This window comes from Pseudorhizobium xiangyangii (genome assembly GCF_020531965.1).
Classification (GTDB): Bacteria; Pseudomonadota; Alphaproteobacteria; order Rhizobiales; family Rhizobiaceae; genus Neorhizobium; species Neorhizobium xiangyangii.
In genome coordinates, this window is the sequence record NZ_JAJAWH010000003.1 from 167,859 (window position 1) to 223,998 (window position 56,140).

General features: G+C 61.5%; 55 protein-coding genes and 1 tRNA gene (2 of these 56 only partly in view). 24 read left to right on the forward strand and 32 right to left on the reverse strand.

All coding sequences use genetic code 11. The annotated features are described in order from the left end of the window. Window positions 1-770 carry the 3' portion of a TRAP transporter substrate-binding protein gene (locus LH464_RS03630; RefSeq protein WP_226785005.1) on the forward strand. Its footprint begins 337 nt before the window's first position, so the window shows 770 of its 1,107 coding nt (coding positions 338-1,107); the start codon falls outside the window, past its left edge; the stop codon is at window positions 768-770. 52 nt (window positions 771-822) lie between these two features. On the opposite strand, the gene LH464_RS03635 is transcribed toward LH464_RS03630, so the two are convergent. Beyond that, complete coding sequence (locus LH464_RS03635; RefSeq protein ID WP_226785006.1) at window positions 823-1,731, reverse strand: AraC family transcriptional regulator; 909 nt, start codon at window positions 1,729-1,731, stop codon at window positions 823-825. Between the two features lie 151 nt (window positions 1,732-1,882). On the opposite strand from LH464_RS03635, the gene LH464_RS03640 reads away from it, so the two are divergent. From LH464_RS03640 to LH464_RS03650, 3 genes are all read left to right on the forward strand, one after another. Then, on the forward strand, window positions 1,883-2,611 hold the full coding sequence (locus tag LH464_RS03640; protein ID WP_226785007.1) for an SDR family oxidoreductase: 729 nt from the start codon (window positions 1,883-1,885) through the stop codon (window positions 2,609-2,611). 123 nt (window positions 2,612-2,734) lie between these two features. After that, window positions 2,735-3,838, forward strand: a complete 1,104-nt coding sequence (locus LH464_RS03645) for a TRAP transporter substrate-binding protein (RefSeq protein WP_226785008.1) — start codon at window positions 2,735-2,737, stop codon at window positions 3,836-3,838. A gap of 143 nt (window positions 3,839-3,981) precedes the next feature. Further along, the gene (locus tag LH464_RS03650; RefSeq protein WP_226785009.1) at window positions 3,982-4,161 is read left to right on the forward strand and encodes a hypothetical protein; all 180 of its coding nucleotides are present in this window, start codon (window positions 3,982-3,984) and stop codon (window positions 4,159-4,161) included. Window positions 4,162-4,192: 31 nt separating this feature from the next. Here LH464_RS03650 and LH464_RS03655 read toward each other — a convergent pair whose 3' ends face one another. The 4 genes from LH464_RS03655 to LH464_RS03670 all read right to left on the reverse strand — a co-directional run bounded on the left by LH464_RS03655 (window position 4,193) and on the right by LH464_RS03670 (window position 6,174). Next, window positions 4,193-4,369, reverse strand: a complete 177-nt coding sequence (locus LH464_RS03655; RefSeq protein ID WP_226785010.1) for a hypothetical protein — start codon at window positions 4,367-4,369, stop codon at window positions 4,193-4,195. Between the two features lie 214 nt (window positions 4,370-4,583). Beyond that, complete coding sequence (locus tag LH464_RS03660; protein WP_226785086.1) at window positions 4,584-5,105, reverse strand: GNAT family N-acetyltransferase; 522 nt, start codon at window positions 5,103-5,105, stop codon at window positions 4,584-4,586. 20 nt (window positions 5,106-5,125) lie between these two features. Continuing rightward, window positions 5,126-5,701 (reverse strand): helix-turn-helix domain-containing protein, encoded by a 576-nt coding sequence (locus tag LH464_RS03665; protein WP_226785011.1) that lies wholly within the window; start codon window positions 5,699-5,701, stop codon window positions 5,126-5,128. Window positions 5,702-5,772: 71 nt separating this feature from the next. After that, entirely contained in the window at window positions 5,773-6,174 is a 402-nt protein-coding gene (locus LH464_RS03670; RefSeq protein ID WP_226785012.1) for a ketosteroid isomerase-related protein, read from the reverse strand. Between the two features lie 81 nt (window positions 6,175-6,255). Between LH464_RS03670 and LH464_RS03675 the strand changes: the two genes are divergently transcribed. From LH464_RS03675 to lepA, 3 genes are all read left to right on the forward strand, one after another. Then, window positions 6,256-6,849, forward strand: a complete 594-nt coding sequence (locus LH464_RS03675) for a GNAT family N-acetyltransferase (protein WP_226785013.1) — start codon at window positions 6,256-6,258, stop codon at window positions 6,847-6,849. Next, window positions 6,846-7,715: a carbon-nitrogen hydrolase family protein gene (locus tag LH464_RS03680; protein WP_226785014.1), complete on the forward strand. Its 870-nt coding sequence runs from the start codon at window positions 6,846-6,848 to the stop codon at window positions 7,713-7,715. Before LH464_RS03675 ends, LH464_RS03680 begins: the two co-directional genes overlap by 4 nt. Before the next feature lie 95 nt (window positions 7,716-7,810). Then, a complete protein-coding gene (gene lepA, locus LH464_RS03685) occupies window positions 7,811-9,637 on the forward strand; it encodes a translation elongation factor 4 (protein WP_226785015.1) in 1,827 nt (608 codons plus the stop codon). 163 nt (window positions 9,638-9,800) lie between these two features. On the opposite strand, the gene LH464_RS03690 is transcribed toward lepA, so the two are convergent. The 4 genes from LH464_RS03690 to choX all read right to left on the reverse strand — a co-directional run bounded on the left by LH464_RS03690 (window position 9,801) and on the right by choX (window position 13,998). Beyond that, window positions 9,801-10,127 (reverse strand): GYD domain-containing protein, encoded by a 327-nt coding sequence (locus LH464_RS03690; protein ID WP_226785016.1) that lies wholly within the window; start codon window positions 10,125-10,127, stop codon window positions 9,801-9,803. Between the two features lie 950 nt (window positions 10,128-11,077). After that, window positions 11,078-11,410 (reverse strand): hypothetical protein, encoded by a 333-nt coding sequence (locus LH464_RS03695; RefSeq protein ID WP_226785017.1) that lies wholly within the window; start codon window positions 11,408-11,410, stop codon window positions 11,078-11,080. A gap of 95 nt (window positions 11,411-11,505) precedes the next feature. Next, on the reverse strand, window positions 11,506-12,993 hold the full coding sequence (gene betC / locus LH464_RS03700) for a choline-sulfatase (protein ID WP_255648262.1): 1,488 nt from the start codon (window positions 12,991-12,993) through the stop codon (window positions 11,506-11,508). A 42-nt stretch (window positions 12,994-13,035) separates the two neighbouring features. Next, on the reverse strand, window positions 13,036-13,998 hold the full coding sequence (choX, locus tag LH464_RS03705) for a choline ABC transporter substrate-binding protein (RefSeq protein WP_226785019.1): 963 nt from the start codon (window positions 13,996-13,998) through the stop codon (window positions 13,036-13,038). Window positions 13,999-14,115: 117 nt separating this feature from the next. On the opposite strand from choX, the gene LH464_RS03710 reads away from it, so the two are divergent. Beyond that, complete coding sequence (locus tag LH464_RS03710; RefSeq protein ID WP_226785087.1) at window positions 14,116-15,012, forward strand: choline sulfate utilization transcriptional regulator; 897 nt, start codon at window positions 14,116-14,118, stop codon at window positions 15,010-15,012. Between the two features lie 13 nt (window positions 15,013-15,025). On the opposite strand, the gene LH464_RS03715 is transcribed toward LH464_RS03710, so the two are convergent. Further along, window positions 15,026-16,054, reverse strand: a complete 1,029-nt coding sequence (locus LH464_RS03715; RefSeq protein ID WP_226785020.1) for a glycoside hydrolase family 25 protein — start codon at window positions 16,052-16,054, stop codon at window positions 15,026-15,028. 298 nt (window positions 16,055-16,352) lie between these two features. Here LH464_RS03715 and LH464_RS03720 point away from each other — a divergent pair, with 298 nt between their 5' ends. The 7 genes from LH464_RS03720 (at window position 16,353) to LH464_RS03750 (ending at window position 23,121) form a co-directional block, all read left to right on the forward strand. Next, window positions 16,353-17,039, forward strand: a complete 687-nt coding sequence (locus LH464_RS03720) for a nutrient deprivation-induced protein (RefSeq protein WP_315859576.1) — start codon at window positions 16,353-16,355, stop codon at window positions 17,037-17,039. After that, the gene (locus LH464_RS03725) at window positions 17,032-17,448 is read left to right on the forward strand and encodes a phage holin family protein (RefSeq protein WP_226785021.1); all 417 of its coding nucleotides are present in this window, start codon (window positions 17,032-17,034) and stop codon (window positions 17,446-17,448) included. The genes LH464_RS03720 and LH464_RS03725 overlap by 8 nt, the downstream gene beginning before the upstream one ends. Continuing rightward, the gene (locus LH464_RS03730; protein WP_226785022.1) at window positions 17,448-18,461 is read left to right on the forward strand and encodes a DUF3618 domain-containing protein; all 1,014 of its coding nucleotides are present in this window, start codon (window positions 17,448-17,450) and stop codon (window positions 18,459-18,461) included. Before LH464_RS03725 ends, LH464_RS03730 begins: the two co-directional genes overlap by 1 nt. Before the next feature lie 169 nt (window positions 18,462-18,630). Further along, the gene (locus LH464_RS03735; RefSeq protein WP_226785023.1) at window positions 18,631-18,930 is read left to right on the forward strand and encodes a SelT/SelW/SelH family protein; all 300 of its coding nucleotides are present in this window, start codon (window positions 18,631-18,633) and stop codon (window positions 18,928-18,930) included. A 104-nt stretch (window positions 18,931-19,034) separates the two neighbouring features. Next, window positions 19,035-19,121, forward strand: a tRNA-Leu gene (locus LH464_RS03740). Between the two features lie 327 nt (window positions 19,122-19,448). Continuing rightward, window positions 19,449-21,740 carry a FepA family TonB-dependent siderophore receptor gene (locus tag LH464_RS03745; RefSeq protein ID WP_226785024.1) on the forward strand — a complete coding sequence of 764 codons (2,292 nt, stop codon included), beginning with the start codon at window positions 19,449-19,451 and terminating at the stop codon, window positions 21,738-21,740. A gap of 76 nt (window positions 21,741-21,816) precedes the next feature. Then, entirely contained in the window at window positions 21,817-23,121 is a 1,305-nt protein-coding gene (locus LH464_RS03750; protein ID WP_226785025.1) for a class I SAM-dependent methyltransferase, read from the forward strand. 14 nt (window positions 23,122-23,135) lie between these two features. Here the strand turns inward: LH464_RS03750 and LH464_RS03755 are convergent, their stop codons facing one another. Further along, complete coding sequence (locus tag LH464_RS03755) at window positions 23,136-24,614, reverse strand: glycosyl transferase family protein (protein WP_226785026.1); 1,479 nt, start codon at window positions 24,612-24,614, stop codon at window positions 23,136-23,138. A 279-nt stretch (window positions 24,615-24,893) separates the two neighbouring features. Between LH464_RS03755 and LH464_RS03760 the strand changes: the two genes are divergently transcribed. From LH464_RS03760 to LH464_RS03780, 5 genes are all read left to right on the forward strand, one after another. Continuing rightward, entirely contained in the window at window positions 24,894-25,817 is a 924-nt protein-coding gene (locus LH464_RS03760; protein WP_226785027.1) for a siderophore ABC transporter substrate-binding protein, read from the forward strand. A gap of 113 nt (window positions 25,818-25,930) precedes the next feature. Further along, window positions 25,931-26,854 (forward strand): ABC transporter permease, encoded by a 924-nt coding sequence (locus tag LH464_RS03765; RefSeq protein WP_226785089.1) that lies wholly within the window; start codon window positions 25,931-25,933, stop codon window positions 26,852-26,854. Window positions 26,855-26,912: 58 nt separating this feature from the next. After that, a complete protein-coding gene (locus tag LH464_RS03770; protein ID WP_226785090.1) occupies window positions 26,913-27,809 on the forward strand; it encodes an iron chelate uptake ABC transporter family permease subunit in 897 nt (298 codons plus the stop codon). Beyond that, window positions 27,806-28,564, forward strand: a complete 759-nt coding sequence (locus LH464_RS03775; protein ID WP_226785028.1) for an iron ABC transporter ATP-binding protein — start codon at window positions 27,806-27,808, stop codon at window positions 28,562-28,564. The genes LH464_RS03770 and LH464_RS03775 overlap by 4 nt, the downstream gene beginning before the upstream one ends. A gap of 70 nt (window positions 28,565-28,634) precedes the next feature. Beyond that, entirely contained in the window at window positions 28,635-28,943 is a 309-nt protein-coding gene (locus tag LH464_RS03780) for a DUF2218 domain-containing protein (RefSeq protein ID WP_226785029.1), read from the forward strand. A gap of 72 nt (window positions 28,944-29,015) precedes the next feature. On the opposite strand, the gene LH464_RS03785 is transcribed toward LH464_RS03780, so the two are convergent. The 3 genes from LH464_RS03785 to LH464_RS03795 all read right to left on the reverse strand — a co-directional run bounded on the left by LH464_RS03785 (window position 29,016) and on the right by LH464_RS03795 (window position 34,346). Beyond that, window positions 29,016-32,198, reverse strand: coding sequence for an efflux RND transporter permease subunit (locus LH464_RS03785; RefSeq protein WP_226785030.1), 3,183 nt, complete (start codon window positions 32,196-32,198; stop codon window positions 29,016-29,018). Between the two features lie 118 nt (window positions 32,199-32,316). Continuing rightward, the gene (locus tag LH464_RS03790; RefSeq protein WP_226785031.1) at window positions 32,317-33,495 is read right to left on the reverse strand and encodes an efflux RND transporter periplasmic adaptor subunit; all 1,179 of its coding nucleotides are present in this window, start codon (window positions 33,493-33,495) and stop codon (window positions 32,317-32,319) included. Window positions 33,496-33,548: 53 nt separating this feature from the next. Next, on the reverse strand, window positions 33,549-34,346 hold the full coding sequence (locus tag LH464_RS03795; RefSeq protein ID WP_390624914.1) for an alpha/beta hydrolase: 798 nt from the start codon (window positions 34,344-34,346) through the stop codon (window positions 33,549-33,551). Between the two features lie 153 nt (window positions 34,347-34,499). Between LH464_RS03795 and LH464_RS03800 the strand changes: the two genes are divergently transcribed. Continuing rightward, window positions 34,500-35,477, forward strand: coding sequence for a LysR family transcriptional regulator (locus LH464_RS03800; RefSeq protein WP_226785032.1), 978 nt, complete (start codon window positions 34,500-34,502; stop codon window positions 35,475-35,477). Between the two features lie 59 nt (window positions 35,478-35,536). Here LH464_RS03800 and LH464_RS03805 read toward each other — a convergent pair whose 3' ends face one another. The 9 genes from LH464_RS03805 to LH464_RS03845 form a co-directional block, all read right to left on the reverse strand. Continuing rightward, the gene (locus LH464_RS03805) at window positions 35,537-36,331 is read right to left on the reverse strand and encodes an enoyl-CoA hydratase-related protein (RefSeq protein WP_226785033.1); all 795 of its coding nucleotides are present in this window, start codon (window positions 36,329-36,331) and stop codon (window positions 35,537-35,539) included. Then, the gene (locus tag LH464_RS03810; protein ID WP_226785034.1) at window positions 36,328-37,188 is read right to left on the reverse strand and encodes a hydroxymethylglutaryl-CoA lyase; all 861 of its coding nucleotides are present in this window, start codon (window positions 37,186-37,188) and stop codon (window positions 36,328-36,330) included. Before LH464_RS03810 ends, LH464_RS03805 begins: the two co-directional genes overlap by 4 nt. Continuing rightward, entirely contained in the window at window positions 37,181-39,163 is a 1,983-nt protein-coding gene (locus LH464_RS03815; RefSeq protein WP_226785035.1) for an acetyl-CoA carboxylase biotin carboxylase subunit, read from the reverse strand. The genes LH464_RS03810 and LH464_RS03815 overlap by 8 nt, the downstream gene beginning before the upstream one ends. Window positions 39,164-39,171: 8 nt before the next feature. After that, window positions 39,172-40,779: a carboxyl transferase domain-containing protein gene (locus LH464_RS03820; protein ID WP_226785036.1), complete on the reverse strand. Its 1,608-nt coding sequence runs from the start codon at window positions 40,777-40,779 to the stop codon at window positions 39,172-39,174. After that, the gene (locus LH464_RS03825) at window positions 40,779-41,927 is read right to left on the reverse strand and encodes an isovaleryl-CoA dehydrogenase (RefSeq protein WP_255648265.1); all 1,149 of its coding nucleotides are present in this window, start codon (window positions 41,925-41,927) and stop codon (window positions 40,779-40,781) included. Before LH464_RS03825 ends, LH464_RS03820 begins: the two co-directional genes overlap by 1 nt. 140 nt (window positions 41,928-42,067) lie before the next feature. Then, a complete protein-coding gene (locus LH464_RS03830) occupies window positions 42,068-42,421 on the reverse strand; it encodes a hypothetical protein (RefSeq protein ID WP_226785038.1) in 354 nt (117 codons plus the stop codon). Between the two features lie 92 nt (window positions 42,422-42,513). Continuing rightward, window positions 42,514-43,362, reverse strand: a complete 849-nt coding sequence (locus tag LH464_RS03835; protein ID WP_226785039.1) for a C40 family peptidase — start codon at window positions 43,360-43,362, stop codon at window positions 42,514-42,516. Next, complete coding sequence (locus tag LH464_RS03840; protein ID WP_226785040.1) at window positions 43,362-43,715, reverse strand: MarR family winged helix-turn-helix transcriptional regulator; 354 nt, start codon at window positions 43,713-43,715, stop codon at window positions 43,362-43,364. The genes LH464_RS03835 and LH464_RS03840 overlap by 1 nt, the downstream gene beginning before the upstream one ends. A gap of 59 nt (window positions 43,716-43,774) precedes the next feature. Next, entirely contained in the window at window positions 43,775-45,166 is a 1,392-nt protein-coding gene (locus LH464_RS03845; RefSeq protein WP_226785041.1) for a leucyl aminopeptidase family protein, read from the reverse strand. A 142-nt stretch (window positions 45,167-45,308) separates the two neighbouring features. On the opposite strand from LH464_RS03845, the gene LH464_RS03850 reads away from it, so the two are divergent. Continuing rightward, on the forward strand, window positions 45,309-46,136 hold the full coding sequence (locus LH464_RS03850; RefSeq protein ID WP_226785042.1) for a tetratricopeptide repeat protein: 828 nt from the start codon (window positions 45,309-45,311) through the stop codon (window positions 46,134-46,136). A 61-nt stretch (window positions 46,137-46,197) separates the two neighbouring features. Here the strand turns inward: LH464_RS03850 and LH464_RS03855 are convergent, their stop codons facing one another. The 9 genes from LH464_RS03855 to LH464_RS03895 all read right to left on the reverse strand — a co-directional run bounded on the left by LH464_RS03855 (window position 46,198) and on the right by LH464_RS03895 (window position 55,006). Continuing rightward, window positions 46,198-47,178 carry a type II secretion system F family protein gene (locus LH464_RS03855; protein ID WP_226785043.1) on the reverse strand — a complete coding sequence of 327 codons (981 nt, stop codon included), beginning with the start codon at window positions 47,176-47,178 and terminating at the stop codon, window positions 46,198-46,200. Between the two features lie 5 nt (window positions 47,179-47,183). Beyond that, entirely contained in the window at window positions 47,184-48,197 is a 1,014-nt protein-coding gene (locus LH464_RS03860; RefSeq protein WP_226785044.1) for a type II secretion system F family protein, read from the reverse strand. Between the two features lie 10 nt (window positions 48,198-48,207). Continuing rightward, a complete protein-coding gene (locus LH464_RS03865) occupies window positions 48,208-49,692 on the reverse strand; it encodes a CpaF family protein (RefSeq protein WP_226785045.1) in 1,485 nt (494 codons plus the stop codon). 31 nt (window positions 49,693-49,723) lie between these two features. Next, entirely contained in the window at window positions 49,724-51,016 is a 1,293-nt protein-coding gene (locus LH464_RS03870; RefSeq protein WP_226785046.1) for an AAA family ATPase, read from the reverse strand. Between the two features lie 31 nt (window positions 51,017-51,047). Beyond that, a complete protein-coding gene (locus tag LH464_RS03875) occupies window positions 51,048-51,698 on the reverse strand; it encodes a CpaD family pilus assembly protein (RefSeq protein ID WP_226785092.1) in 651 nt (216 codons plus the stop codon). A gap of 101 nt (window positions 51,699-51,799) precedes the next feature. Beyond that, entirely contained in the window at window positions 51,800-53,233 is a 1,434-nt protein-coding gene (locus LH464_RS03880; RefSeq protein WP_226785093.1) for a type II and III secretion system protein family protein, read from the reverse strand. Window positions 53,234-53,303: 70 nt separating this feature from the next. Further along, window positions 53,304-54,113 carry a Flp pilus assembly protein CpaB gene (gene cpaB, locus LH464_RS03885; protein WP_226785047.1) on the reverse strand — a complete coding sequence of 270 codons (810 nt, stop codon included), beginning with the start codon at window positions 54,111-54,113 and terminating at the stop codon, window positions 53,304-53,306. A 106-nt stretch (window positions 54,114-54,219) separates the two neighbouring features. Beyond that, window positions 54,220-54,732 carry an A24 family peptidase gene (locus LH464_RS03890; protein ID WP_226785048.1) on the reverse strand — a complete coding sequence of 171 codons (513 nt, stop codon included), beginning with the start codon at window positions 54,730-54,732 and terminating at the stop codon, window positions 54,220-54,222. 88 nt (window positions 54,733-54,820) lie between these two features. Continuing rightward, window positions 54,821-55,006 carry a Flp family type IVb pilin gene (locus LH464_RS03895; RefSeq protein WP_226785049.1) on the reverse strand — a complete coding sequence of 62 codons (186 nt, stop codon included), beginning with the start codon at window positions 55,004-55,006 and terminating at the stop codon, window positions 54,821-54,823. Window positions 55,007-55,399: 393 nt separating this feature from the next. Here LH464_RS03895 and LH464_RS03900 point away from each other — a divergent pair, with 393 nt between their 5' ends. Both LH464_RS03900 and LH464_RS03905 read left to right on the forward strand, forming a co-directional pair. Further along, window positions 55,400-55,744 (forward strand): pilus assembly protein N-terminal domain-containing protein, encoded by a 345-nt coding sequence (locus tag LH464_RS03900; protein WP_226785094.1) that lies wholly within the window; start codon window positions 55,400-55,402, stop codon window positions 55,742-55,744. Window positions 55,745-55,850: 106 nt separating this feature from the next. Next, on the forward strand, window positions 55,851-56,140 hold the start of the coding sequence (locus LH464_RS03905) for a TadE/TadG family type IV pilus assembly protein (RefSeq protein WP_226785050.1). It continues 316 nt past the right edge of the window; the window shows 290 of its 606 coding nt (coding positions 1-290); its start codon is at window positions 55,851-55,853; its stop codon lies off the right edge, out of view.

The following is a 56,140-nucleotide window of genomic DNA, read 5'->3' on the forward strand; positions in this document are numbered from 1 at the left end:
TGGGCACCTCTATCCCCTTCGGTCTCAATGCCCGCCAGACCAATGCATGGTTCAATCAGGCAGGCGGCAACGAACTTCTGAACGAGTTCCTGGCCGGCCATAACATCTACTCCATCCTGCTGGGCAATACCGGTGCCCAGATGGGCGGCTGGTTCCGCAAGGAAATCAACACGATCGATGACCTTAAGGGTCTGAAGATGCGCATTGCCGGCCTCACTGGCCAGGTCATGGAGAAGGTCGGCGTCACGCCGCAGCAGATCGCCGGCGGCGACGTCTACGCAGCGCTGGAAAAAGGCACGATCGACGCCACCGAGTTCGTCGGCCCCTATGACGACCAGAAGCTCGGCTTCCACAAGGTCGCGAAATATTACTACTACCCCGCGTGGTGGGAAGGCGGCCCGGCCGTTCATGCCTTTGTCAATCTCGACAAGTTCAACGGTCTGCCGGAAAACTACAAGCGCATGCTGAAGGATGCCTGCGCTGCCGGAAGCGCCAGCATGCTGGAGCGCTACGACGCCAAGAATGCGACCGCACTGAAGCAACTCGTTGCCGAAGGCGCCATCCTTCGCCCGTTCAGCCAGGACATCCTCGATACCTGCTACGCTGCAGCGCTGGAGACCTATGCCGAGATTTCGGCAAGCAACCCGGCCTTCAAGAAGATCTACGACAGCCAGCAGGCGTTCAAGAAGGACGCCTATCTCTGGGCGCAGATCGCCGAGTACACCTACGACACCTTCATGATGATCCAGCAGCGCAACGGCAAGCTCTGACAAGAGCCTTCACCCTGAAAAGCCCGGAGCATTGCTTCGGGCTTTCTCGTTCTCACTCAGCCGTGGGGGTATGCCGGTCGCTAGACGCCTGCGCCCTCAGGTGGCCTGCATCGCGGGCCGGCGGTACGCCGAACTGGCGCGAATATTCCCGAGTGAACTGGGTTACGCTTTCATAACCGACCGAATAGGCGACGCGTGCGGTATCGCCGGGCTCTGCCAATAGCCGGCGACGGGCTTCAAGCAGCCTGATCCGTTTTTGGTACTGGATCGGGCTTAAGGCAGTCACCTCCTTGAAGTGGCGATAAAAGGCAGAGGCACTCATTCCAGCCAGGCCGGCAAGTTCCTCCACCTTCAGCGGCGCGTCGAAATGGTGCCGGATATGGCCGATTGCTCGCCGGATCTGCCCGGAACGGCTTTCGGGCCGAACCAGCTGGTGGATCATGGCCCCTTGCGGTCCCTGCAGCAGGCGGTAGAGGATTTCGCGCTCGAACAGCGGCGCAAGCACCCCGATGTCCTCAGGTTTGTCGAGCAGGCGGACGAAGCGCAACCATGCATCGGCAAGCTCCGGGGTGACAAGGCTGGTGCCGAAAGCCGCGGTGCAGGAGGTCTCGACCTCGTCGCGCATATCCAAGAGGATCTCGGCGATCATTCCCATGTCGAGTTTCAGGCTTAACGCCAGATAGGGCTTGTCCGGGCTCGCTTCGACGATCTGGTCGGATGCCGGCAGTTCGACGGATGAGACAAAATAACTGGCCTGATCATAATGAAGTGCCTGATCCCCGATCAGGACGCATTTTGCGCCCTGCAATACAAGGCACAGCATCGGCTCGTAGAAGCCCGGCACCATCGCCGTCCTACCCGTTCCCTTCGTGATGAGGAGGCGGGGCACGCGCGTGGCCGTCTGCCCATTGTCGGCGTGCCTACGAACCAGTTCGCGGATTTCATCGAAGGGCGTCGTCATCGATCTGTGATGCCAGTCGCCTGAACCGCCGACAAGAGGCAAGCCGCTTTACGGCGACGACCCGAGAGGATTGGGCAAGAAATCGATAGTTTTTGGCTCACGCCGAGCGAGCTTCTGTAGGCATTTCTATACTCTCACAGGAGCACTTATCATGACCGACAAGAAAACCGCGCTGGTGACCGGCGCCAACAAGGGCATCGGCTTCGAAATTTCGCGGCGCATGGCTGCCGAAGGCTATCGTGTCTGGCTCGGCTGCCGCGATGTCCAACGCGGCGCGGCTGCCGTTGCCACGCTGCGCGACGCCGGTCACGACGTACATCTTCTCGAGCTGGACGTGGCGAGCGATGCCAGCGTTGCGCGTGCTATCGCCGAGCTTTCGCAACAAACGGATCATCTGGACGCACTGGTGAACAATGCCGGTCTTGGCATCGGGTTCGAGTTTTCGCCGCTGGACGAGCCTATCGGCACTATCAAGGCAGTGTACGAGACCAATACGTTCGGACCGATCCGGGTGACCCAGGCCGCATTGCCGCTCCTCAAGGCGTCGGCTGCGCCACGCGTCGTCATGCTGAGCAGCGAGCTTGGCTCCCTTCATGCCGCCCTGGATCCGGAGAACGAATTCTTCGAGACCAATGTGCTTGGCTACAATTCGTCCAAAACCGCACTCAATGCCATCACCGTCTCGCTTGCCAAGGCAGCCGCACCTTTCGGGATCAAGATCAACGCTGTCGATCCGGGTTTTACGGCAACGGATATGACTGATCACGCCGGTTACCGCACCGTCGGACAGGCCGCTGAAACTGCCGTGCGGCTCGCCACGCTCGGATCGAGCGGTCCCACAGCCGGCTATTTCAAGGACGAGGCTACGCTCGCCTGGTAGGCTCCGCGGCCCGAGCCGGCTTCCGATGGGAGGATAGCTTCACAAGCTCGTTGAATCTGCTTGCTGTTCCCGAAACGAAAGGACTAAGACCACGGCAAACATTTTTGTGCGGTGGAGGATTTCATGGATCGCAGACGTTTCTTCAAGCAGGCGGCCACGGCCAGTGTCGGCGCTGCAGCCGCCACTGCACTCGCAGCTCCGGCCATCGCCCAGGACAGGCCGAAGATTACCTGGCGACTGACGTCCTCCTTCCCGAAAAACCTCGACATCATCTTTGGTGCGGCGACCGAAATCGCTGAAAGCGTCAAGAACGCTACCGATGGCCAGTTCAACATCCAGGTCTTTGCGGCCGGCGAGATCGTTCCTGGCCTGCAAGCCGCCGACGCGGTCGCCAGCGGCACGGTCGAGATGGCGCATACCTGTTCCTATTATTACATCGGCCAGGATCCGGCCTTCGCCCTTGGAACGGCCATCCCGTTCGGCCTCAATGCCCGCATGACCAATGCGTGGTTCACCACCGGCGGCACGGACCTCATCAACGAGTTCCTGGCACCCCGCAATCTTTACGCCCTGCCTGCCGGCAACAGCGGCACCCAGATGGGCGGCTGGTTCCGCAAGGAAATCAACACGATCGACGACCTGAAGGGCCTCAAGATGCGCATCGCCGGACTGGCGGGCCAGGTCTTGACAAAGGTCGGCGTGACCCCGCAGCAGATCGCCGGCGGCGATGTCTACCCGGCGCTGGAGAAGGGCACGATCGACGCCACCGAATTCGTCGGACCCTATGACGATCTGAAGCTCGGCTTCCACAAGGTGGCAAAGTACTATTACTATCCGGCCTGGTGGGAAGGCGGCCCGGCCATGCACGCCTTCTTCAACCTCGAAAAGTTCAATGCCCTGCCGAAGAGCTACCAGCAGATCCTCACCAACGCCTGCGCCTCGGCGAACAACGACATGCTCGCCAACTACGATGCCCAGAACGCCAAGGCTCTGAAACAGCTCGTCGCCGAAGGTGCGATCCTCAGGCCGTTCAGCCAGGACATCATGGACGCCTGCTACGCGGCCGCCATGGAAACCTATGCCGAACTGTCCGAGACGAGCCCGGCATTCAAGAAGCTTTACGACAGCCAGCTGGCGTTCAAGAAGGACGCCTATCTCTGGGCGCAGGTGGCGGAATACACCTACGACACCTTCATGATGATCCAGCAGCGCAGCGGCAAGCTCTAGGGCTGCAGACCACCGCGAACATGCCTCCAAGAAGCCCCGACTTTCGGGGCTTCTTCCGTCAGGAATTTCTGCTCTTCAGGGAAGTTTCACGGAACTCCGCTTCCGCCTGATCCGTTATGGATCTGCAATACGGAGGCATACCCATGGCATATCACCATACCTCACGGCCGCGCCCCAGGGGCGGTTTCAGTTCCGCTGTCCTCTTCATCTTTTTCGTCATCGCCGGCGGCAGCTTTCTAGCCGCCATGCTCGACAGGGAGCAGCCCGCCTCTACCCGTGTCTATCTGGCGGAGGACATCTCGCCTGCGGCTGCAGCCCGCTAGGTTGAGTACCCGCACAGGCATCGAGAAGGCCTCAGTCCAGGAAGTGCCAGACGCGTGATCCATACAGGATCACGACCGCCGCGATGGGCATCGCACTCAGCAGAACCAACAGCTGGTAGACAGGAAATGCCGCATGTCCCTCGTGGATGAAAATAGCCACGACGACCCCGGCGGCGGCAAGAATGGCTTCGGCAATCAATGTAAGCATGATGCACCTCGATCGATCTCCTCGACAGTGTCATCATTTTACGCCTGCCCGCACCGCAGCGGTTGATCTTGCTCAAGCCGGGACGCAACAGGATCGCACGAAGCGGAGCTTCTGAAGCTCACAGTCGACGCCGGCCAGATTTTGTCGTCTTTCGGCCCCGCTTTCGCACCGAACAGGCGGGGGACATGAGGTTAGCCGACGGTGGCCGAGTGCGTCAGGCAATGCGCTTGTAGAACAACGTGGTGCCACAGAAGCCGCCGTCCGGCCACAACGCATAGTCGGGGATAACCCCGACACGCTCCCAGCCGAAGCGCGGATAGATCGCCTCGGCGTCGCTGCCGGTCGCCGTGTCTAGCACCAGCAGCGTCCGGCCCCGGCGCGCAGCCTCGGCTTCGACCGCTTCCATCAGCTTGCGCGCCAACCCGAGCCCGCGTGCGCTGCGATGGACGAGGAGCTTCATCAGGTCGCCCCGATGCGGCTGGTTCGGCTTCGACGCCAGTCCCACCTGCACCGTGCCGACCACACGCTCATCCACCTCCGCCACGGCGAGAACAATACCCCCCTCGCCAATGCCGCGCGCGATATCCCGCCAATAGCCCGCACCGTCCTGTGGCTGGAACGGCAGCATGAAGCCCAGGGATGCGCCGCCATTGATGCAATCGGAGAGGGTCTCGCACAGGTCGGGTATCGCTGCCCGGGCTTCGTCTGCGTCAAGAATTCGGATCGTCGTCGTCATCTCTGTCGTCTCGTCAGGTTTCACCGGCCGCGATCGAGGATCACCGCGTATCGCGCCGGGCGCTCGGTCGGGTTGTGGAAGTCGAAGGCATCGCCGATGTCCATGAACAGGCAGTCGCCGGGAAACAGCGTGTGCACCGTTTCGCCGATGATCATCTGCAGTTCTCCCGCGAAGAGCCACACATGCTGCGTCATCACCCGGCTTTCCTCGCGCGGCGGGAAACTCACCCGCGCACCCGCCGGAAACTCCACCTCGACGATATCGACGCGGCTCGGCATGCCGGACGGCGAGACCGACCGGCGCAGATAGCCGGTACTAGGGTCACGCCACAGTCGCTGCTCGCTACGCCGAATGAGCGGCGACGGCGGCCGCTCGTCGTCGGCGAAGAAGGCCGACAGCGTCAGTTCCAGCGCCTCGCAAAGCCGCGCCAGGAGCGCCGCAGTCGGGCTCGCCTCGGCGCGCTCGATGCGCGAAATCATCGCCCGGCTGACGCCTGAACGCGTCGCCAGCTCGTCCAGCGTCAGGCCATGCGCGATGCGCAGCGCACGCACCCGTTCGGCCACCGACTTGTCGAAGATATTGTCGCCTGATTCCATTATTCGAGATTGTCATTCTCCTATAATGGAGTCAACGGCTTTCTAAAAGGCGGCCCGGAGCCGCCTCGCTGTCAGCCGTTCACCTGTGCGATCCAGTCCGTGAGGCTGTAATAGTTGGTAACCCGCGCAACCTTGCCGTCGCGAATCTCGAAGAAGGCACCAGCAGGCAGGCGGTACGTCTGACCGTTCGCTTCCGGCAGGCCCTCGTCGGTTGCGAGATATTCGCCGTTGACGATGAATTCGGCGCTTGCACGCGTACCGTCTTCGCTCGCCATGACCACCATATCGGTCAGTCGCTCGCGGTAGCAGCGGTTCATGTGCTCCATGAATGCGGCGAACACGCCCTTGCCCACCTGCCGTTCGCCCTGGTTGATGTCATGCACGACATCGTCCGTCAGGAGCGCGAGAAACGCATCCATGTCTTGCGCATTGAAGGCATCGTAATAGGCGCGGATGGTATCGGTGGCAGTCATGACGTCTCCTTGAAAACCCTTGTGCTTGGCGGAAGGACCCGCTGCAGGTATAACCCGGACCATGTCGAACTGAAAATGCCTATGACGCTGGAAATCAAAACCTTTTCGGGAACGGACGCCGCGGCCCGCTTTGAAGACGTCGCGCGACTCAGGATCGCCGTCTTCCGCGACTTTCCCTATCTCTACGACGGCGACCTCGCCCATGAGCGGAAATACCTCGCCACCTATGCGAGGTCCGAAGGCTCGATCTTCGTGCTGGCGATTGACGGGACCAGGGTCGTCGGTGCCTCGACCGGCACGCCGATGGCGGGGGAAACCGACGAGGTCAAGGCCCCCTTCCTCGCCGCCGGCCGCAATCCCGAAGACTTTTTCTACTTCGGCGAAAGCATGCTCCTGCCCGCCTATCGCGGCCACGGCATCGGCGTTGCCTTCTTTGCCGAGCGCGAAAAACAGGCCCGCCGCCTCACCCTGCCGTTTTCCACCTTCTGCGCCGTCGAGCGCCCCGCCGACCACCCGCGCCGCCCTGCAGATTACGTGCCGCTCGACGCCTTCTGGACGAAACGCGGCTATCGTCATCACCCCGAGCTGCGCACCACCTTCACCTGGCGCGATCTCGACGAGGCGACAGAGAGCCCGAAACCCCTCTCCTTCTGGATCAAGGACCTGTCCGTATGATCAAGCTCGCCGCCTGCCAGTATGCCATCGAACTGATCGAGACCTGGGAGACCTATGAGGCCCACCTCACCGCGCTGGTCGAAGAGGCGGCCAGTCAGGGCGCACAACTCCTGCTCCTGCCCGAATACGCGGCGCTGGCGCTCACCGGCCAGCTGGACGCCACCACCCGTTCAGACCTGCACGGCTCGATCGCCGGCATCCAGCCCATCATCCCGCGCTGGCTCGAACTCTGCGAAACACTCGCCCGCAAGCATCGCATCGTCTTCCAACCGGGTTCCGCCCCGGTCCTCGACCCGGACGGACAATACCGCAACCGCACCTTCCTGTTCGGCCCGGACGGTCTGATCGGCCGGCAGGACAAGCAGATCATGACCCGATTCGAGCGCGAGCAATGGGGCATCGCCGCCGGAACGGACGGCCTCCAGGCTTTCGACACGCCGCTCGGAAAACTCGGCATCCTGATCTGCTATGACAACGAATTCCCGATGCTCGGCCGCAGGCTTGCCGAACTCGGTGTCGAACTGGTGCTGGCGCCATCCTGTACCGATACGCTTGCCGGCAGCTACCGGGTGCGGATCGGCGCCCAGGCACGGGCACTGGAAAACCAGTATGCGGTGCTTTCCTCGCCGACTGCCGGCACCGCGCCATGGTCACCGGCGCTCGACGAGAACCACGGCCGCGCTGCCCTCTACGTCCCCTCCGACTACGGCATGCCGCCCTCCGGCATCGTCGCCGAGAGCCCGCAGAATACCGTCCGCGAGAGCGGCTGGCTGATCGTCGACATCGACCTTGCGAACGTCGCGCGCCTGCGGACCGAAGGCCAGGTTGCCACCCGGCGCGACTGGCCAGAACAGTTCACACAATAAAACGAGCAATTTCGCCCGTGAAATCCGCCAATTTATCGCAAATGCCCTGCACTACCCGCTAGGCGGCCACACCACTCACTGCTATATCGCGAGCCATGAGCACCAATTCTTCCCGCACACCGCTTGACCATATCCGCAACTTCTCGATCGTGGCGCATATCGACCACGGCAAGTCGACGCTGGCCGACCGTCTGATCCAGACGACCGGCGGCCTTGCCGAACGCGACATGTCCGAGCAGGTCCTCGATTCGATGGATATCGAGCGCGAGCGCGGAATCACCATCAAGGCACAGACCGTCCGCCTGCATTATAAGGCGAACAATGGCGAGACCTACGTCCTCAACCTCATCGACACGCCCGGCCACGTCGACTTCGCCTATGAAGTCTCGCGTTCGCTCTCGGCCTGCGAAGGTTCGCTGCTGGTCGTCGATGCGTCGCAGGGCGTCGAAGCCCAGACGCTCGCCAACGTCTATCAGGCGATCGACAACAACCACGAGATCGTCACCATCCTCAACAAGATCGACCTGCCCGCGGCCGAACCAGACCGCATCCGCGAGCAGATCGAGGAAGTCATCGGCATCGATGCCTCCCAGGCCGTGCTGATCTCGGCCAAGACCGGCCTCGGCATTCCCGACGTTCTCGAAGCCATCGTCCACCAGCTGCCGCCGCCGAAAAGCGAAGCCGGCGAAAAAGGCCCCCTCAAGGCGCTGCTGGTCGACAGCTGGTACGACACCTATCTCGGCGTCATGGTTCTGGTGCGCATCCTCGATGGCGTCCTGACCAAGGGCCAGACCATCCGCATGATGGGCACGGACGCAAAATACCAGGTCGAACGCGTCGGCGTGCTGACCCCAAAGATGCTTGCCGTCGATAGCCTAGGCCCAGGCGAAATCGGTTTCTTCACCGGCTCGATCAAGGAAGTCGCCGATACCCGCGTCGGTGACACGATCACCGAAGACAAGAAGCCGACGGCCAAGGCGCTGCCGGGCTTCAAGCCGGCCCAGCCGGTCGTCTTCTGCGGCCTCTTCCCGGTCGATGCGGCCGATTTCGAAGACCTGCGCGCGGCGATGGGCAAGCTTCGTCTCAACGACGCGTCCTTCTCGTTCGAAATGGAATCGTCCGCCGCCCTCGGTTTCGGCTTCCGCTGCGGCTTCCTCGGCCTGCTGCATCTGGAAATCATCCAGGAGCGCCTGGAGCGCGAGTTCAACCTCGATCTCATCGCTACGGCCCCTTCCGTCGTTTACCATCTCAACATGACAGATGGTTCGATGAAGGAGTTGCATAATCCGGCCGACATGCCGGACGTGGTCAAGATCGCCTCGATCGAGGAACCTTGGATCAAGGCGACGATCCTGACCCCGGACGATTATCTCGGCGGCATCCTGAAACTCTGCCAGGACCGCCGCGGCATCCAGACCGAACTCACCTATGTCGGCAAGCGCGCCATGCTCACCTACGAGCTGCCGCTCAACGAAGTGGTGTTCGATTTCTACGACCGCCTGAAGTCCATCTCCAAGGGCTACGCCTCGTTCGACTATCACCTGCACGGCTATCAGGAGGGCAACCTCGTGAAGATGTCGATCATGGTCAACGGAGAGCCGGTCGACGCGCTGTCGATGCTGGTCCACCGCTCGGCTGCCGAAAAGCGCGGCCGCGACATGTGCGAGAAGCTCAAGGACCTGATCCCGCGGCACATGTTCAAGATCCCGATCCAGGCGGCGATCGGCGGCAACGTGATTGCCCGCGAAACGATCTCGGCCATGCGCAAGGACGTGACCGCCAAGTGCTACGGCGGCGACGCCACCCGCAAGCGCAAACTGCTCGACAAGCAGAAGGAAGGCAAGAAGCGCATGCGTCAGTTCGGCAAGGTGGACATTCCGCAGGAAGCGTTCATCGCCGCGCTGAAGATGAAGGACGATTGAGGAATATAAGCGGGCGTCTTTCACGCCCGCTTTCGGCCATGGCAGGCCAATAAATTCCCTGATCTGGCGACGAATGATCGTCAGGGATAGTGGCGTATCCCGGCATAGCTGGGACCGTCGAACCAATCCGAAAAGAAGCATGTGCGGCGGTGGCTGCTGACGCCTACATCGCCGGGGGCCGATAGCGAACCGACTTTGCCTTTCCCAAGGCTTGGATCGTATCCTCGACACTGAGGAGGACCGTGGTCTCAAAGGCGCTTACCGCACCTCCGGCGCCGACCGCAAGCGAGACAGCCGCCATCGATACGTTGTCGGGAGCCTCCCAGAGGCTCCAACCATCATGCTCGCCGAAAGCGTACCAGAAACCGTGAAGCTTCCCGCCCACGGATTCAATGTACGTCCGTGCCGCCTCCCTTCGATCCTCGGGGTTTTCGATCATGCGCGCCCAGGTCTCGGGCGTGTAGCTGAAGCGCGTGAGAAACATGGCCATGACTTGCCTCCTCCATCACAGGCCAATCCAGTTAACGCCCGGCCCGGGACGAACGCGAGTCATTTTGATTTGGAGGCCCGGTGGATTGCTTCCCCTCGCCCCCTGCAGCCGGAAGCCGTGAACAGAGAGCCCATCCGGTACGGGTGGCACCCCATCCTCCCGTCATTCCTGTGCTTGTCACAGGAATCCAGCAGCGCCACGTCGGCGGCGCCCAAGGCTCAACGAGCGACAGAAAAGAGTTCTCTCGCCGCGCAGACCCGCGGCGGCTGGATCCCGGCCCAAGGCCGGGATGACGAGGAGAGAGGTTGCCCCTCCACGCCCTCTCGCCATCCCACTCCGCCAAAAAACCGCACATCCACCCACCAGAAATCAACCACTTACCCCTATCCGCATCCCCCGCCCCTAAAACCTGTGCCTACAATCGCCCCGTTCCGCCCTCGGATACACCGGCAGGCGTGCCAGCGAGGCGAGGCCGGCGCGGGGCGTGGGGGTGAGACGCAAAACCCTACGATCCGGGTCCGTGTGAAAATGGTTTCCCTCCGGCGACACGGGGGAAGCGGGAAGGTCACGGACCGGCCACCCGCTTCTGATGCCCGAAAGAGCGCGCCGGGCGTGCCTGTGCGGCACACATGAGGGCTCGACGGATGGTTTCGCCGGATTCTTTCAAAGTCCGCCGAGAACATCGGGAAGCCGGCGGCCAAAGCCGTCCGGACGAGCCTTTGCAGAGAAACCGGAGTCACGGGCAGAAACCGCCGAACGGGGCGCTGAGAGGTGCCACCTAAACCAAAACCTTACGAGGCAGCTTTCAGCGCCCCGTCCGAATTTAGAAGTTTTGGGATCGCCAAGGGAGAAGTCCGTCTTGTTCGTAGCCGCGGTGCAACGGTATGCGCAAAGAAAAAGCCGCCCGCCTGAAAGGCGGACGGCTTACGAAGGTATCGGCAAGCGACGGTTTAGCCGCCGTTACCAGCCGGGGCAGCTGGAGCTGCCGGCGAAGCCGGTGCGGCATCATTGGTTGCACCGCCCGGTGCTGCGGGGGTCATGGGAGCCGGGACCGGCGCCGTGTCACTTGCTTCCGGGGTCGTCGTCGAGGACGTGGTTGCCGGGTCGGTACCCGGTTCGCCGCCCATATTGCCCCAGATGAAGGCGCCGATCAGAAGCACGGCCAGAACGGCTACCCACGGCACCCAGGAGGCACCGCTCTTGCGGGTCTCGATGGTGTTGTTCACGAGGTCCGGCCGGCGGTCATGCAGGTCGGGACGGGTGTCATTCGGGTCATAGGTCATGAGTTCTTCCTCCGTTAAACCTGGCAGGAAAACGGCGACTCACGGAAATTTGTTCCGCGCTGCTTTCAAATGACTGAAGTTGCTGGGTTTTTTCTCTACTCGCCGCGCGGGAACCGCTGGCTTTCCTCCAGCACATTGAGGTCCATATGGTTGCGCATGTAGCGTTCCGAGGCCCGTTGCAGCGGCTGGTAGTCCCACGGATAATAGGCCCCGTTGCGCAGGGCCTCGTAGACCACGTGCCGGCGCGCTTGGCTTTCGCGAACCGCGGCATCATACCGACCAAGGTCCCACTGCTCGCCCGCCAGAGTGGTCAGCCTCACCATTTCCTCCCCATGGGCGGGATCGTCCGCGAGGTTCCTCAGTTCGGCGGGGTCTGCCTCCAGGTCGATGAGGATCGGCGGATCCACCTCGCAGAGCGTCAGCTTGTAGCGACCGTCCCGGATGGCGACGAGGGGCGAAACCGATCCTTCGGCGGCATATTCCATCGGGACCGGTGCCCGGCCACCCTTGGCCGCAGCCAGCGGGGCCAGGTCCTCGCCATCGGTCCAGGGGGCAAGCTGGCCGATATCTATACCGGCGAGCGCCGCGATCGTCGGGCAGACGTCCAGTGTGGAGACCGGTTGTTCGACAAGGCCGGGCTGCCAGCCGGGAGCCGCAATCATCAGGGGCACGCGGGCAGAACCCTCGAAGAAATTCATCTTGAACCACAAGCCGCGGTCGCCCAGCATGTCGCCATGGTCGGAAACAACGAGGATCGCCGTGTTCTCAGCCATCCGGCTGCGCTCGAGCACGTCGAGGATCTCGCCGACCTTTTCGTCGATGTACGAGATATTGGCGAAGTAGCCGCGCCGGGCGCGCCGGATTTCCTCGCTGGAGATATCGAAGGCCGTGTGGTCGCAGGCGTCCATCAAACGCTTCGAATGCGGATCCTGCTCGTCATAGGGAATGGCGGGTATCGCCGGGTCGAGTTCCGGGCAGTCCTCGTACAGATCCCAGAACTTGCGCCGTGCGACATAGGGATCGTGCGGATGGGTGAAGCTGACTGTGAGGAGCCAGGGCCGCTCATCCTGGCCGCGAGACAGATCGTAGAGCTTGCGCGTCGCGTTGTAGGCAACCTCGTCGTCATACTCCATCTGGTTGCTGATCTCGGCCACCCCTGCCCCGGTCACGGAACCGAGGTTGTGGTACCACCAGTCGATCCGCTCGCCGGGCCTGGTGTAGTCGGGGGTCCAGCCGAAATCTGCCGGGTAGATATCCGTCGTCAGCCGCTCCTCGAAACCGTGCAACTGGTCCGGTCCGACGAAATGCATCTTGCCGGACAGTGCCGTCTGGTAACCCGCCCGGCGCAGATGATGCGCAAAGGTCGGGATGTCCGAGGCGAACTCAGCCGCATTGTCATAGACGCGGGTGCGGCTCGGCAGCTGCCCGGACATGAAGGAGGCGCGTGCCGGTGCACAGAGAGGGCTGGCCGTATAGGCGTTGGCAAAGCGCACGGAGCGCTTCGCCAACGACTTCAGATGCGGCGCATGAAGAAAGTCTGCGGGACCATCCGGAAAGAAGGTCCCGTTCAACTGATCCACCATCAGGATCAGCACATTCGGTCGTGTCTGCACGTAACGTCTTCCTTAGAGCCCGAGGGCCTCTGTAACGGCTTCCTTAGCCGGCTTGCCGTCGAAGGTGGTGACGCCGGCAAGCCATGGCTCGAAGGCCGCCGGGTTTTCCTTGAGCCAGGCCTCGGCTGCGTCCTCGGCATCCTCGCCGTCCAGGATTTCGCCCATCAGGACGTTCTCCATCTCGACGGTGAAGGCCAGCTGCTTGAAGAAGGTCGCAGCGTTGGGGCAACCCTCCGCCCAGCCGGTGCGAGCCAACGTGAAGACTTCGGCGCCGCCGAAGTTCGCACCGAAATAGTCATCGCCGCCCGAGAGATAGCTGATGTCGAACTGCTCGTTCATCGGATGCGGCGCCCAGGCGAGGAAGACGATCGACTTGCCTTCCTTGTTGGCGCGCTCGACCTGAGCCAGCATTGCCTGTTCGCCGGATTCCACCAGTTCCCAGCCCTTGAGGTCGAAATCGCCGGAATCGATCATCTTCTGGATGTTCGTATTGGCGGGAGCGCCCGGTTCGATGCCGTAGATCTTGCGCTCGAAGCCATCGGCATTCTTCGCAAGATCGGCAAAATCCTTGACGCCCTTCTCTGCCACCGTGGCCGGGACGGCCAGAGTGAACTTCGCGCCCTCGAGGTTCTTGGTGAGGACTTCAGCAGCCTTGGCGGCATTGAGATCGTCGATGAAGGCCTGCTGCGCGGGCATCCAGTTGCCGAGGAAGACGTCGATCTCGCCGTTCTTCATCGATTGGTAGCCGATCGGCACGGAGAGCGTCTTCACGTCGGGCTGGTACCCCAGCGCTTCCAGAAGATATGCGGCCACGCCATTGGTGGCGGTGATGTCGGTCCAGCCCGGATCGGAAAGGCGGATGACCTTGCAGGCCTCTGCGTCCGCGGCCGACGCGGACAATGGAGCCACCGTCAGAGCGAGAAGCGCCGTCGTGCAAGCGATGGCACGTGCGGCCAATGTTGAGTGCAGCGTCATGCTTGTTCCCCTTCATCTATTTGATAGACTTATTGAAGCCAACCGAGAACGGCCTGTAAAGGTCGTGATTTCGAATAACGGCCATAAAGGAGATTTATTTTGCGCGCTTCCGTGGACATGGGCTGGCTACGGTTGCTGGTGGAAATCGCGCGGCATGGATCGCTCTCCGCGGCGGCCAGAAGGCAGGGGTTGAGCCAACCGGCTGTCAGCTACCAGATCCGCCAGTTGGAGGCCGCGTTCGGTGTGTCGCTTCTTCACCGCCAGCATCGTGGCGTGGCATTGACGGAAGAGGGAAAGCGCGTCTTCGAGATTGCTGCCAAGGCAGTTTCCGACATCGACGACCTGGCGGAGAGTTTCAGAGTTGATGTCCAGCGACCTGCCATCCGGCTCTGCACCGACTATGCTTTCGCGACACACTGGCTGATCCCGAGAATGCACGCGTTCCGGCTGCTCTATCCGGACTTCGATATCCAGATCATCTCGACGCAGCGACTTGCTGCGGATTGGACGGATGACGCGGAGATTGCCGTCGCGTTCGGAACGCGCGCCGAATTTGGACAATCCGGGGCGATGATCATGCCCGAACGGGTCATCCCTGTCTGCTCCCAATCCTTTCTGGATCGGATGAAAACGAACGGCGCGACGTCCATCTTGGCAGGCGCACCGCTCGTTCACCTCGACACCGCGCTGCCTTCTCCATGGTTCGACTGGAAAAGCTACTTCTCGCAAGCGGGCATTCGCCGGCTGGCCCCGCCGGGCGGAGGTGACGTCAGCTTCAACAACTATGCCATGGTCGTGCAGGCCGCTCTTGGCGGACAGGGTCTGGCGCTTGGTTGGCTGGGTTTGGTCGATACCCTGCTTGCATCGGGGATGCTGATCGCCGCCGGCCCGGAGGTCGGCGCAACGGATCGCGGCTACTGGATGCTCGGTTCGAAATCAAGGCATCCCAACGCCAGCAAGCTGGCGGAGTGGCTGCTAGCCGAAGCAATGGCTACAGGCGAGAGGCCGGCGTAGAGCCTTCTCCGGCTTAACTCGCGTAGCGCGACACCCAGTTATGCCAGCCATCCTCGGTGCCGTTGAAGACGTTGAGATCGATCTTGCCCTCGACACCTTGCGAGAGGCCCGAGCCGGAATACTGCCAGAACAGCCATTTGCGACCCGGATAGACCTTTGACGGATGTTGCGCGACGGCGCGCAGCCAGAAAGGATAGTTCTCGAAGGCACCGTCGAGGTTGTCCTTGTAGAAGTCCGGCGCCGTGTAGATGACAGGGCGCTTGCCGTAGTGGCGCTCGAGCCTGTCCATGAAGACCTGCATCTTCTCTTGCACACGAGCGCGCGACAGGCGCATCTTGCAGGAGGATTCGCCGTTGTATTCGACGTCGATCACCGGCGGCAGCGCATCGGGATCACGCGGGACGTTGCGGATGAACCAGTCGGCCTGGTCGCTGGCGGCCCGGCACCAGTAGAAGAAATGGTAGGCGCCGCGGCGGATGCCGGCATCCTTGGCGCGCTTCCAGTTGGTCTTGAACATCGGGTCCAGGTGGTCCCCGCCATCGGTGGCCTTGATGTAGGCGAAGTTGGCGCCCTGCGATCGCAGCGTCGCCCAGTCCATCTCACCCTGCCAGCGCGAAACGTCGATGCCGTGGACAGCATAGTGTTTCGGCCGCACTTTCCCGAAGTTGATCGGCTTGGCATCCTGGAAACGTTGACCGTAGACTTTCGAACGGGTCGAACCGCTTGAAGCGGGATTATTCGGGAGCAGCCTGGCAATCGGCCGCTGGGACGGGAGTGGCATTCCAACCTTCGTGGCGACGGGCGCGAATGCCTGCGGCTCAGGGGCTGCACCGGCCCATGCCAGAACCTCCTGCGGCTGTCCCTGCGGTTCTGCCATCGGCTGGGCAACACTGGCTGCCGGAACAGGCGCCGCCGGAATGACGGAACTTGTGATCTCCCTGGACGGCAGGCCCGCCATGAGGCTTTCCGGCCCCGAACTGGACGAGCAGCTGGAGAGCAGAAGGGCGGCTACAAGAAGAGCGGAGGACGCGGAAAGACGCATGAGAACCCGTACGCAGAACAAGAACCGAGGGGCCGCCGGACGCGAGAAGTTCGCCGAGCGGAAAAGCTAACGGAAGATTACCGAGAAAGATTGAATCGAGTCTTAACTGTTCCCGCCAATTCGACGTCAGCCTAGAGCGGGTGATGTCGCCATTTCGTGCGCGGCAAAGGCAGGCCTCCCCGGCTATGGGCCAAATAATGGCCGGCTCGGAACTTTTCGATCCCGCCGCTGTTCCGTTTCCGATCGCATCACATCGCAGATGTCGTCATCCGATCCGCTCCATACCTGGGAGAGTTCCATGACCGAACGAGATATCAATCAAGGAGCTGGCTCGCAGTCCGGCTCCACATACGCAGCCGGCGGCAATCCAGCCCGCGAAACGTCGCCATCCACTGTGGGTTCGACACTTTCAGTTACTCCGTTGCCGTCATCGTCGAATCAACAGGCTGCGGGGCAGCCGGCAGGCGGGCTGAAGGACAAGATTACCGATGATTGGCAGTCCGCCAAATCCGCTGCACGGACGGAATTCACACACGCCACGCAACACGCCAAGACTGCGGCGGGAGACCAAAAGAATTTTGCCGCCGAGCGCGTTAGCGGCGTCGCGAGCGCAATCGAAAAGGTGGGGAGCGAGCTTGAGCAAGGCGACCAGCCCGAAGTCGGTCGTTACGCAAAGCAGATTGGCTCCAGCATCCAGCGCTTTGCTAGCGACATAAAAGGCAAGGACATGGGCGAAATCGCAGCGATGGCCGAAGATTTCGGTCGGCGTCAGCCGGCAGCGTTGCTGGGTATCGCCGCCCTTGCCGGCTTTGCAGCCAGCCGCTTTCTAACTGCTTCGGCGGTACGACGTACAGACAGCCCGCGCGAACAGCCGAGTAATCCGGCTCCGGGAACCGGATCCGCCACGTCAGCATCTCCCGTCGGCCCCGCTACGGGCGCCAACTACGCGACGGGCTACCCCCCGGAGGGCAACTACAATGGCTAATCAGATGGACACCCGCCCGCTCTCCGAACTGGTGAGTGGCCTCGTTTCCGACATTACCGGACTGTTCCGCAAGGAGATCGACCTGGCGAAGACGGAGGCGTCCGAGAAGATGTCGCATGCGCTGACCGGCGTCGAAGCTTTTGCCGCTGGCATCGTGTTCGCGATCGCCGCTGTGGGTGTGCTGCTTGCCGCCCTGGTGAACGGCCTGGCCGCCTTCCTGGTGGCTCAAGGCATGACCGAGCCAAGCGCTGACGCCCTTTCTTCGGTCATCGTCGGCGTTGTGGTCGCTCTGCTCGCATGGGGCATCATTTCCCGCGGACTTTCGACACTCCGTGGCGAAAACCTGAAACTTGACCGCACTGCATCGTCGCTGCGCCGGGATGCCCAGATAATCAAGGAGCGCGTGTAATGGCTAGTTCCGACAGCATGCGAGCCGAAGAGCTCGAGCGTGAAATCGCGGCGGATCGCCGTCGCATAGAAGAACGCATGGATGCCATCCAGGCGAAGATGTCGCCCGGGCAGCTTCTCGACGAGGCGCTGTCCTATACCAAGGCGAGCGGTGGCGGCGAGTATGTCGCCAATCTCGGCAGCGCGATGAAAACCAATCCTGTTCCCGTCGCGCTGATGGGAATCAGCATGGCATGGCTCATGGCCAATCCCGGCGCTCGAGCCGGGTCGCACTCTTCCGATGCAGATGAGCCCGAATATCCGCTCGCGACCGTGAGAGGATCTGTGCGCCGGGTCGGACCGGTCCAGACGAAGGGCGAATATCGCTACAGTCATTTCTCCGATGAAGGCGGCGGCCGTTTCAGGGCTCTCACCGACCAGACAGGGCGACGGGCCGGTCATTTCATGGACGAGACCGGCAAGACCTATCGCGGCTTTGCCGACGCGACAGGCCGGCAGATGCACGACATCCGGGACGAGGCGGGTAAACTTTTCGATGAGGCCTCGGGGTGGGCCTCAAGAACCTGGGGCCGGATGACCTCCTCAGCTTCGCACGCGACAGACAGCGTGAAGGGTGGTGCCCGCTCGGTGGGTACTGGCGCTATGGCGGCCAGCGATTCGATGCGAAACTATGCGACGAACCTCAATGGGAGCATAGCGAAGCACTTTCAGGACCAGCCGCTGATAGGCGGCGCACTGGCATTCGCGCTCGGTGCGGCGATCGGTGCGGCGCTGCCGAATACACGTCGCGAAGACGAGGCCATGGGCGAGATTGCAGAGGGCGTGCGCGAACAACTGTCTGACACCGCCACCGATGCCATACACAAGGCCGAGAAGGTTGCGGCCGACGTATACGACAAGGCTGCGGCGGCCGCCTCCGACGTTCGCGACACGGCGAAGGACCGGATCGTGGAAGAAGCGCAGCAGTATCAGCAGGCAGACGGCGTCGGTCGTAGCGATCCACTGCCCCATTGACCTTGCTGAAGGTTCTTGCCGGAAGACTCCCGCATCCGTGCGGGAGCCTTTCTTCGCACGCTTGCCTGTATTTGCTGCCCGCTCGCCACCAGAAGGGGCTTGATTTGTGCACTCAACTCGCCTGCTAGTATGACGCCCGCTTCACGGTGCATCTAGACAAGGAGCAGCAATGGAAAAGCCGCGCATCACCATTCTCTACTGCACGCAGTGCAACTGGCTGCTGCGGGCCGGCTGGATGGCGCAGGAACTCCTGCAGACATTTTCCGATGCCCTTGGCGAGGTGGCGCTGATTCCCGGGACCGGAGGCAATTTCGAAATCCGTATCGACGGCGAACTGTTATGGGAGCGCAAGCGAGACGGCGGCTTCCCGGGACCCAAGGAGCTCAAGCAACGTGTTCGCGACGTCATCGACCCGCAGCGGGATCTTGGACATCTGGACCGGTCAGCGGCCGACGACAGGGGCAACTGACCCGGCCGATTACGGGCATGCACGAAAGTTTTCTCGCCGCAGACATAGAAACTTCAAAAAGCCGGTTGACAGCAGAGGGCCTCCCCCGTACATCGCTCTCCGTCGCCCAGATGGCGGAATTGGTAGACGCGCCAGCTTCAGGTGCTGGTACTCGAAAGGGTGTGGAGGTTCGAGTCCTCTTCTGGGCACCATTTCCCACTAAATGCTTGATTGATATCAAGCTTTAACGATCGAGAGATCGTTCCCATGCCGCAATGGTGTTCGCTCCGGATGAGAGCTGAACACGCGGCTTTGGCTTTGCCTGATTTGGCATCCCGCCCCATTGTTAACGGTACTGCGCGGTCTTGAGCCGCGTCCATCACCATACGTGCGCCTCCATTTTCCGACGATGGAGGCAGGCCACATGGCGTACCGTGTTGCGCGTTGCGCAAGTTAGATTTGTTCTAAAACATCTGGATTGACCCTTATTCGCCCTGCCACCAAAAGGTGACCGTTTTAATCATCTTTAGGGGGCTGACGTGCAATTCGGTGGGGCAACATTCGGGATCGTTGGGGCGCGCAAAGGCAGGCGCAATCCAAATCTTCTTTTGACGACTGCGCTGGGATCGATCCTGCTGCTGCATTCTGGTCCTGCGGGGGCGCAGGATCAATCGAGCGAGGACGAGGCCGTTCTCGAGACCATCGTCATCTCCGCAGAACAGCAGCTGAAACAGGCCTCCGGCGTTTCCACCATCACGTCGGAAGATCTTCAGAAGACCCCGCCTGCCAACGACCTCTCCGAGATCATTCGCAAAATGCCAGGCGTGAACCTGACAGGCACAACCGCCAGCGGCCAGCGAGGCAACCAGCGCCAGATCGACCTGCGCGGCATGGGGCCCGAAAACACGCTTATCCTCATCGACGGAAAGCCGGTCCTGTCGCGCAACTCGGTGCGCATGGGCCGAGCCGGCGAGCGTGACTCGCGCGGCGACACGAACTGGGTGCCCCCGGAAGCCGTCGAGCGCATCGAGGTCATTCGTGGACCTGCGGCTGCCCGCTACGGATCCGGTGCCGCCGGCGGCGTCGTCAACATCATCACCAAGCGGCCGGACAAGCTGGGCGGCACGGTCTCGACCTACCTCAACGTGCCGCAGCATTCGGAAGAGGGTGCGACAAAGCGCGGAAGCATCCTTCTGGGCGGCCCGATCAGCGAGACGATGTCGTTCAGGCTGCTCGGCAGCTACAACAAGACGGATGCCGACGACGCCGACATCAATACGGACGCCCACATTGATCCGGCCAGCCCGGCGCCCGCAGGTCGGGAAGGGGTCGTCAACAAGGACGTGCGCGCACTGCTTTCGCTCGAGCCCAGCGCGGACCATGTCATTGATCTCGAGGCCGCATACAGCCGGCAAAACAACATCTTCGCAGGCGACCGGCAGCTGACCGAGACGCCCGATGCCCTGCTGGATGTCATCGGCGACACGACCAACAGGATGCAGCGCGGCACACTCTCGGCGACCCACAGAGGGACATACGATTTCGCCGACTCCGTCAGCTACATCCAATGGGAAAGAACGCTGAACGAGCGACTGCTCGAAGGACTTGCCGGCTCCAGCGAAGGGGCAATCAATACGGATGAATGGGCCAAGATCCGGCTCGACAACGTCACGGCGAAAAGCGAATGGGACGTGCCGCTTACCCTTGGCGGACTGGACCAGACGCTGACACTCGGTGCCGAATTCCGCGGCGAATGGATGGAAGATGGTGCATCTCTACGCCAGGCGACAAACGTAAGCTCCGGCGGAACATCGACGCCGGTCGTAATCCCCGGCGTTCCGATCGACGGAGCTGATCGCGATCCCAACAGCAACGCGTGGATGGGCGGTCTTTATCTGGAGAACAACATCCTCGTGACCGACAGGCTGACGCTGACGCCTGGACTTCGCTTCGACTACCACGATTCCTTCGGGGCGAACTGGAGCCCAAGCCTGAACGCCTCTTATGAGGTAACCGACGAGGTTACGATCAAGGCAGGCGTCGCCCGCGCATTCAAGGCTCCGAACCTCTATCAGCTGAACCCGAACTACGTTTACTACACGATGGGCAACGGTTGCCCGATTGACTACACAAATACCATTACCGGTGGAAATGGCTGCTTCGTCATCGGCAACCCGGATCTGGACGCGGAAACCAGCTGGAACAAGGAAATCGGCATAAATTACAGCGACGATGCCGGTTGGAACGCTGGGATCACCTATTTCCACAACGATTACAGTGATCGAATTTCCGCCGGCATGGTTCCGGAAGGCGCCGTCGGCGCCGTAACAGGCACGCGGTTCGGTACGCTTTTCCGTTGGGAGAACGTTCCGGAAGCCGTGGTCTCGGGCCTGGAAGGCAACTTTTCCGTTCCGATCAACGATGCGCTGACATGGAACACAAACGCCACGTACATGCTGGAATCCGAGAACAAGCAGAATGGCCAGCCTCTTTCGCTCGTCCCGGACTACACGATCAACACGTGGCTCGACTGGCAGGCCCGCGAGGATCTCCTCCTCACCGTGTCCGCGACCCACTATGGTGAAACGCCCTCTCCCACGGTGACGGCAACCACCGGAGGTACTGTCGAGAACCCCGAGGCGCGAGATCCCTACACGCTCGTCAACCTTGGTTTCAAATATGACATCAACGAAACCTTCAGGCTCAACGGCGGCGTAAACAACGTCTTCGACAAGCGCGTCCTGCGCGAAGGCAATGGCAATGCGGCCGGGGCCAATACCTACAACGAGCCCGGACGCACCTTTTACGTGGGCCTGTCGGCGACGTTCTAAGGTCGATAGTGCTACGCGACATCGAGCCGCCTCCCCACCGGGGGCGGTTCATCCTATCCCAAAAGAGCAGACGAAAATGACGGACAACAGGAATATTCTGGCCAATCTTTCCTACCCGTCGCGGTTCCACCGTGAGCACGCGCCAAGCTGGACGACGGCCGTCCTTGCCGCCCTGGGATATGCCGCGCCAGAGCTTTCCGGTGGCCGTTGGTGTGAGATCGGCTGCGGACAGGGGCTCGGCGCCTGCCTGCTGGCGGCAGCCAACCCGGACATGTATTTCACCGGCATAGACATCAGCCCGGCGCATATCCTTGCCGGCCGGCAACTCGCGCAGGATGCGGGTCTGACGAACGTGGAATTCGTCGAGATGGACCTCGCCAATCCGGCCGGTCGTGCAGGGTTCTCCTCCGAGTTCGATTTCATCGTTGCGCATGGAATCTATTCGTGGGTCGAAGATCCTGTTCGCCAGGCCATCCGCACCTTTATCGGAGAGCGGCTTGCTGTGGGTGGCGTGGCCTATCTCCACTACATGACGCATCCCGGCAGTGCGCCGTTCGCGACATTCCATTCGGTCTTCCGGCAGATGGCAGCTACCCGTGACGGACCCTCCGAGCAATCGGTGGAGGCGGGGCTGAAGCTGCTTTCGACACTAAAGCAGTCCAATGCCGGTTTCTTCGTTGCGCATCCCGCGGTCGGGAACACGCTCGAGCATCTCTCAAGGGAAGAGAGAGCCTATATCGCCCATGAATACCTCAGCAGCAGCTTTGCGCCGATGCATGTCGCGGACGTCATGGCCTCCATGAAGGACGTTGAGCTGGATTACGTGGGCAGCGCGACGCCGATCGAGAACATCGACGCGCTTTCAATCCCGGGAAGTGTCCTTCCTGTTGTGCAGCAGGCGAAGGAGCCTGCGCTGCGCGAAAGTCTCAAGGACATCGCCCGCAACCAGGCCCACCGTCGCGACCTCTACATGCGCCAGCCCGCGGCGATGAGTGCACAGAACCATATTGAAGCGCTGAGGCTGCAGATCTTCTGCAGTCTCCCTGGCGCCCCCCTGGAAAGCGGGCTCCGGCTGGATACGCGCATCGGGCCGGTGGAGGCTCCGGCCGAGCTTGTGTCGCCGGTTCTTGCGCGGCTTGCCCAGGCACCTGCCAGCTTTGCCGAACTGGAGACGATCGGGAACTTCACGGCGAGACCGGGACTTCTCAACCAGATGCTACAGGCCATGATGGAGGCCGGCGTCATCCACCCCATGCGGGTGGTAACGAGCCAAGACGAGTCTGCGGAACGGCTGAACGGCGTGCTGTTGGGGCGTCTTCGCAACGGATTGGCCGTACCGGCTCTGACCGCCCCGGAAATTGGTTCCGCCATGCCGCTCTAGACGCGATCGACGGGCTACCGCTTACGCGAAGCCCAAAGTTCCGCTGCCTGGTCCAGGCCTTCTTCGAAACGCGCGGACGGATCTTTCGAGAGGCACAGCAGCGCTGCGGCGGCGGTGTACTGGATCGTAAGCTCCGCCTGCTCATCACGAGCGGCACCGGACCAGACGGCCTGCCAGTACTCGCTCTGCGTATAACTGCTGACCGTGCCGGCCGCCTTGATGCCGGGGCGAGCGGGAACCGCTGTCTTTGCCTCGACGCCGTCCAGCATCCTCAGGATTGTCGTTATCCGCGTCGGCGTGACCTGCGCAAAATCCCGGATGGACTTGACGATCGCAAGGTTCTGCATGCCCAAAAGCTTTCCTATCTGACGATAGATGTCTCGTAGCGGCCCACCGGCCGCACCCACAAGCGTTGCCGAAGCATCGAACGGATTGATGAGCGGAACGACGTGATGAAGCGGACTGCGCGTCTCCAAGAGCGGATAGAGGTTCAACATGGCGTTGACTTGCGGCGCAAAGGCACCCAGCGGAACATAGGCGATATTGCTGGCAGCAAGAGCTGCGGAAATCTCGTTTGATGCCGTGCAGACGGGAATGGCAGCGCGTTCGGCCGCTGCTTCCAGCTTGCCACTGTCGGAGCCATTGCCAAAATGACCGTGCAGGACGACGCGATAGCCGGCCGCTGCAACGAGACGCGCCGCATGAATGAACCATGGCGGATTTCGCCAGCGCGGGGAGACGTAAGCGGGCCAATCCAGGTCCGGTTTCAGATCCTGCGTCACGCTCAATACCGACACATCCCGAACAGCGCGAACGAATCCTGCGAGCTCGACTGCGGTCGCGCCACGGTACTTCACCGTCATCAGCAGCGCCCCGATCTGGATCGGATCGGCTTCTCCCCGCAGGATAATTCCCAGGGCATCCCGCGCCTCGTCAAAATCGAGAGGCCGGCTCCTCCCGGCTCCCGACGCGGTCAAGGCGATATACTTTGCCAGCCGACGGTGAGGATCGGCGTTATCTCCGATCGCGGCGATGCGACGGGCAATATCGACGGGAGTGGGCTCTGCCTCCAGCTGTTCCGCCCGAGCAGTCGATAGCGGCGGGGGTGCGACCTTTGATCTCTGCTGCCACTCGCCCATTGTATCGCACGCCGGCGCCGACACAACGATCCTGCTCTCGCCCTTGAACAGCGCTTCGGTCTCTTCTGCCAGCGAGCGGACCCTCAATCTCAGCGATTCAGCGAACGGCGTGGGTCTCAGGCCGCGACCGGTGCGAAGAAAGATCGGATCTCCATAGAGCTCCCTCAGTTCGCCAAGCAGTCTGCTCATCGACGACGTCTGCATATCCAGACTTGCGGCGGCGGCCGTGACACTACCCTCGCGTAGCAATGCATCGAGAGCCAGAAGCAATTTCGTTCTGCTGATCCGGACCTGGCCGCTCTCAACCGAAGGCTTGCTGTGTGTCACATTTTCCGTGGTCATCGCTTCTACCATCTCCGACCTCCCGCGGCTTGCTTACATAACTCGCCTGATTTACTCAACTTTTCTTCCAAGCATCGCTACAAGTTTGCGTGTGCGCCATGGGCGCCGCGGCACCGGTTCCGAAGGCAGCTCTTGTGAAAGACGTCCCGACTGCGTGATTTGCGATTTTCGCAATTTGGAGATGTTTCAAAATAGACTGATTGACCGAGCGGCATGACCCCACATAACTAGCCTCAATCCCTCAACTTATCTCGGCAGTGCCCTTTCGGCGCGCCGATTGCGGAGACCTTAATGTTCCCGAAGTTTCGATCCCTACCCTTTGCCCTGGCGCTTGCCGCAGCCGTCTTCGCGTCACACGCCTCTACGGCCAGTGCGGAAATCCTGGTGAAGCACAGCAAGGGCGAAACGACCCTTGCCGCCAAGCCCGAGAAGGTTCTGGTGTTCGACATCGCAAGCCTTGACACGCTGACGGCGCTTGGCGTCGAGGTGGACGGCGTTCCGTCCGGAGCCAAGCCGGACTATCTGTCGAAGTACGCCGGCGGTGACGTACTGACTATCGGCTCGCTGTTCGAGCCGGACTACGAGGCCGTCAATGCGGCTGAACCGGATCTGATCATCGTTGCCGGACGCTCCTCTGCGAAGTTCGAAGACCTCGCGAAGATTGCCCCGACCATCGACCTGACCGTCGATGCCGCACGCTTCATCGACAGTGCCAAGCATAACATCAACACGCTGGCGAATATCTTCGGCAAGGAAGCCGAGGCGGAAACGGCGCTCAAGGCATTCGATACGTCTCTCGCAGCTCTCAAGGAGAAGAGCGCATCTGTCGGCAAGGGTTCGCTGATCCTGACGACCGGTGGAAAGATGAGCACGTATGGACCCGGATCGCGGTTCGGCATGCTGTTTTCCGAGTACGGCGTGCAGCCGGCAGACGAGAAGATCAAGGTTGGCAGCCATGGCCAGCCGATCTCCTTCGAATACATCCTAGAAACCAATCCCGACTGGTTGTTCGTGATCGACCGGGATGCCGCAATCGGTCGTGAGGGCCAGGCTGCCTCGAAGTTCCTGGACAATGACATCGTGGCGCAGACCACCGCATGGAAGCAGGGCCAGGTCGTCTACCTGGACGCCACCGGCTGGTATCTGGTCGGCGGCGGCCTGACCTCGATGCAAAACACCGTCGATCAGTTGACCAAGGCTTTCGACGGCAAGTAAGCGAACAGGATCAAGATCTGAACGGCAGCAGCCCTGAAAAGGTTGCTGCCGTTCAGCAATGACTGGTGGTCTCTTTGAAGTTCTTTCTTCCTGCCCTGCTGATCACTGTCGCAATGGCCGCGATCAGCCTATTCGTGGGCGTCAGCGAGGTCTCGCTTCTCGCGATCGTTTCCGGGCAGGCAGACGAGAAGATGCTGATGGTGCTTGCGGCAAGCCGCCTTCCGCGCACGCTGGCACTTATCCTGGCCGGGGCCGGCATGGCGGTTGCCGGAACGATCATGCAGATGCTGTCGCGAAATCGCTTTGTCGAGCCATCTACCGCCGGCACTGTCGAATCCGCCAGCCTTGGAATGCTCGCCGTCCTGCTGCTCGCACCCGGCCTTCCGGTCATGCTGAAGATGCTGGTTGCCTCCGCGTTCGCCCTGGCCGGTACCGGCCTGTTTCTCGCGATTCTCCGAAAGGTGCCGTTGCGGTCGCCCGTTCTGGTCCCGCTGATCGGTCTCATGCTCGGCGGCGTCATCAACGCCTGCACCACCTTTTTTGCCTATCGCTATGACCTGATGCAGGCGATGGGAGCCTGGACGAGCGGTGATTTCTCCACTGTCCTGCGCGGCCGCTACGAGGTTCTCTGGGTCGCCTGCGCGCTGACGGTTGCGGCCTATATCGCAGCCGACCGGTTCACCGTCGCGGGAATGGGTGAGGATTTTTCAACCAATCTTGGCCTGAACTATGGCCGCGTCGTCGCGCTTGGCCTTGTCATCGTCTCGATGGTGACGGCTTCGGTCGTCGTCACGGCTGGTATCCTGCCGTTCATCGGCCTCATCGTTCCAAACCTCGTCAGCATGATCATGGGAGACCGGCTACGCCATACATTGCCGTGGATTGCGCTCACCGGCGCTGCACTCGTCCTCGTCTGCGATATCGTCGGGCGGGTCGTCAATGCGCCCTATGAAATTCCGGTCGGCTCCGTTCTCGGCATCGTCGGCAGTATCTTCTTCCTGAACATGCTCCTGAGGAGGCGCTTCCGTGCAGCGTGAAGCCTCCCGTTCCTCCGGCACCGTATTGCTGGTCATCGGAGTGATTGCCGTCGCCTCCATGGTGGCCTTCATGACGCTCGGCGCGCGCGGCAGCTGGTCATTCATCCTGCCCTTCCGCGGCGTGAAGCTCTTCTCGCTGGTGCTGGTCGCCTATGCCATTGCCGTTTCGACCGTGCTCTTTCAGACGATCACCAACAACCGTATCCTGACCCCGTCGATCATGGGTTTCGACTGGCTCTACATGCTGCTCCAGACGATCCTCGTCTTCACGCTCGGGGCCGCAACGACATCGGCAATCGAACCGCGGCTGCTGTTCGTTATCGAAGTGGCGGCGATGACCGGCTTCTCTCTCGTTCTCTACCGCTTCCTGTTTTCCGGATCCGTGCGCGAGCTCCACCTGTTGATACTGATCGGCGTCGTCTTCGGCACGCTCTTCCGCAGCCTTGCCGGATTGCTGCAACGCCTCATTGACCCGAATGAATTCGTAGTCCTGCAGGACCGCCTGTTTGCCAGCTTCAATACCGTCGACAGCAACCTGCTGGTGATCTCCACCGTGCTGATCGGCCTGACCAGCGTGGCTGCGTTCAAGATCTTCCACACCTTGGACGTGATGGCGCTGGGTCGCGAAACGGCAGTCTCCCTCGGGGTCGATCATCGGCGCATCACGATGATCGTTCTGGCCCTCGTGACTGTGCTGGTTTCGATCTCCACAGCGCTCGTCGGACCGGTAACGTTCTTCGGACTGCTGGTGGCCAATCTGGCCTATATCCTGATGCCGACCGCAAAGCACCGCCATGTGCTGCCGGCCGCCGTGCTTGTGGCGATCATCTGTCTTGTCGGCGGCCAGACCATCCTCGAACGCCTGTTCGCATTCGATACGGCACTCTCGATCGTCATCGAATTCGCCGGCGGACTGTTCTTTATCCTCTATCTCCTGAGGGGTGCTCACCGATGATCGAAATCCGCGACATCAGCAAGTCCTACGGCAGCAGCGTGGTTGTCGACAACGTGACGGCGGCATTGCCCAAAGGCGGCATCACGTCCATCATCGGACCGAATGGCGCCGGCAAATCGACGCTTCTCTCGATGATCGCCCGGCTCATGCCCATGGATCGCGGGACGGTCCTGGTCGATGGGCTGGACATCGCAAGAACATCCGGCGACGTACTTGCAAAGCGCCTGTCGATCCTGCGGCAGGACAACCACATGACTGCGCGACTGACCGTCCGCGATCTCGTTGCCTTCGGCCGCTATCCCTACAACAAGGGGCGCCCGACGCCACAGGATCAGGACCATATCAACCAGGCGCTCGCCTACCTCGGACTGGAAGAGTTCGCGGAACGCTTTCTCGATGAACTTTCAGGCGGGCAGAGACAGCGGGCCTTCGTCGCCATGGTCCTGTGCCAGGACACCGACTACATGCTGTTCGACGAGCCGCTCAACAATCTCGACATCCGCCATGCCGTGTCGATGATGAAGCTGCTTCGCAATGCGGCCCGGGATTTCGGCAAGACGGTCGTCGTGGTCCTGCACGACGTCAACTTTGCCTCCTGCTATTCCGACCACATCATCGTCATGCGCGACGGCAAGCTCTTCCTGCAAGGAAAGCCGCGCGAGATCATCCGGCCTGAAACGCTGGAAGACATCTACGGCTGCCCTTTCGAGGTGCACGACCTCGGAGGCGACCTCATCTCGGTCTACTACGGCTGAACCGCCGATCCCGGGCCAGCATCACGACAAAGAAACGCTGCTCGCCATCGCGAAACAAGGAGCTCCATCCATGGACAAGGAAAACACTACGACCCCCGCACGCGCTACGACGGACATCGGCACTGAGCATGCAAGCCGCTATCTGCAGCAGCTCTGCAAGCACTTCGCCCACAAGCGCCCGGTCTCCTTCGACGAAACGTCCGGGCAGATCACTCTGATGTCGGGCGAATGCCGGCTGCAGGCTGACGATACCAAACTGGCGATTACGGTGGAGACACCCGATGCATCTCAACTGGAGCAACTGCAGGATGTCGTCATCCGCCACCTCGAGCGCTTCGCCTTCCGCGAAGAGCTTAAGGTCGAGTGGCGCCAAGGCTGACGACGCACTCCATGAAAACCTGAAGGGAAGCCGTGCGGGCTCCGGCAAAGAGCCCGCACGGCATTGGAGGTTCTACTCCGCTGGAGAGAGAGCGGGTACCTCCTCCATGCCCGACCGCCGCAGGGGCCGGCTGCCGGTCATGATGCGAACGAGCACGTAGAAGACGGGCGTCATGAAGATGCCGAAGAAGGTCACGCCGATCATGCCCGAGAAAACGGCGATGCCCATGGCAGAGCGCATTTCCGCGCCAGCACCTGTGGAGATCACCAGCGGTATCACACCCATGATGAAGGCCATCGACGTCATCAGGATGGGACGCAGGCGCAACCGGCTCGCCTCGACGGCAGCCTGGAATGGCGTGCGCCCCTCCAGTTCCAGCTCCCGGGCGAATTCGACGATCAGGATCGCGTTCTTCGCCGACAGTCCGACAAGGACCACAAGGCCTATCTGGGTGAAGATGTTATTGTCTCCCCCCGTCAGCCAGACACCTGTTAGTGCCGCCAACACGCCCATCGGCACGATCATGATGATCGACAGCGGGAGCGTCAGGCTCTCATACTGGGCTGCCAGCACGAGATAGACGAGGAGCAGCGCAAGCGGGAAGACCACGATCGAGGAATTGCCGGCCAGGATTTCCTGGTAGGTCAGATCCGTCCATTCGAAGTCTATGCCCTGCGGGACCGTCTCCTCGACGATCTTCTCGATCGCCGCCTGTGCCTGGCCCGACGAATAGCCGGGGGCCGGGCCACCATTGATATCGGCCGAAAGGAACCCGTTGTAGCGGGTGGTGCGCTCGGGGCCGGTCGTCTCCTCCACGTTCAGCAATGCCGAAAGAGGGATCATTTCGCCTGACCGCGATCGAACCTTCAGCTCGCCGATATCATCCGCCTGCGCACGGAACTCGGCATCTGCCTGGACGCGGACACTGTAGGTCCGGCCAAAGGCGTTGAAGTCGTTGACGTAGAGGGAGCCCAGATAGATTTGCAGGGTCTCGAAGACGTCGGTGACGGCAACGCCGAGCTGTTCAGCCTTGGCGCGATCGACGTTGGCATAGAGTTGCGGGACGTTGATCTGGAAGCTGGAGAAGATGCCTGCCAGTTCCGGAGCCTGATAGGCCTTGGCGATGACAGCCTTCGTGGCTTCGTCGAGAACCTGGTTGCCGTAGCCGGCACGATCCTCGATCTGCAGCTTGAAGCCGCCGGTCGAACCGAGCCCGTTGACGGGCGGCGGCGGGAACATGGCGATGAAGGCATCCTGGATCCCCGAGTACTTCTGGTTCAGTTGCATGGCGATCGCACCGCCTGAAAGCTCCGGCGTTTCGCGGTCCTCGAAGTCATCGAGCACGGCAAAGACGATCCCGGCATTGGAGCCTATCGTGAAGCCGTTGATCGACAAGCCGGGGAAGGCGATGGCATGAGCCACGCCCGGCTGTTCGAGCGCTATATCGCTCATCTGCCTGACGACGTCCTCGGTACGGTCCAGGGTGGCGCCGTCCGGAAGCTGGGCGAAGCCGATCAGGTACTGCTTGTCCTGCGCCGGCACGAAACCGCCCGGCACCGCCGTGAACACGCTGTAAGTCGCAGCGACCAGCGCCAGGTAGATGACCATCACCAGGCTCTTGCGGGACAAAAGCCCACCAACAGTGCGGCCGTAGCCGTTCGATGCGGCTCCAAAAACACGGTTGAAGCCGCGGAAGAACCAACCGAACAACCGGTCCATTCCCCGCGTGAGCCAATCCTTCGGCGCATGGTGATCCTTCAGCAACAGGGCCGCGAGAGCCGGAGACAAGGTCAGCGAATTGATGGCGGAAATAACCGTCGAGATGGCGATGGTGAGGGCAAACTGCCGGTAGAACTGGCCGGACAGCCCGGTGATGAAGGCGAGCGGCACGAAGACCGCGACCAGTACCAGTGCAATCGCAATGATCGGTCCCGACACTTCGCGCATGGCCTTGTAGGTCGCCTCGCGCGGCGACAGACCATTCTCGATGTTGCGCTCGACGTTCTCGACCACGACGATCGCGTCATCGACAACGATGCCGATGGCAAGCACGAGCCCGAACAGGGTCAAGGCGTTGATCGAGAAGCCGAAGGCATACATGACCGCGAACGTACCGATGATCGACACGGGAACGGCAATCAGCGGGATGATCGAAGCGCGCCAGGTTTGCAGGAACACGATGACGACGAGAACGACCAGCGCGACCGCCTCGAGCAGCGTCTCGATCACCTTGTCGATCGAGGCCCGGACGAATTTTGTCGTGTCATAGACGATCTCGTATTTGACGCCCTCCGGCATGGCGAGCTGAAGTTCGTCCATGGCGGCGGTTACAGTGTCGGCAATCTCGATGGCGTTGGAGCCCGGGGCCTGCAGGACAGCGATGGCCACGGCCGGCTGGCCGTCGAGCAGCGAACGCAGGGTGTAATCGGCGGCGCCCAGTTCGATACGGGCGACGTCACGCAGACGGGTTATGGCACCGTTCTCGTCGCTTTTTACGATGATGTTACCGAACTCCTCCGGGGTCTGGAGGCGTCCCTGCGCGTTGACGTTCAGCTGCAGTCCCGTTCCCGGTACGCTCGGCGAAGCGCCGATCGTGCCGGCTGCTGCCTGGACGTTCTGCGCCCTTATGGCGTTGCTGATGTCGCTTGCGGCCAGCGAATGTTCCGCCGCCTTCTGCGGATCGATCCAGACGCGCATCGAATAGTCGCCGGCGCCGAAGACCTGAACCTGCCCGACGCCTTCGATCCGGGCCAGCCGGTCCTTGATGTTCAGCGTCGCGTAGTTGCGGAGATAGGTGATGTCGTAGCTGTCGTCTGCCGACACCAGGTTGACCACCATGATAAAGTCCGGCGAACTCTTGACGGTCGTGATCCCGAGCGAGCGGACCTCGGCCGGCAGCCGCGGCTCGGCCTGGGCCACGCGATTCTGCACGAGTTGCTGCGCCTTGTCGGGATCAGTGCCCAGCTTGAACGTGACGGTCACCGTCAGCACGCCGTCAGACGTCGCCTGGCTGGACATGTAGAGCATGTCCTCGACGCCATTGATCTGCTCTTCCAGCGGCGTTGCAACTGTTTCGGCGATGACGGTGGGATTGGCGCCGGGATAGATGGCGCGCACGACAATCGAGGGCGGCACCACTTCCGGATATTCGGAAATCGGCAGGGAGCGCAGTCCGATCAGGCCCGCGACGACGATCAGGATCGACAGCACCGCGGCAAAGACCGGGCGGTCGACAAAAAACCTTGAGATACTCATGTCAGAACCCTCTCTCCGGGGTTGAACAAGACAAAGGAAAGCCCGTCTCGCAGCCCTGACGGGCCGCGAGCGACATAGCTTCGTTGTGTTTGCTAGCGGTGGCGCTTGCCGCCGGTCTTCATTTGTTGGCTACGTGCTCTTCCGTCTGCGGCTCCACGACCGCGCCGGGACGGATACGCTGCAGGCCGTTGACGACGACCCGATCACCCGGGTTGAGGCCGGTCTTCACAATCCGCATACCATCGATCGAAGCACCAAGCTCGACCTGCCGGTAGACGATCGTGTTGGCCGCATCGACCACCATGACGAACTTCTTGTCCTGATCCGAACCGACCGCACGTTCGCTCACCAACAGATGGTCCTGAGCTTTCGGTTGCCCGATCCGCACCCGGACGAATTGACCCGGGATCAGGCGACCGTCCGGATTGTCGAAGACAGCGCGCAGGCGAATGGTGCCGCTTGCCGCCCTTACCTCGTTATCGATGAGCTGGAGCTTGCCCTGCACCGGCTTTTCATCGGCAAGCGTGACTATTTCAACGGGAACCTGTTCAAGCGCCCGGGCGCCGTTCTGTGCCGGAAGCTCTGCCAGGATGCGAGCGACGAGTTCTTCGCCCGCATCGAAGCTCGCATAGATCGGATCCACGGAAACCAGGGTGGTCAGGACCTGCGATGCATCGCTCGCCGCAACCAGGTTGCCTTCCGTGATCTCCAGCTTGCCGACGCGGCCCGATATCGGCGCCTTGATCTGCGTATATCCCAGATCCAGCTCCGCAATCTTCAGCGTCGCCTCGGCGGACTGAAGACTGGCGGCAGCTTCACGCTGTGCGCTCTGCCGCTGTGCCAACTCGCTCTGGGAGATCGTGTTCTTCGCGACCAGGCTATTGCCGCGTTCGAGCTCGGTGCTCGCCAGTTCGACACGCGCCCGGGCCGACGCGACCTGACCTTCCGACTGCGCCACCGCCGCAGCATATGGGGCAGGATCGATGGTGATCAGAGGATCACCAGCGTTGACCAACCCGCCTTCGCGGAAATGTACTTCCTGTATCGTCCCGGCCACCCGCGAGCGGATCTGAACACGATCCACCGCCTCCAGGCGGCCGGAAAACTCCTGCCACGTCCTGACATTACGCGGTTCAATCGCCGCTACAGTCACCGGAATGGCTGGCGTCGGCGCAGCCTCGGCCTGCGTTGCCTCGGCGGCCGGTGCGAAATCGAAATAGCTGACGGCACCTGCAATCGAGACAGCAAGAGCCGCTCCGGCGCCCCACAGGGCCCAGGTTCTGCTGGTCATTGTCATGAATTCTCTCCTTGCGGCCAAACGCGGCCGCTGCGTTATTTCAAATCAATCGGTTACGAACTCAAATCCCGAACGAAGAGGTCGAACTGCGTACAGAGAGCCTGAAGCCAGGCACCGTCCCCTTCGTTATAAATTCCTGCCCAGCCGCATCCGGCTGGAAAGACATGCTGGCGGACCTTGACGCCCGCTTCACTGAGACGTTCCGCGTAGCCGACCGTCTCGTCGTGCAGCGGATCGTCCTCGGACGTCACAATCAATGCCGGCGCCACCGCCGAAAGCCGCGAACACAAACAGGGCGCCGCATAGGGGTGGGAAGACCCGCAAAAGCCGCGCAAGTAGTGCATCCAGCCGTCCGACCAGCGTTCCCGCATGCCGATCTTGTCGGCTCCGCGGATCGAAACCGAACTCATGCTCGGATCGATCATCGGTGACAGAAGCACCTGGCCACTCAACTGCCCTGGCATCTGATCGCGGGCCTTGAGCGCCAGACCTGCAGCAACATTGCCACCTGCCTCCTCACCCATCACCAGCAGCCGGGATTTTGCCCCGCCTAGTTCCTTACGGCGCGAACCGAGGCAACGCAGAGCCGCCAAACTGCATTCCAACACATCCGGAAACCGGTTCTCCGAGATGCTGCCATAGTCGGCCTCGACCACCACGGCGCCATTTTCGGCCAGCGCCCGGGCAATCGGCGTTTCCTGTTCAGCAGGCTCATCCTGCTGGAAGGCACCGCCACCGAAGTAGAGCACAATCGGCGAATTCTTCGCCTTCACCGGCGGCTCGTAAAGCCGCATCGGCATCGCGACCCGCGAGGGAATTTCCAGCTCAACTTTTTCCCATGGCATCCTCATCGAGACCTCTGCCTGCTGTTTATCCAAGGCAGGTTCTTGTTTCCGTGATGCCACCTGATATTATTGTTCGGCTTAACTTGCACAAGCTTCATATTCGTAATTCACTGTCCGCTATATCTGGACAATAGAGCACTGTGTCGAGGACTACCTACCATGGATCAGCTTTCTGCGATGCGCGCCTTCGTCCGCGTGGTTGAGACGGGGAACTTCACCCGCGCCGCCCGCACCCTCAACATGTCGAAGACGACGGTGACAAATCTCATTCAGAACCTCGAAGGCCATCTTCGAGCGAAACTGTTGAACCGTACCACGCGACGAGTTGCGGTGACCACCGAAGGTGCGCTCTATTACGAGCGCGCCGCCCAGCTCATCGCAGATCTGGACGAACTGGACGGCAATATCGCCACGTCACAGTCCCAGCCGTCCGGCCGGCTGCGGGTCGAGATGGCCGGCGCATTTGCCGATCTCGTCGTCATACCGGCCTTGTGCGACTTCCATACGCGCTATCCGCAGATCCAGCTGGACATTGGCGTAGGCGACCGCCTCGTCGATTACGTTGCGGAGAACGTCGACTGCGCGCTGCGGGCCGGCACGCCGACGGACCAGTCGCTGATCGCCCGCAAGGTCGGCGAGATCAGCATGCACACCTACGCCTCTCCCCGCTATATCGAGAAATTCGGCACACCGGAGCATCCGCGCGATCTGGAAAACGACTTCACCTCCATCGGCTATCTCAATGCCCAGGCAGGACGGGTCTTTCCGCTGGAATTCAACAGGGGCGACGAAAGGCTGGAAGTTACGCCGAATTACTCTGTATCGGTCAACGACAGCCGCAGCTACGTCGCCGCCGCGATCGCTGGCATGGGCATCGCCCAGGCTCCTTGCTTCATGGTGCGTGAGCCGGCGGAAAGCGGTCAACTGATCGAGATCCTCCCCGACTGGAGCCGGGAATCTCTGCCGCTCTACATCGTTTACCCACGCACTCGGCATCTCGGCAACAAGGTGCGCGTCTTCGTTGACTGGCTCGTGAAGCTCCTCAAGGACATGAACGCTCGCGACCGCGACTGGCTCAGAGAAGCCGACACGAAGACCAGGCTTGCACCAACTCCTGTCCCTGCAGCGGCGGAATAGAACGCTCTACCGCGGCAGGTTCCCTCTCACCGGTTTCAGTCGCTGAGCGCCTCAGCCTGTCATTTTCTGGACCACGGCATGGGCTGGCGCTGGAGAAACGCCTCTATGCCGGCCTGACCCTCGACGCTTTCCCACCGATCCGCCAGCAGGCTGGCCGTATCACTCAGCGGGTCCGCCAGTTCCTGCCTCGCCAGCTGGCGAACAAGCCGTTTAGTCGCTGCAACAGCACCCGGAGCACAATCCAGAAAGCTCGCAGCCTGCTCCGCGACCTGCCGGTCGAGATCGTCAAGCGGGCAGATCACGGATACCAGCCCTATTCGCCCGGCCTCCGTAGCGGAAAACCGGATACCGTTGAGGATCAGGCGGCGCGCCGCACCTTCGCCGATGCGGCGAACGACGTAAGGGCCGATCGTCGCCGGAATGAGCCCGAGACGCGTTTCCGTCAACGCAAACTGACAGGGCTCGACGGCGACGACAATATCGCAGACCGACATCAATCCGACGCCGCCGCCGAATGCGTTACCCTGCACCCGGCCGATCAACGGCTTCGGCAGTTCGTCCAATGCCCTCAACATCCGGCTGAGGTCCAGTGCGCCTTCCATCTTCCCCGCACGATCCCTCGCTACCTGATCGCGCATCCACAGGAGATCTCCGCCGGCACAGAAGGTAAGTCCCTGCGAACCGAGAACAACGACCCTGATCTTGTCGTCAGCTGCGATACGGGCGGCTGCTTCCGTCAATTCCGCGATCATGTCGGCATTGAGAGCATTGTGCTTTTCCGGCCGGTTGAGCATGAGCGTCGCAACGCCCTGACGGTCACAGAAAAGCTCGATGGTCCGATAGGATGTCGTCATGCCGGAACTCCCTTCAGGCTTCGGGCAAAGACCTCCGCCTCGGCAAGGCGATCCGTATTGACGCCGGTCCTGAAGCCCAGGTGGTGAAGGCGTGCGACAGCCTGCCCGGTCGCGACATTGCCCTTGGCGCCCGGCGCATAGGGGCAACCGCCCAGCCCGCCGGCTGCGGCATCAAAAACCCGAATGCCTCTGTCGAGGCCGGCGCTGATGTTGTCGAGCGCCCGCCCATTCGTATCGTGGAAATGGCCGGCGAGACAATCTGCCGGCACCTGATCGAGGACGGCATCAAGCATCGTGGCAACCCGCTCCGGTGTGCCGTGGCCGAGCGTATCGCCCAACGAGACCTCGCGACACCCCAATGCGAGCAGGCGCTCCGCAACTTCCGCCACCTGGCGGGGCTCCGTGGCGCCATCATAGGGGCAGTCAATCACGCAGGACACATATCCGCGGACCGGCACTCCGTCCTGACGTGCCTTTTCAACAAGTGGAATGAAGCGCTCGAAACTCTCGGCGATCGAGCAGTTGATGTTTTTTTGGCTGAACCCTTCGGAGGCCGAAGCAAAGACGGCGACTTCATCAACCCGGCTGGCACGAGCGGATTCGTAGCCGCGCAGATTCGGCGTCAGGGCTGTGTAAAGCGTGCCTGGTCGGCGAGTGATCCCGGCCATGACCTCTTCGGCGTCCGCCATCTGTGGCACCCGATCGGCCCGCACAAAGCTGGTCACCTCGATCTTCTGGAAACCGCAGGCCGACAGGAGGTCGACAAGCCGGATCTTGTCGGCAGCGGCGATAATCCTCTTCTCGTTCTGCAGCCCATCCCGCGGACCGACCTCATGAACCCGGACAAATTCAGCCATCGTCCGGCTCCAGCGTCAAAAGAGTCATTCCGTCCTGGACCTGCTCGCCTTTAGCAACCATGACGTCCGCGATCCTGCCATCGCGCGGCGCCGAAAGCGCCAGCTCCATTTTCATCGCCTCCATGACCGCGAGTATCTGACCCTTGGCAACCACGGCACCCGGCTTAGCCTGAAGAAGCTTCACGGTTCCGGGCATGGGTGCGACGATGCGGTCTCCACCGCTTGCGAACTCCTCCTCGCTTTCGAGTTGATCGAACAGCGTGAAATGCCAGCTCTCGCCCTCCCGGAAAATGGTGACGTCGTGGATGCCCCGGGCGAGATTGACCGCCTCCGTTCTGCCGTCCGTTTCCAGAAGCCAGCGTTTGGAACTTGCTGTTACCCGGATCTCGACGCTCTCGGCATCCACCGCCACGCCCCATAGATCTGCGCCCTTTCGTTTCAAGGAGACGTGCAGGGGATGTCCACGATGTTCGACCACCACGAAATCCGTCGCCTCCGACCAGAGCCGGAAACCGGAAAGACTGCCCCATGGATCATTCGAAGGTCTGGCCTCAAAAGCCTCGGACAGGACGAGTGCCGCAAGTGCCGTGAGCTCCACCGGCGGCGGCGGGACCTTGGTGAGTCCAGCCAGATGACGGTCGATCAGGCCGGTATCCGGCCTGCCCGCAGCGAATTCCTGCTGACTGGTCAGCCGCCGAAGGAAGGCGGCATTCGTTATGACGCCCGTGGCGCGAACCCCGGCCAGCGCCTGCGACAGCCGAGCAAGCGCGACCGCGCGATCCGGCCCATGGGTGACGACCTTGGCGATCATCGGATCGTAGAAGGGTGAGATACGGTCACCGGACCGCACGCCGCTGTCGATGCGGGCAAGCTGCTCCGGTAGCTCCAGATGCGTCAGTATACCGGTGGACGGCAGGAAACCCCGCTCGGCATCCTCCGCATAAAGCCGTGCCTCGAAAGCCCAGCCGTTGATGGAGAGCTGGTCCTGCCCAAGCGGCAGCAGCTCTCCGGACGCAATGCGCAGCTGCCATTCGACGAGATCGACGCCGGTGATCGCTTCGGTGACCGGATGTTCCACCTGCAGGCGCGTGTTCATTTCCATGAACCAGAAGCGCTCTGGCTTCAGTCCTTCGGAGGCATCGGCAATGAACTCGATCGTGCCGGCGCCGGAATAGCCGATCGCCTTGGCCGCCGTCACCGCCGCCTCTCCCATGGCACGGCGCATCTCCTCCGGCATGCCCGGAGCCGGTGCCTCCTCGATGACCTTCTGGTGTCGGCGCTGCAGCGAGCAATCCCGCTCGAAGAGATGCACGACGTTGCCGTGATCGTCGCCAAAGACCTGGATCTCGATATGGCGCGGGTGGGTGATGTACTTTTCGATCAGGCAGGCAGCATCGCCGAAAGCCGCCAGAGCCTCGCGCTGGGCAGATGCCAGGGCTTCCCTGAAACCGGCAGCGTTCTCGACCCGCCGCATGCCCTTGCCACCGCCGCCTGCACGCGCCTTGATGAGGACTGGAAAGCCTATCCGATCCGCTTCGGCGCCCAGGAAATCCGGGGTCTGGTCGGCACCGTGGTAACCAGGGACGACTGGAACGCCGGCCTTTTCCATCAGCGCCTTGGCGGCATCCTTCAGGCCCATGGCACGGATGGCGGTCGCCGGCGGTCCAACGAACCGGATGTCGGCAGCCGTCACGGCCTCTGCGAAATCCGGATTTTCCGAGAGGAAGCCGTAGCCTGGATGAATGGCATCGGCACCTGTCCGCTGCGCCGCCTCGATGATCCTTTCACCGCGCAGATAGCTTTCCATCGCAGATGATGGACCGATATGAATGGCTTGGTCAGCCAGTTCGACGTGCAGTGCATCGCGGTCGACGTCGGAATAGACGGCGACCGTCGCGACGCCCATACGACGAGCCGTCCGGATAATCCGGCAGGCGATTTCCCCACGATTGGCAATCAGCAGCTTACGGATCATCGGCCCTCTCACATCCGGAACACGCCGAAGCGCGTATCCTCGATCGGGGCGTTGAGTGCGGCCGAAAGGCTCAAGGCCAACACCTGCCGTGTCTTGGCGGGGTGGATGATGCCATCGTCCCAGAGCCTGGCAGAGGCGTAAAGCGGGTGGCTCTGCTCCTCGAACCTGTCGAGAACCGGCTGCTTGAAGGCGGCCTCCTCTTCTGTACTCCAGGTCTTGCCGCCGCGCTCGATCGCCTCCCGCCGCACGGTTGCCAGAACACCTGCCGCCTGCGGCCCACCCATTACCGAAATCCGGCTGTTCGGCCAGGTCCAGAGAAAGCGCGGCGAATAGGCTCTTCCCGCCATGCCGTAATTGCCGGCGCCGAAGGAACCGCCGACGAGGATCGTCACCTTCGGCACAGAAGTCGTAGCAACCCCCATCACAAGCTTCGCACCGTGCTTGGCGATGCCTTCGGCCTCGTATTTCCGACCGACCATGAAGCCGGTGATGTTCTGCAGGAAGACGAGCGGGATTTTTCGCTGAGAGCACAGCTCGATGAATTGCGTGCCCTTATTCGCGCTTTCGGAGAACAGCACGCCGTTATTGGCGACGATGCCGACCGGAATACCGAAAACATGGGCGAAGCCGCAAACCAGCGTGGTGCCGAAGCGCGCCTTGAACTCATCGAAACGCGAGCCGTCAACAACACGGGCGATGACCTCCCGGATGTCGTAAGGGACGACAAGCGACGCCGGGACGATGGCTGAAATCTCCTCCGGATCGTAAAGCGGTTCCTCCGGCTTTTCGAGAACCACTGTCTCCCGCTTGCGGGTGTTGAGGCCGGCGACAGCGCGGCGGACCAGCGCCAGCGCATGGGCATCATCACGGGCCAGATGATCCGCGACACCGGAAAGACGCGTATGGACATCGCCGCCGCCGAGATCCTCCGCCGTAACCTCCTCCCCGGTCGCTGCCTTCACCAGCGGCGGGCCAGCGAGGAAGATCGTGCCTTGGTCCCTGACGATGATTGCCTCGTCCGACATGGCCGGCACGTAGGCACCACCCGCGGTACAGGAACCCATGACCGCGGCGATCTGGGCAATGCCCTTCGCCGACATGCGCGCCTGATTGTAGAAGATGCGGCCGAAGTGATCACGGTCCGGAAAGACCTCGTCCTGGTTCGGCAGATTGGCGCCACCTGAATCCACCAGATAGACGCAGGGAAGCTGGTTTTCCTCGGCGATTTCCTGGGCGCGTAGATGCTTCTTCACCGTCATCGGGTAATAGGTGCCGCCCTTCACCGTGGCGTCATTGGCAACGATCATCACCTCGCGACCCTCGACCCGACCGATGCCGGTCACTATGCCGGCGGAGGGGCTTGCGCCGTCGTAGAGGCCATGCGCGGCCGTGGCGCCCATCTCCAGAAAGGGCGAGCCGTGGTCAAGCAGCCGCGCAACGCGCTCCCTCGGAAGCAGCTTGCCGCGTTTTACGTGACGCGCTTTCGCATCCTCGCCGCCACCCGCCTCGGCCAGCGCAACCGCGGCCTGTACCTCGGCAAGCTTCGCCTGCATGGCGGCGCGGTTCGCTTCGGCGGCCTCACTTCGGAGATTAAGCTGCGAGCGTATGACGGCCATCAGGCGGTTTCCCGGAAGAGTTCGCGGCCGATCAACATGCGGCGGATTTCAGACGTGCCGGCCCCGATTTCCATCAGTTTGGCATCGCGCAGCAGCCGGCCGGTCGGATTGTCGTTGATATATCCGTTGCCGCCGAGGATCTGGATTGCCTGCAGTGCCTGCTGGGTGGCCTGCTCGGATGCATAGAGGCAGCAGGCGGCGGCGTCCTGCCGCGTCACCGCGCCACGATCGCAGGCGGCCGCAACGGCATAGACGTAAGCGCGGGCCGAGTTCATCGCCGTATACATGTCGGCGACCTTCGCCTGGATGAGCTGGAATTCGCCGATCGGCTGGCCGAACTGCTTCCGCTCGTGAACATAGGGCATGACGACATCGAGACAGGCATGCATGATGCCGGTGCCGATCCCGGCCAGGACCACACGTTCATAGTCCAGCCCGGACATCAGCACGCGAACGCCGCCGCCTTCAACGCCCATGACGCTTTCGGCCGGCACCTCGCAGTCCTCGAACACCAGTTCGCAGGTATTGGAGCCACGCATACCGAGCTTGTCGAGTTTCTGCGCCGTCGAAAAACCCTTGAAGCCGCTTTCAATCAAGAATGCAGTAACGCCCTTCGGCCCGGCTGCCGGATCCGTCTTTGCGTAGACCACCAGCACATCGGCATCAGGCCCGTTGGTGATCCACATCTTGGTGCCGTTCAGAACATACCCGTCGCCACGCTTGTCGGCACGGAGCTTCATCGACACGACGTCAGACCCGGCACCGGGCTCGGACATGGCCAGCGCACCGACATGTTCCCCCGAGCAGAGCTTCGGCAGGTAGCGCGCCTTCTGCTCCGACGAAGCATTGCGGTTGATCTGGTTGACGCAAAGATTGGAGTGGGCGCCGTAGCTGAGCGAAGTCGATGCAGACGCGCGAGCGATCTCCTCCACCGCCACGACATGGGCCAGGTAGCCGAGACCGGATCCGCCGAATTCCGGGTCGGCCGTGATGCCGAGCAGGCCCAAGGCTCCCAGTTCCGGCCAGAGGTCCCGGGCGAATTCGTTGCTGCGATCGATCTCATCGGCGCGCGGGGCCAAGCGTTCCCGCGCAAACCGATGCACGGTCTCGCGAACCGCCTCTACCTCGTCGCCGAGCGCAAAGCTCATGGATGCGTGGAACACCGGTCTCCTCCCAGGCGTGCCTACTCCTGAGAGAATTTGTGAGGCAGTGAACGGGCGGCGTCAATGACCGCCGGCAAGATCGCAAGATCCGGTCGCAATACGGCAGCGCTTTGAAAAAAGATTGCCTATTTCGGCAGATGATACGGGTTCAGGCCCGGCACCCACTGAGTGTTGGGAAGCCTTGTGCCGGAAAAGGAGAGCCCGCTTTCGGTCTTGCAGCGATAGACCCGGCGCGGTGCCGCGTCACCATACAGAATGTCGTAACGGTCACCGCGGCCGATATAGACCTCCTCGATGCTGCTCGTGCAAGAATAGCTGTCGCGGCCGACACGCTCTTGCTCCGGTACGACACCCGGAAGATCGTGGAAGCTGTTCCGCGGTTGCTGCCGGAATCCGTCATCCGCCCGTGCAGGAGCAAGCGTTGCGAGCACGGCGGCCAAGAGCATCAGCAGCGGCAAAATCCAGGCAGTTTTCAGCATGGCGAATCCCTATCAACACCCGGAAGATATGATCTCGCGTCGTCGCGTGCCATGGGCCGCGTGCCACGTTTTTGTGATCGGCCGGCTCGTGACTAAAGCCGGCGGTAGCCTGTTGGCTGGCTGTAGAGCCACCCGATCCGTTGCACGGCGGCTTCGAAGTTCTCTCGGGCGACGGTCATCGTATGGCCGTTCGCATGAAGCAGCATCTCTTGATCCTCCATCAGACCGACATGGCCCTTCCAGAAGACAAGGTCGCCGCGCTGCAGTTCCTCTCGGGAAATCTCCGTCCCCATTGCCGACTGCATATCCGAATCCCGTGGGAATGTTCGTCCGACCATCATCAGGGACAGCTGGACCAGCGCCGAGCAATCGATACCGAAGCCGGAGCGTCCACCCCAGAGATAGGGCGTTTCGAGAAAGCGTGCCGCGACCGCCACATAATCCTCGCCTATTGCCTCGCCTACGGGCAGGCAATGACCGGCAATGACGGCGCTGCCGTCGGCCATCGTCAGATAACGGGTTCCGCGGGTTTCCGCCTCGCCTACAGCCCTGATCCGGCTGCCCATGGAGAGCGCCGCAACGGCAGGACGACGAAGCTCGGGCGACGGATAGACGAAAGTCCTTGGCGCTCGGATGACATGTGTCACATTTTCGGGCGCGCCGAGCTGGTCCTCCGGAAGGTAGCCGACATAGCCGTCCAGGTCCGCCTGCACCCAAGCCCAGCCGTTCGCCCGCTCGAAAACGCGCACGCTCTCGCCGAACAACAGTTCCGTGTCGATGCCGCGATCCATGTCCGGCTCTGCGCGCAACGCTGCTACCGGCAGTGCAATGTTCGCAGGTTCGCCCGTTACGAACCTTTCGGCAGCGATGCGACCCTCAAGCCTTTGATCGGCAAGATCGGGACGGTGCGCATGCAGTCTTCTGTCCAATATCGTCGTCATCAGTTCCGCGCCGATACCCGGCCCTCCTTGCGGATCAGATCCGCCAACTGCTCCAGATAGAGCGCGCCCGCGACCGTCCGCTTCACCACGACGTTGCGGCGGTCGGCCTCGTCGCGAACCCGGTCCACCAGCCCCATATCGCCCATCGTATCCAGAGCGCGGGTGACTACCGGCTTGGTGACGTTCAGTGCTGCGGCCAGACCGCGCACGGTGTGCGGCGGAGGGACCAGATAGATATGCAGCAGGATCGCCATCTGCCGCAAGCTCAGATCCGGCCCTTCGCGCCGAACCTGCTCCAGCGTCACCCGCTGCCACAGGCCCAGCGCCTCCGTCGATGTCAGTTCAACCGGCATGACCGCTCCCTGCTCTTCAGAAGAAGCGATTTTAAGCCCAAGCCATTACCGGATCATTGCTAGGCCTTCGCCATGTCCTGGATGTGCCGGTAGAGCGAGCGTATTGCGAAAGCTTCACCGCCCACCGGCGAATGCGGCTTGTCGGCGAGCGTCCATCCATAGACGTCGAAATGCGCCCATCGGGTCTGGCGGCCGACGAAGCGCTTGAGGAAGAGGGCAGCCGTGATCGACCCGGCCATGCCGCCGGACGGGGCATTGGTGATGTCTGCGGCGCGCGACTTCAGATCCTTGTCATAGCCCTGCCAGAGCGGCAGGCGCCAGATCGGATCATTCTCCTGTCCGGCAATTTCAGAAAGACGCGCAGCAAGATCGTCGTGGTCTGTGAAGAACGGCGCGATGTCCGGGCCGAGCGCTACGCGCGCGGCTCCCGTGAGCGTCGCCATGTCGATCAGAAGATCGCTCGGCTCTTCCTCCGCATAAGCCAATGCATCGGCAAGGACGAGGCGGCCCTCGGCATCGGTGTTGTCGATCTGAACCGTTATGCCCTTGCGGCTACGGTAAATATCGCCGGGGCGGAACGCGTCGGCGGCGATCGAGTTTTCCACTGCCGGCACCAGGACGCGCAGGTCCACATCCAGGCCGGCATCCATGATCATCAACGCCAGGCCCATGACATTGGCGGCACCGCCCATATCCTTCTTCATCAGGAGCATGTTGGCGGCACCCTTGATATCGAGCCCCCCGGTATCGAAGCAGACACCCTTGCCAACGAGCGTGACCCGGGGGCCGCTGCCCCTGCCCCAGCGCATATCGAGCAGCCGCGGGGCCTGCGCACTGGCGCGGCCCACCGCGTGGACAAGCGGGAAGTTCCTGGCCAGCAGCTCGTCGCCGACGATGGAGGAAACCTCCGCGCCGTAGTGACTGCCGAGTGCGCGAAACACGCTCTCCAGATCCTCCGGCCCCATGTCGTTCGTCGGTGTATTGATGAGATCGCGTGCCAGAAACACACCCGCCAGCTGGCGTTCCACATCCGCACGAAGGTCTGCGGCAAGCGCCAGACGCACGTCCTTCTGCTTGTCCTGCCTGTAGCGGCCGAAGCTGTAGCCCCCGAGCCCGAAGCCGAGGGCCACCTTGTCCGCCGGCAGTCCAGTCCCTTCGACATGCCAGTCGCCTGCGGGGAGCAGTTTCGCAAGCCTGCCAGCGATCAAGGGGGCTTCGGCAGGTTCCGAACCGAGGCCGAACAGCGCAGAAGCAAGCTCTCCGGTTGAGGAGGGTACCAGCAGAAAGGCGCCCGCTTCAGCCTTGAAGCCCGCGGCCCGCACCCATGCGAGTGTCCCGGCGTCGAGGCGACCCTCCGTGATATCGGCCGGGGTTACGGCAAACACGGGGCGCGAGGCGGATGCCGGATCGGCAAAGAACGAGGGGCGAAAGATGTGCTGGAAGCTTGTCATGGGAGACCTTCATGCGTGGCGGATCAAAGCTTTAACGCTCCATTAGGGTTAATACTTTATTTCTGGTCGTGAGGATTCGCCACCCACTCGAGGCCCCGGTTCTAGAAATCTTGCCTGCCCTCAAGTCCATGAGATAACCGCCATGACCGCAGCACGCCGTTTGATTGCCAACAAGGACCGCCTCACCCGGACCACCGGTGCGGTCCTGCTTGCACTGGCGCTGGCCGGCTGCGCCAGCAAGAACGACACGTTGACCACGGGATCCATTCCCTCAACCGCTGCATCGCTGGATGGCATGAGCGGAACTCAGCTGAACAATGCGGAGCAGTCGATCGGTGCGGCATACGACCGCAATCCCAAAGACCGCAATACCGGATTGCGCTATGCACAGGTTCTCGGCATGACCGGCAAGCACACGCAGGCGCTCGCCGTCATGCAGCAGGTCGTCATCGCCCATCCGACCGACAGGGATGTGCTGGCAGCCTACGGCAAGGCCCAGGCGGCCGCGGGCCAACTGGAGCAGGCGCTCGCGACGATCCAACGTTCCCAGACGCCGGATCGCCCTGACTGGCGCCTCTATTCCGCTGAAGGCGCCGTTCTCGACCAGCTCGGCCGCTCGGCAGAGGCGCGCCAGAAATACAGGATGGCACTGAACACTCAGCCCAACGAGCCTACGGTGATGTCCAATCTCGGCATGTCCTATGTCCTGTCGGGCGACCTTCGCACGGCCGAGACCTACATGCGCTCCGCGACCCAGCAGCCTGCCGCAGACAGCCGTGTACGCCAGAACCTTGCTCTCGTGGTCGGCCTGCAGGGGCGCTTCCAGGAGGCCGAGGAGATCGCCAAGCGGGAACTGTCGCAGCAGCAGGCTGATGCCAACGTCACCTATCTGCGCTCGATGCTGTCGCAGCAGAACTCCTGGGCAAAGCTTGCCGACAAGGATGGCAAGCCGAAATCCGCGACGAACTGATCGTCCATTCGACACAAAGAAAAGCCCGGCAAACACCGGGCTTTTCTTTGTTCAGGCATGATCAGAACTTATCGGAAACCTGGATGCCGGCGGGCCCAAGGATAACGGCCACCAGCACCGGAAGGAAGAACAGGATCATCGGTACGGTAAGCTTGGGCGGCAGGGCAGCCGCCTTTTTCTCGGCCTCGTTCATCCGTTCGTCGCGTCCCTCCTGCGCCAGCACGCGCAATGCCTGGGCGATCGGCGTGCCGTAGCGTTCCGCCTGGATCAGGGCTTGCGTGACATTCTTGACGATATCGAGCTGGGTGCGCGTCCCGAGGTTCTCCAGCGCGACCCGGCGATCGGGAAGGAAGGAAAGCTCGGCTGTCGTCAGCACCATTTCCTCGGCCAGCTCGGGTGACTGACTGCTCATCTCCTCGGCGACCCGCCGCATGCCGGCTTCGATCGAAATGCCCGATTCCACGCAGATCAGCATCAGGTCGAGCGCATCCGGCCAGGCCCGCTTGATCGAGTGCTGCCGCTTGGTCACCCGGTTGCTGATATAGATGTTCGGCAGATAGAAGCCTACATAGGCCACGACGATCGCAACAAGCATGCGTATGGCGAAGGGCCGATCCGTCAGGTTTCCGAGCACGAAGATCCAGAGGACCGCGAGTGTCAGAAACACGAACGGCAAAAGGAAGCGAGCCACCAGAAACACGTTCAGGGCATTCTGCGTTCGCAAGCCAGCCGCGCGCAGACGGTTGACGGTGTTGTCGTCGACGAGAGCCTTTCGCAAATTGAAGCGTTCGACAATCTGGCGAACCGATTGGTTGTTCTGGGTGCGCAGAGTGGTCTTGGACGCATCGGCATTCATGCGAGCGCGCTCACGTGCCCTCATCATATCCCGTTCCGTGGAAACGGCCTTCATGCGTTTGTTGAGATCCCCCCGCTCAAGAAAGGGGCTTGCGAGCGTGTAGAACGTCGCGAACACGGCGACCGCGACCAGCACGGCGAAAAGAAAGGCTGGATCGGTCAGGGTCGCGGCGAGATCCTTGGTCATGGCAGCTATATCTCGAAGTTGATCATGTTGCGCATGACAAGGAGGCCGATGGACATCCAGATCCCGGACAGCAGCATGATGATGTGACCCCGGGAATCGGTGAAGAGGATCATCATGTATTCGGGCGAAGTCAGGTAGACGAGCAGCGCCACGATGAAGGGCAGTGCACCGATGATGGCTGCAGACGCCTTGGCTTCCATGGAGAGAGCCTGGACCTTGGCCTTCATCTTCTTTCGCTCGCGAAGAACCTTCGCCAGATTGCCCAGGGCCTCCGACAGGTTACCGCCCGCCTGACTCTGGATCATGATGACGATCGAGAAAAAGCTCACTTCCGACAGCGGCATGGTCTGCATCATGCGAACGCAGGCTTCGGGAATGCTGAAGCCAACCTGCTGGGATTCGACCACGCGCTTGAACTCGGCCTTGACCGGCTCCTGTCCGTCGGACGCAATCAGCCGCAGCGCGTCATTGAGCGGCAAGCCCGATTTGATGGATCGAACCATGACGTCGAGCGCGTTCGGAAACTCGTTCAGAAACTTCTTCTGCCGCCGCTTTACGAGAAAACCCACGATCCAGCGCGGGAGACCCAATGCAGCGACGAAGCTGGCACCAAGGGCGGCGACCAAAGGAGCACCGGCAATCAAAGGCATCAACAGGAAGGCAAGACCCAGAGCGACACTCAATATGTAGAAATGGCTCAGCTGCAGCGACAGGCCTGTCTGGGCAAGGCGCGACTTGATGCTGCCGTTGCCCATCTTGCGAGACTTCTCTTCCTGCTTCTTTTCGAGATCCTTGAGCGAGTCCTGCACCGACTTGCGGCGCTTCGACATTTCCTGCACCCGGTCGCGTGCTGCCTTGACCTTGGTGAGATCGGATTCCGCCGCCTTGACGCGGTTGATGCGCGCATCGGTCTTCTTCTCAGTTTCGATACGCGAGAACAGGAACACATAGCATAGGGCACCGGCCGCGACCGCCGCCAGCGCGATGATCAGCACGACCGTCATATCGAGACCGAACATTCAGGCGCCCCTAATTCGTCATCTGATCCATGGCGTCCAGAGCGGATGCCAGGCGACGTTCCTCGTTGTAGTAGCGGGCGCGATCCCAGAAATGCGGCTTTGCAATGCCCGTCGAGACGTGCCGTCCGATCAGCCTGCCGTTGGCATCTTCCCCATCGATCTCGTAACGCATCAGGTCCTGGGTAACGATGACGTCACCCTCCATCCCGATCACCTCGGTCACATGCGTAATGCGACGCGAACCGTCGCGAAGGCGCGCCGCCTGAATGATGATGTCGATAGATCCGGAAATAATCTCGCGCACCGTCTTGGCCGGGAGGCTGAAACCGCCCATGGCGATCATCGATTCCATACGGCTGAGGCATTCGCGCGGCGTATTGGCGTGGATCGTCCCCATGGAGCCATCGTGACCGGTGTTCATCGCCTGCAACAGGTCGAAGACCTCCGGTCCGCGCACTTCGCCGACGATGATGCGCTCGGGCCGCATACGAAGGCAGTTCTTGACGAGGTCGCGCATGGTGATCTCGCCCTCGCCTTCGATGTTGGGCGGACGGGTTTCCAGGCGGACCACATGCGGCTGCTGCAGTTGCAGTTCTGCCGTATCCTCGCAGGTAATGACGCGCTCGTCCGTATCAATGTGGCGGGTAAGGCAGTTGAGCAATGTCGTCTTGCCGGAACCCGTGCCGCCTGAGATGACGACATTACAGCGGACACGTCCGATGATCTGCAGGAGCGTGGAACCCTCCGCCGTGATCGATCCGTATTTGACGAGCTGCTCCAGGGTCAGCTTGTCCTTCTTGAACTTACGAATGGTCAGCGCCGGCCCGTCGATCGCGAGCGGCGGAGCAATGACGTTGACACGCGATCCATCCGGCAAGCGGGCGTCGCAGATCGGTGACGATTCATCGACACGCCGGCCTACCTGGCTGACGATCCGCTGGCAGATGGACAGAAGCTGCGAATTATCCCGGAAGCGGATTTCCGATTCGATGGTCTTGCCGCCGACTTCGATGAAAGTCTGGCCGGAGCCATTCACCATGATGTCGGCAATGTCATCGCGCGCCAGAAGCGGCTCAAGCGGGCCGTAGCCCAGAACGTCGTTGCAGATGTCCTCAAGCAGTTCCTCCTGCTCCGAGATCGACATCGCGAAATTCTTGATGGTGATGATATCGTTGACGATATCGCGGATTTCTTCGCGTGCGCTTTCCCCGTCCAGCTTGGCAAGCTGGGACAGGTCGATCGTGTCGATGAGCGCCGAAAAAACCTGGCTCTTGGTATCGTAGTACACTTCGGTGCGCGCGGTCTTCTTACGCGCTGGCGCGGGAACAACAGGCGGGGACGCGAGCTGGTGCCGCGACAGAGCGGCGTCCTGTAGGGGTTCTGCAAAGACCTCAGGTCCGCTCGGTGTGGCGGCGACCGGTGTCGCCACCACTGCGGGCACGATGGTACCGACGGCGCTCTTTCCGAATCCTTCGTTTCCGCGTTTTCCGAACATCAACCTATCCAGTCTTCATCATGGCGCGCACTCAGGTGCGCCGTAGCATTCCCAGGACCTTGGAAAGTCCGCCCTTCCTTGCCTTCTTCAGCGTCGCCCGCCCCGTAATCACGTGGCAGATCTGCGAAAAGGTTTCCGCCGCGGGTGACTTCGCGTCGATTTCGGAAACCATTCGACCGCTGTTGGCGGCATTACCGAAGAGCTGCACATCAAAGGGCAGAATAGCGATGGGCTCCAATTCCAGAGCCTCGCAGAAATCGGCAGGAGCTATTTCCGGCCGTTTCGGCATGCCAACCTGGTTCAATATCAGGTGCGGCGCATGGTCGTTCGGACGGAGCTTACGAAGCGCATCGATCATGTTCTTCGTATTGCGAAGGTTGGCGAGGTCCGGAACGGCGGAAATTACCACCTCGTCGACATCGGCAAGCAGGGAGCGCGTCCATTCGTTCCAGGCGTGCGGCACGTCGAGAACGGCTATCGGCGCGCTTCGCTGGAGGATTTCAACCACCGGCTGGAAGGCGTTGCCGCCATAATCATACGCACGGTCCAGCAAGGATGGCGCGGCGAGCAGCGACAGATGTTCCGAGCACTTGGTCAAAAGCCGGTCGAGGAATACCTCGTCGAGCCGCTCCGGCGCAAAGACGGCCTCGGCAATGCCTTGAGCCGGGTCCTGATCGAAATCAATGTTGGCCGTGCCGAACGGCAGGTCGAGGTCAGCCAGAATGGTTTCGGTCGAAAACAGGTTGGAAATCCCGAACGCGCAGTTATGCGCGATGGTCGAGGAACCGACACCGCCCTTGGCGCCGATGAACGCGATGGACTTGCCGAGAGGCTCTGCGTCCGGATCGACAAAGATCGCGGAGACCGAGGCCAGCATGTCGCCCATCTGTACCGGGCCAACGAGATATTCCGAGATCCCGTTGCGGATCAGTTCACGATAGAGCGGAATGTCGTTGTAGCGGCCAACGACGATAACGCGCGTCGTCGGATCGCAGACTTCCGCAAGCGGCGCCAGTTCGCCGAGCAGATTGCGCGGCTCCGCATCCGTTTCGAGAATGATCAGGTTCGGTGTGGGCGCGGAGGAAAACATATTGGCAGCAGCTTCGATGCCGCCATTCGTCACCCGCATATTGACCTTGGCCATGCGACGGTCGAGTGCCATTCGCTCCATCGTGCGCTGCATCGCATCGCCTTCGCAGAAGGCATGGATGGAGATGCGCGGCAGAGGGCGTAGCGCGGCAAACTCGGACTGGACGACTGCATCGTCCGGGACCGCGCTGTGCGCGTCCGGTTCCATCCGGATGTTGTATTCTACCGGGCTCATGCCGCCACCTGCTGTACCAGAAGAGGGTGGATCAATTCATATCCTCCAGTTCCGTATAGGCCCCGCGATAGCGCTCCATGGCCTGGCCCCGCTGCTCGGCATCGGGCGGCGTCATGCGACGAGGGCCGAGAAGGTCGTTGGGATTGGCGATCTGGGCCGCGAGGTTGCGCTGGCTGGCGCAGCCGAAGTTGTAGTAGTTCCTGTTTTCGGTCGTGTTCAGCGTCATGTCCGCCGGCCATTCCCCACAGGGTTCGGTCTGGGCGGTCACCGCCACATAGGCCAGCCGAACCGGCGCCGACGCGCCGTATCCATCAGCTGCAAAACCGGTCTGCAGAATGTGGTTCTTCGGTACGCCCATGCGGACAAGCAGCCGGCGGATGTCGCTTGTAGCCGACGCGGCGGCGCCGGAATTCGGTGCTCCCTGCGGTGTCATGATCCGGATGATGCCCTTCGAGGAACGCATGTATTCGGAGGCGAAGCCCGCGATCACTTCGCTCTGGCCTCTGGTCAGCCCCTGGTCACCTGCGGCAATCGGTATGTCGATCGTCTTTTCGGCCTCGCCGACGATGATCGGGTGGCGGGTCCGGTAGTCGTCCGGAAGAGAACTCGTGTGCATTCCGTCTGGATTGGCGCATCCGGACATCAGCGACGCGGCGCCTAGAAACACGGCCACCGCCGACATCCTGCCGAGGTTTGCAATTCTGATTCTCTGAGTAGAGCTCATCGTCGGGCGCCTTTCCTGCGCGCTGCCTAAGGCGGATGTGTTGGTTGGGCGCGCGGTTGTCATTTGTAGATGAACCCGACATTGCCTTCGTAAGGAAGGGCAGGAGGTGGAGCGTCCTTGCGGCCGTAGATGCGGTTGACATGGCCGAGGAGCACGCTTGCGGCGTCACTTGCCGGATTGAAGTTGTCGTCCGGGCGGGAAAGGTCGTTACGGGCGACGGGGCGTACCAGATAAGGCGTGGCGATGATGACCAGTTCGGTCTCCGTCCGCTCCAGAGCCTTTTGCCGGAATGCGGCGCCAAGCAGGGGAATTTTGGATACCCCGGGTGTGCCGCTCATCGTCTGCTGGACGTCGTCCCTGATCAGCCCGGCTAGGGCGATCGAACCACCGGACGGCAGCTCCAGCACGGTCTCCGCGTCGCGCTTGCGGTATTCTACGCCGTTGGTGCTCGCGACCGGTTCCGAAACGCGTGTCTGGATGCGCAGGCTGATGCGGCCGGACGACAGCACGGTCGGCGTGAAGCCGAGCGATATACCGTATTCGTAAGGGGTAATCACGGTATCCCCGTCCGAATTGGTCGTCGAATAGAGGCGCTCGCCGCCGGAATTGAAGGTAGCGGACTGGCCGGAAATCGCTGTCAGCGTCGGTTCAGCCAATGTGCGGATGGCGTTTGCCTGTTCGAGCGCGCTGAGAACCATATCGATGCTGAGCTTGCCGACATTCCCCGCGACACGCCCGATCACTCCATCTGCGCCGGTGGCGACCGCCAGTACGTCCAAACTGGAACCAGATCCGACCGGATTGCGCTGGAAGATGTTGTCGAAGCCCAGTTGCTTGACGACTTCACGGCGTATTTCGGCCACCGTCACCTTCAGGGTGACCTGATCCTCGCCTTCGATGGTCAGGAGGTTGACGACCTGAGACTTTTGACGGCCTTCGGCATAGAGCGCAACGGCACCGTCGCCACTGTTCGGGCTGGTCGCGACTTCCGTGCGGGTCGTGGCCTCGCCGCCGGTCAGAAAAATGGTGGCGAGTTTGGCCGCCTGCGTGGCGTCCTGGGGGGTGCGCACCGATCCGGTGAGGACGATGTTGTCCGAGACGATCTCCACCTTGATGTCAGAGTCGGGCAGGAAGCGACGGAGGTTCGTCTCGAGGCCGGAGATGTCCCGCTCGATTTCCAGATCCAGGCTGACGATCTCTTCGCCGTTACGGCCGAAGATGAAGATATTCGTCTGGCCGACCGTCTTGCCGAAGAGGTAGATGCGCCGGGAGGTTCGGGTAACCGCATCGGCCATTGATGGGTCGGCGACCAATATGTCGTGGGCATCGGCCGGAAGATCGACGACGAGAGCCTTGTTCAGCCCGAGCTTCAGGCGCTTGCGCACACCGACACCGGACTGGCTGATCCGGACAATGCTGTTTTCCTGCGCTGCTGCCTGTGGAACCGAAAAACCCCCGGCGCCGAATTCGTGCGGCACGCCGGAGAAGGCCATGGCGAATGCCAGGCCCGCCAGTGCAGTGCTGCGAAGTTTGCGTCCCTGTTTCGTCACGTCCGCGCTCCGTTCACTGCGTATGCGTGCTGTTGTTTTGCTGGCTGCCGACGATGGAGCCCGACTTGATCACCTGGACCTCGGCCTTGCCCCCGCCGTTCAGCAGATAGTCTGCCGCGATGGTATCCGGCTCCTGAGCGTCGGCTACCGAACGCAGCGCCAGCGTGAGGCGGTCGGCCATCTGCTGGGCAACGACGATGACCTTTGCCTGGTCCAGTGTCAGTTCCAGCGTTGCCGTGGTGCCAAGCACAGTCTTCGTGCCCTCCGCGCTCTCCTGGATCTGCTGATCGACAGCCAGGACGCGGATGTTGGTGAGAACTTCCTCCGTAAGGAATCGCCCTTCATCGCTGCGACGGACCATGATGACGTCGACACGATCGTTCGGAAGGACGAAGCCGCCGGCGCCGGTGGCGACAGAGATATCGGTTGCCACAGCCCGCTTTCCGGCAGGCAGGAGCGAGGACATGATCCTGTTGGAAGAGTCGGCAATCTTTTCGCCGCGAACCGGCTCACCCTCGAACAGGGGGAGACGGACGACCATGCCATTCAATTCGGTGATTGCTTCGGGTCGCGCGTCCTGGGTGATGAAGCCCTCGACGATCCCATCCTTCGGCCATGGGAGCCAGCGCAGCTTTTCCTGATCGAGACGGCTGCCCACCGGCAGATTGGCCGAGGAAACGAGCACGCTCACGCTCGGCTGCTTTTCTATGATGGTTTGGGCAATTTGCGGCGCGCTCGTCCCTGACAGGCGCATTGCCAGCACGCCGGCAAGGCCTGCGGCAACGACAGCTACCATCAAAATTAAAAGACGAGCAGGTTTCATGACCATTCCCCGGGACCCCAACGTCCGGAAGAATGGCGCGCAATAGTGTAATTAAGGTTAATAACCGGAATACGAGTGTGGTTAACGAATGGTAACCGTGCGACCGCTACTGCTTGAGGGCGGCCATGGCGCTCACCGCAATGGGAGAGCTCCAGAATGTCATGAGGCCGGCAATGCCGATTGCCACGCCGTAGGGAACCTTCTTCGTCGTCAGGATCTGCGCCGGGACTATCGTGCCGATGACGGCGAAGCGATCGGCCTGCGAACGGATCAGCATGACGAGCAAGGTTACCAGTCCGCCCCAGAGAGCAGTTTGGAAGATGAAGGCGCCGAGCGCCGGGCTAAAGCCGAACCAGAGAGCCGATGCCGCAAGCAGCTTGACGTCGCCACCGCCCATGACGTTGAGCGCGAAAAAGCCGAAACATACCAGCAGAACGACGGCGCCTGCCGCAAAGCTCATGCTGATTTCAGCCCATGGCAGGCCGGAAACGGGCGCCAGGACCATGAAGGATGCGAGGAGGAAGATGGAAAGACGATTGGGAATCGTCATCGTGAAAAGGTCGATGACCGCCGCCATGAAGAGGCAGATGGGCGGAATCAGAAGAATTGCAGCGCCCATTCAAGATCCTCCAAAACCGGCTTCGCCGGTTCACAGCCAGGAAGTACGGAAGGCCGCCAAGCGATGACAGCCTTCCGCGTTGCTCATTTTAGTCGTGAGCTGCCCCTGCGGTATCCATCTTGTTAGAGATGCCGTTGAAGGTGTTGCTCAACGAGTCGCCCAGCGTCGATGCGCCAGCAATCAGAGCTACGGAGATGAGGGCTGCGATCAGGCCATACTCGATGGCAGTCGCGCCGGATTCATCTTTCTTGAAGCGTGCAAAAAACTTAGACATAGGAACTCCCACGGTGTTGGTTGGTCAGCACTTCCCGACAACTGTTTTCCGTTGTTCGGATGCAACAACCGTAGCGCGAGACGATTGCAATCCACTTAAAGAAGACCGTTACCGAAACGTTAACGGCTCGGGCCGGAACAATGTCTCTTTAGGTGAATCTAAATTATTGTTTTTGCGACTGGAAACAAATTATCCAGTGAGGTCCAGCGCTTGCCGCGACGACGTGTGAGGTCGCTGCACCGTGTTTCGATGCTGGAGGATCGAGGCTCCTTAAAGCTTCATTCACCAATCTGCATCATGGTGCCGTGGCAGCACCTACTTAAAGGTTCGGGAATGCCATCCATCGCCACCGTCCGCTTCTGCATTGCCCTGGCCGCACTGGCCGGTAGCACCATGCCGTCCTTTGCTGAGGAAGAGGACCTGCTGCGCGTATTCATGAATCAGGCCCGCGTCTTGCGGCTCGATCGACCAGTCAGCAAGGTGATCGTCGGCAACGCCAACGTCGCCGATGCCACGGTGGCCGATCCCACAACTATTGTTCTGACCGGGCGCAGCTTTGGTACCACCAATCTCGTGCTTCTCGACAGTGAGGGCAATGCCATCGCCGACGAACGCGTCCTTGTCTCGATCGATGAGGGCAATACCGTGCGCGTGTTCCGCCAGACCGATCGCGCCATTCTGTCGTGTACTCCCAATTGTGAGCAACACGCGGAATTCTCCAACATCACCCCTCCCTGATGCACAGGGCCGGCCATTTTTGATTCCAAATGCGTGTTGCCCGGCAACGGAATCTCAATAAAGCCCGCGTACGATCCGCCTGCTCTACAGCAGGTCCGATCGAACCATGTGCAAGACGCTGAACACATCCAGTGAAGACTCGACCGATGCTGGCCCCAAGCGGCTCGCATGGCGGCTCGTGCGTTCACGCGACGGTGCGGCGGCGATCGAGTTCGCGCTGCTTGCCATTCCCTACTTCCTGGTCGTCTTCGCAATCATAGAGACGTTCATCGCATTCACGGGCGAACAGCTTGTCGCGAATGCCACCGATACGATGGCCCGCCAGCTGCGCACCGGTCAGATCACCCGGGCGTACAACGTGGCGACCGACAAGACGGAAGCTCAGTTCCGCGACAT

Coding starts and splice junctions, on each gene's coding strand:
- LH464_RS03765 (WP_226785089.1), top strand. CDS start 25,931: ATGGCCGCGATCAGCCTATTCGTGGGCGTCAGCGAGGTCTCGCTTCTC.
- LH464_RS03875 (WP_226785092.1), bottom strand. CDS start 51,698: ATGTCGGCGGTGGCCGTGTTTCTAGGCGCCGCGTCGCTGATGTCCGGA.
- LH464_RS03815 (WP_226785035.1), bottom strand. CDS start 39,163: ATGATCCGTAAGCTGCTGATTGCCAATCGTGGGGAAATCGCCTGCCGG.
- LH464_RS03865 (WP_226785045.1), bottom strand. CDS start 49,692: ATGTTCGGAAAACGCGGAAACGAAGGATTCGGAAAGAGCGCCGTCGGT.
- LH464_RS03725 (WP_226785021.1), top strand. CDS start 17,032: ATGGCTAATCAGATGGACACCCGCCCGCTCTCCGAACTGGTGAGTGGC.
- cpaB (WP_226785047.1), bottom strand. CDS start 54,113: ATGAAACCTGCTCGTCTTTTAATTTTGATGGTAGCTGTCGTTGCCGCA.
- LH464_RS03660 (WP_226785086.1), bottom strand. CDS start 5,105: ATGACGACGACGATCCGAATTCTTGACGCAGACGAAGCCCGGGCAGCG.
- LH464_RS03750 (WP_226785025.1), top strand. CDS start 21,817: ATGACGGACAACAGGAATATTCTGGCCAATCTTTCCTACCCGTCGCGG.
- LH464_RS03670 (WP_226785012.1), bottom strand. CDS start 6,174: ATGACTGCCACCGATACCATCCGCGCCTATTACGATGCCTTCAATGCG.
- LH464_RS03785 (WP_226785030.1), bottom strand. CDS start 32,198: ATGAGTATCTCAAGGTTTTTTGTCGACCGCCCGGTCTTTGCCGCGGTG.
- LH464_RS03870 (WP_226785046.1), bottom strand. CDS start 51,016: ATGAGCCCGGTAGAATACAACATCCGGATGGAACCGGACGCGCACAGC.
- LH464_RS03695 (WP_226785017.1), bottom strand. CDS start 11,410: ATGACCTATGACCCGAATGACACCCGTCCCGACCTGCATGACCGCCGG.
- LH464_RS03825 (WP_255648265.1), bottom strand. CDS start 41,927: ATGAGCTTTGCGCTCGGCGACGAGGTAGAGGCGGTTCGCGAGACCGTG.
- LH464_RS03880 (WP_226785093.1), bottom strand. CDS start 53,233: ATGGCCTTCTCCGGCGTGCCGCACGAATTCGGCGCCGGGGGTTTTTCG.
- LH464_RS03810 (WP_226785034.1), bottom strand. CDS start 37,188: ATGGCTGAATTTGTCCGGGTTCATGAGGTCGGTCCGCGGGATGGGCTG.
- choX (WP_226785019.1), bottom strand. CDS start 13,998: ATGACGCTGCACTCAACATTGGCCGCACGTGCCATCGCTTGCACGACG.
- LH464_RS03775 (WP_226785028.1), top strand. CDS start 27,806: ATGATCGAAATCCGCGACATCAGCAAGTCCTACGGCAGCAGCGTGGTT.
- LH464_RS03835 (WP_226785039.1), bottom strand. CDS start 43,362: ATGACGACGATATTGGACAGAAGACTGCATGCGCACCGTCCCGATCTT.
- LH464_RS03710 (WP_226785087.1), top strand. CDS start 14,116: ATGGGCTGGCTACGGTTGCTGGTGGAAATCGCGCGGCATGGATCGCTC.
- LH464_RS03845 (WP_226785041.1), bottom strand. CDS start 45,166: ATGACAAGCTTCCAGCACATCTTTCGCCCCTCGTTCTTTGCCGATCCG.
- lepA (WP_226785015.1), top strand. CDS start 7,811: ATGAGCACCAATTCTTCCCGCACACCGCTTGACCATATCCGCAACTTC.
- LH464_RS03840 (WP_226785040.1), bottom strand. CDS start 43,715: ATGCCGGTTGAACTGACATCGACGGAGGCGCTGGGCCTGTGGCAGCGG.
- LH464_RS03855 (WP_226785043.1), bottom strand. CDS start 47,178: ATGACCAAGGATCTCGCCGCGACCCTGACCGATCCAGCCTTTCTTTTC.
- LH464_RS03790 (WP_226785031.1), bottom strand. CDS start 33,495: ATGACAATGACCAGCAGAACCTGGGCCCTGTGGGGCGCCGGAGCGGCT.
- LH464_RS03715 (WP_226785020.1), bottom strand. CDS start 16,054: ATGCGTCTTTCCGCGTCCTCCGCTCTTCTTGTAGCCGCCCTTCTGCTC.
- LH464_RS03650 (WP_226785009.1), top strand. CDS start 3,982: ATGGCATATCACCATACCTCACGGCCGCGCCCCAGGGGCGGTTTCAGT.
- LH464_RS03770 (WP_226785090.1), top strand. CDS start 26,913: ATGGTGGCCTTCATGACGCTCGGCGCGCGCGGCAGCTGGTCATTCATC.
- LH464_RS03665 (WP_226785011.1), bottom strand. CDS start 5,701: ATGGAATCAGGCGACAATATCTTCGACAAGTCGGTGGCCGAACGGGTG.
- LH464_RS03755 (WP_226785026.1), bottom strand. CDS start 24,614: ATGGTAGAAGCGATGACCACGGAAAATGTGACACACAGCAAGCCTTCG.
- LH464_RS03680 (WP_226785014.1), top strand. CDS start 6,846: ATGATCAAGCTCGCCGCCTGCCAGTATGCCATCGAACTGATCGAGACC.
- LH464_RS03720 (WP_315859576.1), top strand. CDS start 16,353: ATGACCGAACGAGATATCAATCAAGGAGCTGGCTCGCAGTCCGGCTCC.
- LH464_RS03655 (WP_226785010.1), bottom strand. CDS start 4,369: ATGCTTACATTGATTGCCGAAGCCATTCTTGCCGCCGCCGGGGTCGTC.
- LH464_RS03675 (WP_226785013.1), top strand. CDS start 6,256: ATGACGCTGGAAATCAAAACCTTTTCGGGAACGGACGCCGCGGCCCGC.
- LH464_RS03760 (WP_226785027.1), top strand. CDS start 24,894: ATGTTCCCGAAGTTTCGATCCCTACCCTTTGCCCTGGCGCTTGCCGCA.
- LH464_RS03690 (WP_226785016.1), bottom strand. CDS start 10,127: ATGGCCATGTTTCTCACGCGCTTCAGCTACACGCCCGAGACCTGGGCG.
- LH464_RS03900 (WP_226785094.1), top strand. CDS start 55,400: ATGCCGTCCTTTGCTGAGGAAGAGGACCTGCTGCGCGTATTCATGAAT.
- betC (WP_255648262.1), bottom strand. CDS start 12,993: ATGGTGGATCAGTTGAACGGGACCTTCTTTCCGGATGGTCCCGCAGAC.
- LH464_RS03860 (WP_226785044.1), bottom strand. CDS start 48,197: ATGTTCGGTCTCGATATGACGGTCGTGCTGATCATCGCGCTGGCGGCG.
- LH464_RS03800 (WP_226785032.1), top strand. CDS start 34,500: ATGGATCAGCTTTCTGCGATGCGCGCCTTCGTCCGCGTGGTTGAGACG.
- LH464_RS03890 (WP_226785048.1), bottom strand. CDS start 54,732: ATGGGCGCTGCAATTCTTCTGATTCCGCCCATCTGCCTCTTCATGGCG.
- LH464_RS03820 (WP_226785036.1), bottom strand. CDS start 40,779: ATGGCCGTCATACGCTCGCAGCTTAATCTCCGAAGTGAGGCCGCCGAA.
- LH464_RS03830 (WP_226785038.1), bottom strand. CDS start 42,421: ATGCTGAAAACTGCCTGGATTTTGCCGCTGCTGATGCTCTTGGCCGCC.
- LH464_RS03640 (WP_226785007.1), top strand. CDS start 1,883: ATGACCGACAAGAAAACCGCGCTGGTGACCGGCGCCAACAAGGGCATC.
- LH464_RS03735 (WP_226785023.1), top strand. CDS start 18,631: ATGGAAAAGCCGCGCATCACCATTCTCTACTGCACGCAGTGCAACTGG.
- LH464_RS03805 (WP_226785033.1), bottom strand. CDS start 36,331: ATGACGACATCCTATCGGACCATCGAGCTTTTCTGTGACCGTCAGGGC.
- LH464_RS03850 (WP_226785042.1), top strand. CDS start 45,309: ATGACCGCAGCACGCCGTTTGATTGCCAACAAGGACCGCCTCACCCGG.
- LH464_RS03730 (WP_226785022.1), top strand. CDS start 17,448: ATGGCTAGTTCCGACAGCATGCGAGCCGAAGAGCTCGAGCGTGAAATC.
- LH464_RS03780 (WP_226785029.1), top strand. CDS start 28,635: ATGGACAAGGAAAACACTACGACCCCCGCACGCGCTACGACGGACATC.
- LH464_RS03895 (WP_226785049.1), bottom strand. CDS start 55,006: ATGTCTAAGTTTTTTGCACGCTTCAAGAAAGATGAATCCGGCGCGACT.
- LH464_RS03795 (WP_390624914.1), bottom strand. CDS start 34,346: ATGAGGATGCCATGGGAAAAAGTTGAGCTGGAAATTCCCTCGCGGGTC.
- LH464_RS03635 (WP_226785006.1), bottom strand. CDS start 1,731: ATGACGACGCCCTTCGATGAAATCCGCGAACTGGTTCGTAGGCACGCC.
- LH464_RS03645 (WP_226785008.1), top strand. CDS start 2,735: ATGGATCGCAGACGTTTCTTCAAGCAGGCGGCCACGGCCAGTGTCGGC.